Annotated in this window: 24 protein-coding genes (1 of these 24 running past the window's edge); 12 read left to right on the plus strand and 12 right to left on the minus strand. The window is 29.6% G+C overall.

Annotated elements, in window-relative coordinates; all coding sequences use genetic code 11:
- The 3 genes from GQS58_RS14925 to rimO all read left to right on the plus strand — a co-directional run.
- Positions 1–716 carry the 3' portion of a LytR/AlgR family response regulator transcription factor gene (locus tag GQS58_RS14925; RefSeq protein ID WP_166387335.1) on the plus strand. 13 nt of this gene lie to the left of the window's left edge, so only the last 716 of its 729 coding nucleotides appear in the window; its start codon lies off the left edge, out of view; its stop codon occupies positions 714–716.
- A 252-nt stretch (positions 717–968) separates the two neighbouring features.
- Positions 969–1,778 carry a carbonic anhydrase gene (locus GQS58_RS14930; RefSeq protein WP_166387337.1) on the plus strand — a complete coding sequence of 270 codons (810 nt, stop codon included), beginning with the start codon at positions 969–971 and terminating at the stop codon, positions 1,776–1,778.
- Between the two features lie 447 nt (positions 1,779–2,225).
- The gene (gene rimO / locus GQS58_RS14935) at positions 2,226–3,578 is read left to right on the plus strand and encodes a 30S ribosomal protein S12 methylthiotransferase RimO (RefSeq protein WP_166387339.1); all 1,353 of its coding nucleotides are present in this window, start codon (positions 2,226–2,228) and stop codon (positions 3,576–3,578) included.
- A 64-nt stretch (positions 3,579–3,642) separates the two neighbouring features.
- On the opposite strand, the gene GQS58_RS14940 is transcribed toward rimO, so the two are convergent.
- Positions 3,643–6,120, minus strand: coding sequence for a M14 family metallopeptidase (locus GQS58_RS14940; protein WP_166387341.1), 2,478 nt, complete (start codon positions 6,118–6,120; stop codon positions 3,643–3,645).
- Between the two features lie 199 nt (positions 6,121–6,319).
- Between GQS58_RS14940 and bshC the strand changes: the two genes are divergently transcribed.
- Positions 6,320–7,912 carry a bacillithiol biosynthesis cysteine-adding enzyme BshC gene (bshC, locus tag GQS58_RS14945; RefSeq protein WP_166387343.1) on the plus strand — a complete coding sequence of 531 codons (1,593 nt, stop codon included), beginning with the start codon at positions 6,320–6,322 and terminating at the stop codon, positions 7,910–7,912.
- Positions 7,913–8,180: 268 nt separating this feature from the next.
- Positions 8,181–9,035, plus strand: coding sequence for a 23S rRNA (adenine(1618)-N(6))-methyltransferase RlmF (gene rlmF / locus GQS58_RS14950; protein WP_166387346.1), 855 nt, complete (start codon positions 8,181–8,183; stop codon positions 9,033–9,035).
- Between the two features lie 487 nt (positions 9,036–9,522).
- On the opposite strand, the gene GQS58_RS14955 is transcribed toward rlmF, so the two are convergent.
- Positions 9,523–10,125 carry a hypothetical protein gene (locus GQS58_RS14955; protein WP_166387348.1) on the minus strand — a complete coding sequence of 201 codons (603 nt, stop codon included), beginning with the start codon at positions 10,123–10,125 and terminating at the stop codon, positions 9,523–9,525.
- Positions 10,126–10,274: 149 nt separating this feature from the next.
- On the opposite strand from GQS58_RS14955, the gene GQS58_RS14960 reads away from it, so the two are divergent.
- Entirely contained in the window at positions 10,275–11,774 is a 1,500-nt protein-coding gene (locus GQS58_RS14960) for a hypothetical protein (RefSeq protein ID WP_166387350.1), read from the plus strand.
- A gap of 10 nt (positions 11,775–11,784) precedes the next feature.
- Here GQS58_RS14960 and GQS58_RS14965 read toward each other — a convergent pair whose 3' ends face one another.
- From GQS58_RS14965 to argS, 4 genes are all read right to left on the minus strand, one after another.
- Positions 11,785–12,063 (minus strand): hypothetical protein, encoded by a 279-nt coding sequence (locus tag GQS58_RS14965; protein WP_166387352.1) that lies wholly within the window; start codon positions 12,061–12,063, stop codon positions 11,785–11,787.
- 139 nt (positions 12,064–12,202) lie between these two features.
- A complete protein-coding gene (locus tag GQS58_RS14970) occupies positions 12,203–12,577 on the minus strand; it encodes a LysM peptidoglycan-binding domain-containing protein (protein ID WP_205860450.1) in 375 nt (124 codons plus the stop codon).
- A 189-nt stretch (positions 12,578–12,766) separates the two neighbouring features.
- Complete coding sequence (gene lpdA / locus GQS58_RS14975; RefSeq protein ID WP_166387354.1) at positions 12,767–14,155, minus strand: dihydrolipoyl dehydrogenase; 1,389 nt, start codon at positions 14,153–14,155, stop codon at positions 12,767–12,769.
- A gap of 166 nt (positions 14,156–14,321) precedes the next feature.
- A complete protein-coding gene (argS, locus tag GQS58_RS14980; protein WP_166387356.1) occupies positions 14,322–16,097 on the minus strand; it encodes an arginine--tRNA ligase in 1,776 nt (591 codons plus the stop codon).
- A gap of 507 nt (positions 16,098–16,604) precedes the next feature.
- Here argS and GQS58_RS14985 point away from each other — a divergent pair.
- On the plus strand, positions 16,605–17,129 hold the full coding sequence (locus tag GQS58_RS14985; RefSeq protein ID WP_166387358.1) for a YkgJ family cysteine cluster protein: 525 nt from the start codon (positions 16,605–16,607) through the stop codon (positions 17,127–17,129).
- Between the two features lie 394 nt (positions 17,130–17,523).
- Here the strand turns inward: GQS58_RS14985 and GQS58_RS14990 are convergent, their stop codons facing one another.
- Complete coding sequence (locus GQS58_RS14990; RefSeq protein WP_317168393.1) at positions 17,524–19,590, minus strand: thioredoxin domain-containing protein; 2,067 nt, start codon at positions 19,588–19,590, stop codon at positions 17,524–17,526.
- A gap of 358 nt (positions 19,591–19,948) precedes the next feature.
- On the opposite strand from GQS58_RS14990, the gene GQS58_RS14995 reads away from it, so the two are divergent.
- The gene (locus GQS58_RS14995; protein WP_240914636.1) at positions 19,949–22,111 is read left to right on the plus strand and encodes a beta-glucosidase; all 2,163 of its coding nucleotides are present in this window, start codon (positions 19,949–19,951) and stop codon (positions 22,109–22,111) included.
- 218 nt (positions 22,112–22,329) lie between these two features.
- On the plus strand, positions 22,330–24,585 hold the full coding sequence (bglX, locus tag GQS58_RS15000; protein WP_166387364.1) for a beta-glucosidase BglX: 2,256 nt from the start codon (positions 22,330–22,332) through the stop codon (positions 24,583–24,585).
- Between the two features lie 643 nt (positions 24,586–25,228).
- On the opposite strand, the gene GQS58_RS15005 is transcribed toward bglX, so the two are convergent.
- The 4 genes from GQS58_RS15005 to GQS58_RS15020 all read right to left on the minus strand — a co-directional run bounded on the left by GQS58_RS15005 (position 25,229) and on the right by GQS58_RS15020 (position 36,075).
- Positions 25,229–26,767 (minus strand): RagB/SusD family nutrient uptake outer membrane protein, encoded by a 1,539-nt coding sequence (locus tag GQS58_RS15005; RefSeq protein ID WP_166387366.1) that lies wholly within the window; start codon positions 26,765–26,767, stop codon positions 25,229–25,231.
- A 19-nt stretch (positions 26,768–26,786) separates the two neighbouring features.
- Complete coding sequence (locus GQS58_RS15010; protein WP_240914637.1) at positions 26,787–29,771, minus strand: SusC/RagA family TonB-linked outer membrane protein; 2,985 nt, start codon at positions 29,769–29,771, stop codon at positions 26,787–26,789.
- Positions 29,772–30,210: 439 nt separating this feature from the next.
- Positions 30,211–34,365 carry a hybrid sensor histidine kinase/response regulator transcription factor gene (locus tag GQS58_RS15015; RefSeq protein ID WP_166387370.1) on the minus strand — a complete coding sequence of 1,385 codons (4,155 nt, stop codon included), beginning with the start codon at positions 34,363–34,365 and terminating at the stop codon, positions 30,211–30,213.
- Between the two features lie 474 nt (positions 34,366–34,839).
- Complete coding sequence (locus GQS58_RS15020) at positions 34,840–36,075, minus strand: ABC transporter permease (protein ID WP_166387384.1); 1,236 nt, start codon at positions 36,073–36,075, stop codon at positions 34,840–34,842.
- A 4-nt stretch (positions 36,076–36,079) separates the two neighbouring features.
- Here GQS58_RS15020 and GQS58_RS15025 point away from each other — a divergent pair, with 4 nt between their 5' ends.
- Positions 36,080–37,348 (plus strand): exo-beta-N-acetylmuramidase NamZ domain-containing protein, encoded by a 1,269-nt coding sequence (locus tag GQS58_RS15025; RefSeq protein ID WP_166387372.1) that lies wholly within the window; start codon positions 36,080–36,082, stop codon positions 37,346–37,348.
- Between the two features lie 75 nt (positions 37,349–37,423).
- Here the strand turns inward: GQS58_RS15025 and GQS58_RS15030 are convergent, their stop codons facing one another.
- Complete coding sequence (locus GQS58_RS15030; RefSeq protein ID WP_166387374.1) at positions 37,424–38,326, minus strand: transporter; 903 nt, start codon at positions 38,324–38,326, stop codon at positions 37,424–37,426.
- Between the two features lie 290 nt (positions 38,327–38,616).
- Between GQS58_RS15030 and GQS58_RS15035 the strand changes: the two genes are divergently transcribed.
- Together GQS58_RS15035 and GQS58_RS15040 are read left to right on the plus strand one after the other, a co-directional pair.
- Positions 38,617–39,651 carry a quinone-dependent dihydroorotate dehydrogenase gene (locus GQS58_RS15035; RefSeq protein ID WP_166387376.1) on the plus strand — a complete coding sequence of 345 codons (1,035 nt, stop codon included), beginning with the start codon at positions 38,617–38,619 and terminating at the stop codon, positions 39,649–39,651.
- A gap of 70 nt (positions 39,652–39,721) precedes the next feature.
- Complete coding sequence (locus GQS58_RS15040) at positions 39,722–40,336, plus strand: LysE family translocator (protein WP_166387378.1); 615 nt, start codon at positions 39,722–39,724, stop codon at positions 40,334–40,336.
- The last annotated feature ends 1,065 nt before the right edge of the window (positions 40,337–41,401 follow it).

Below are 41,401 nucleotides of genomic sequence, written 5' to 3' on the forward strand. Positions count from 1 at the left end.
ATATTGCAGGAATAATTGATGATGATGAAAAGAGTATTAAATTATTGTCTTTTTATTTAAAAGAATATTTTCCACAAATTACGATTAAGGCAACTGCCAATTCCTGGAACGATGGGCTTTCCGTTATAAATAACAATGTTTTAGACCTTATTTTTATTGATATTCATTTAAATGATGATTTGGGTTTTGAATTATTAGATATTGCAAACTCTAAATCTGCTCAAGTTATTTTTATTTCTAGTCACGAAAAGTATGCCCTTAAAGTTTTTAAATACAATCCTGTAGATTATTTACTGAAACCCTTTAATATAAAAGATTTATGTGCATCTGTTAATAGAGCATTTAAAAAATGTCAAATTTCTAAAGAAGTACCTATTAAAGACGCAAATCCTAATCTTATAGCAATTCCTGTAGGACCTATAATTAAAATGATAAAGCTTAATGAAATTAAATATTTCGAATCTTGCGGAAATTTTTCTAAACTTTATTTAGTCGATAAAACTACAATTTTAGCAAATAAAAATATTGGACATTACGAATCAATCTTACCTGAAAGCACTTTTTTTAGGATTCATAAAAAATATATTATCAATATTTCTCACATTAAAGAAATATATAAATCAGATGGGTTTTATTGTGAATTGAACAATAAAACAATCTTAAGTGTATCTAGAAGAAAGCAAGAGGAGTTTCAAAAATTATTACTTTTAAAATAGGAAATCTGTATTTTAGAATTGATGTCTAATGTCTTCTTGTAAAAAAAAAAATAAGGCTTAAATTACTTAAAAAAATAAGGTAAGCTTTCTTAAATCAACTAAAATACTTCATTTTAAAAATTGTTTTCACCGTTTATCTTACTATTAAGTTCTTTATGCTTCATTTTAGCACTTCTTACAATTAAATAATAAGTCGTGTGGTTTGGTATTTAAATTTGCAGCTAATTTAACAACCAAAATTAAGAAACAAAGATGAAAAAAAGTAAATTTATTAGATTAAGATTTTTAAAGGCAGCAGCATTATGTATGATCTTAATTATTGTATCATGTAAAAAAGATGAGGAGATTACTACAGAGGAAGTATGTATAGAACATTTTAACTATGAAGATACTACAGAAGAAGGACCATCTAATTGGGAAAATTATTGTGTATCAGAAGGAACAAACGAATGTGGAAGTGTTGAAAGACAGTCGCCAATTGACATTATAGGTGCGGTAAATGATACCCATTTATCTGTATTAGATATTGCGTATACTACTTCGACTACAGATATCGTAAACAATGGACATACTATTCAGTTTAATTATAATGGTCCAGCATCTAATTTAACTTTTGAAGGTGAAACATACTCCTTATTACAATTTCATTTTCATGCAGATAGTGAGCATACTGTTGAAGGTTCTCACCATCCATTAGAAGCACATTTAGTACATAAAAGTGCTTCTGGAAATCTAGCTGTAATCGGTGTTTTCTTTGAGGTAGGTGCACAAAATGATTTTTTAGCTAATTTTACAGCGCATTTACCACAACACGAAGATGATAAATATACAGATGCTGACTTAAATTATACTGCTTCTAGTTTAGTTGATCTTAATTCTGGTTACTATAACTATAGTGGGTCTTTAACTACACCTCCTTGTTCTGAGATTGTTAATTGGATTGTTTTAGATCAACCTATGGAAGCTACTCAAGCACAAATAGATGCATTCTCAAGTTTATTGCACCATAATTATAGACCTGTTCAACCTTTAAATGGAAGAATTATTAAGCATAAGCAATAATTCTAAGCATTAATAAAGATGATGAATAGATATCTTTATTAAAATATTGGTATTTAAATATGATAAATTGTTCAGGAACAATTTATCATAGGGATTAATTTCATTTAAAAAGGTTGTCTTTAAGACAGCCTTTTTTATTTTTATATAATTGATTTTACAATAAAATAATAGATAATTTGTTGATCGGTTTTAAGTAGCTATATTTTGCTAATATAGGTTCTATGTATATAGAAAGAACTTTCTGGAGTTGATAATTACTTTCAGAAAATAATATTATGAAACCTCGAAATTTCGAGATTTTTTATGCAATACAAAATGATTTTAGGGTTTTATTGTTTAATCCATTAGCCAGTTTTTTAGACTTCTAAAAGCGTTTACAATAACCTCATAAAAACTATATAGATAAACCCTAATTAAGCTGTATATTTGCAGTCAGAAAAAAACGATATGCGTACAAAAACCATCAAAAAAAATAAGATTAACGTAGTTACTTTAGGGTGTTCTAAAAATATTTACGATTCTGAGGTGTTAATGGGACAATTAAAAGCCAACGGAAAAGAGGTTGTTCATGAAGATGAAAATGATGATGGAAATATTGTCGTTATTAATACTTGTGGGTTTATTGGTAAGGCTAAAGAAGAATCTATAGATACTATTTTGCATTATGCTAAAAGAAAAGAAGCGGGTGAAATTGATAAAGTTTTTGTTTCTGGATGTTTAAGTGAACGCTATAAACCAGATTTAGAGGCAGAAATTAAGAATGTAGATCAATATTTTGGTACGCACGATTTACCAAACTTATTGCAAGCTTTAGAAGCAGATTATAAACACGAATTAATCGGAGAACGTTTAACAACAACTCCAAAACATTATGCATATTTAAAAATTGCAGAAGGTTGCGATAGACCTTGTTCTTTTTGTGCAATTCCTTTAATGAGAGGAAAACATGTTTCAACTCCTATTGAAGATATTGTTACAGAAGCAACAAAATTAGCCGCAAAAGGTATTAAAGAAGTAATGTTAATTGCACAAGATTTAACATATTACGGATTAGATATTTACAAAAAACGTTCTTTAGCACAATTGTTAGAAGCATTGGCTAAAGTAGACGGAATTGAATGGATTAGAATGCATTATGCTTTTCCTACTGGTTTTCCTATGGATGTTTTAGAAGTGATGAAACGCGAACCTAAAGTATGTAATTACTTAGATATTCCTTTACAACACATTAATACCGAGTTGTTAAAATCTATGAAGCGTGGTACAACACATGAAAAAACAACGGCGTTAATTCATAAGTTTAGAGAAATGGTTCCTAAAATGGCCATTAGAACTACACTAATTGTGGGGTATCCTGGAGAAACAGAAGAAATGTTTCAAGAGTTAAAAGATTGGATAGAAGAAATGCGTTTTGAGCGTATGGGAGCTTTTGAATATTCTCATGAGGAAAATACAGGCGCTTATGTTTTAGAAGATGACGTACCTGCAGACGTAAAGTTTAGACGAGTTAATGAGATTATGGAAATTCAATCTCAAATTTCTTGGGAATTGAATCAAGAAAAAATAGGAAAAACATTTAGATGTTTATTCGACAGAAAAGATGGAGAATTTTTCTACGGAAGAACAGAATCTGATTCACCAGACGTAGATAACGATGTTATTGTAGATGCTAAAGAACATTATATTAAAATTGGTGAATTTATAGATATCAAAATTCATGAAGCTGGAGATTACGATTTATACGGTACACCAACCGTAAAACAAGAGAAACCAGTTTCTTTAAATCAAAAAAGGAAGTAATAATATAAAGCATAAAAAAACCACTCTAATGAGTGGTTTTTTATGTTATTAAAATAAAATGATGCTACTTTAATTTATCAGAATTTAATAAGAAAACAGCATTGGCAACAAATAGTTTTCCGTTTTGCCAAAACGATCTAAACAAAGGGTTGTCTACCATATAAATAATGCTTCCACTACCCATTTTTTCTTCAGCAAATAAAACTGATTTTGGTACGTTTTTTACAGCTTTACTTCCTGCATAACCAGATACATTCTTAACGTTTTCATCAAAATAAGCAACGTTATTTCCTTCTTTTAAATACTCATACGTAGTGCCACCTAATTTTAAAGAAAAATAATAATTTCCATAACCAAAAGCTAGCGGATGTGTATTGTCTAAAGTACTTTTAAAAATACTACCGGTAATTAAATTGGCAACATCTTCTCGCTCTCTATTTGCATAAGGAGTTAAGTTAGTTTCTTTTATTTTTTCTTCGGATATTTTCTTTTTTAAAGAGAATTCTTTTTTATCAGCAAAGCTATTTAAAGCATTTCCAATGGCTATTAAAGTACCACCAGAACGTGTCCAAGTTTTTAATTTATCTAAAGTAGTTTTTGTTAAAATACTATTATATCGTCCGTCAGGAATAATAATAACATCGTATTTTGAATAATCTAAAGAACCAAAGTTATTAGAATTGATATTGGTTATTGGATATTTTAATTGTGTTTCAAAGAAATGCCAAACTTCACCAAAACTTAAAGAAGAAGTTCCTTTACCAGATAAAACCGCTACTTTTTGTTGGTTAATTGGTTTTACAGAATAAGACCCAAAGTCTACTCCAGAAGAAACAAAACCTGTAAAAACATTCGTTAACTCTCTTTGGTGTTTGTTTGCAATGTCTATTAAATTAGTATCAAAATTATCATTTCTATTGTCGTTTCTTAAAATAATTAAAGTTCCTCTTTTGTACGATTTACCTTCAACAGAAAAAGGTTTTTCAGAAAAACGTGGCGTAATATCAGCTTGTAATAAAGCTCCTAAAAAAGTAGCATCGTCTAAACTATTCCATTTAGAAATATAAGCATACGCATTTTTATCAATAGAATTGGTAATAACATTTTCGTTTTTACCAATAGTAGCGTTTACTTTCGTTTTAGAAGCAATCGCTTTAAATCCGTGTGCATACGGTAACGACCAAGCAGTAATATCATAGGTTAAAGAATCTACTAATTTTGCTTTAGGTTCAAACAAAACTTTTACCATTTTTCCTTTTGGTTGATCTGTGTGTATTACTAAATCGTTAGCAGAAACATTCATTTTTGCTTCTTTTTGAGTTGTATAATCGTATCCTTTTACAATTCCGCTATTTGCGTTTTCGTATTTAATTTCATGTGTATCTAATAACGCTTTTAAACGATTAGTTTTGTCTTCATTCTCATTTTTTAACACATAACTTTTATAACCTAAAGTTGTGTTTTTAAAGAACTTTCTAAACTCTGTATTTAATTTTTCTGCATTTTTAGATGAAATTTCTACAGTAGACAAACCAGTAGTGAGGTGATGAATAGCTCTGTCTTTTAAGGTTAGCACTTCGCCTTCATCTGTATTAATACCTAAACCTGCCATTCCATGACCTGCTTGTTCGTATGTCATACCAATTGCGCCCATATAAGTTGGGTAGGTATCTCCGTAACTTGGGTATAATAAATCGAAACTTTCTTTGGTAAAATATAACCAACCTTCTTTATCAAAGTAACTAGCATGATTTTTTCCTACTTCTGTTTGAAACTCACGTTGCCAATCAGAAATAATTTCATGAAAAGGTTCCGCCGCAGGTGCAAAATAATAAGGACTATTAATATATTGTTCATGAAAATCTACATGCACATGAGGCATCCATTTATTATATATTTTTATACGTTGCGCAGATTCTACTTGTGTTGCCCAAGCCCAATCTCTATTCAAATCGAATAAATAGTGATTTGGTCTTCCAGAAGGCCAAGGTTCTGCATGTTCTTTTGCATCTTGATTGGTATTAAAAGGAGTACTTTTTACTTGGTTATACCAATTTACATACCTGTCTCGTCCATCAGGATTTACAGATGGATCTATAATTACCACTGTATTTTCTAACCATGTTTTTTTCTTAGTAACCAATTCATAGAGTGTTAACATGGCAGCTTCTGTACTAGAGGCTTCATTTCCATGAACGTTATAACTTAGCCAAACAATGGCTTTGTTATTTTTAGAATTCCCAGAAATAATGCCAGTTTGAGTAAGATTAGCGACTCTAATATTTTCTAAATTATTTATGTTTTCTTCGGAAGAAATATAACTTAAATACAAAGGTCTGTGTTCATTGGTTTCTCCATATTTCTCTAATTTTACATTAGATAAATTAGTGCTTACATATTTAAAATAATCTACAACTTTATAATTTCTAGTAAAGCGAGATCCAATTTCATACCCTAAAAATTCAGATGGAGACTGTAAAGATTGAGAATAAATGCTTCCAAGTGTTAAAAAAGCAGTGATAAAAAGTAGTTTAATTTTCATAAAGATGCGTTTGAGAGTCAAAAGTAAGAATATATTTTTTTGTTTTTCAGTAGATTGATTCTTTATCTTGTTAAAACTTTGTTAGATTGGATTGGTGTTTATGACAAAGAAAAAATTATTCGTATTTTTATCGAAAATTAATCAAACTAAATGAATTCTACTTCAGAATCTGATTGTTGCCAAAAAAGTGTTCTTTAAGATGAAAGTAACACAGATACCTTTTAAAAAAACCGGTTTTTTCTCTTCTACAATGCTAGATTATTTAGAGAAAAAAGAGTCTATACAACCATTTTATAATAATTTTCCTGATATTTCTGGCTTTCATAATCAGATAGAGGAAAAGCAAAAATCATTTAGATTGCAATCTAGATTGGTGTTGGTAGATGCTTTAAAAAATCAATATAAAGAGTTTAACGTTTCTACAAAAACGGAAGAAAATATTGAGAGTTTAAAGCTACAAAATACATTTACCGTAACAACAGGTCATCAATTAAATTTGTTTACTGGACCATTATATTTTTTATATAAAATTCTGTCTACCATTAATTTGTGTGAAGAGTTATCAGATAAATTTCCAGAACAAAATTTCGTTCCCATTTATTGGATGGCAACAGAAGATCATGACTTTGAAGAGATTAATTATTTTAATTTTGATGGAAAAAAAGTACTTTGGAATAGAGAAGATGGTGGTGCCGTTGGACGATTTTCTACCGAAGGATTAGCAGCTGTTTTTGATGTTTTCTCCGAACATTTAGGGCATTCTAAAAATGCTGAATTTCTAAAAAAGTTGTTTTCAGATGGATATTTAAAACATGATAACTTAGCAGATGCTACTCGTTATATTGCCAACGAATTGTTTAGTGATTATGGTTTGATAATTTTAGATGGAGATGATGCGAGTCTAAAACAATTATTTAACCCAATTGTAAAAGACGAGTTAGAAAATGAAACTTCATTTAAAGCCGTTTCTAAAACAATTACAGATTTAGAAAAGAATTATAAAATTCAAGTGAACCCAAGAGAAATTAATTTATTTTATTTGGGTGATGAATTTAGAGAACGTATTATTTTAGAGGGTGGAATTTATAAAGTAAACAATACAGACATTACTTTTTCTAAGGCAGAAATTTTAAAGGAAGTAGATGAAAATCCGAAATCATTTTCGCCTAACGTAATTATGAGGCCTTTGTACCAAGAGGTAATTTTACCAAACCTTTGTTATTTAGGTGGAGGAGGAGAGATGGCGTATTGGTTAGAATTAAAAGATTATTTTGAAGAAGTTTCCATTCCATTTCCTATTTTATTATTGCGTAATTCAGTGCAAGTAGTCTCTGAAAAACAAGCCAATAAATTAGAGAAATTAAATATTTCTTTAGAAGAATTGTTTTTAAATCAGCATGATTTATTGTCTAAAAAAGTGGTAGAAAACTCAGAGATTAAAGTAAACTTTAATGAAAAGATTCAGTTTTTAGAAAAGCAATTTTTAGACCTGAAAGAAGTAGCCAAACAAACGGATGTTTCTTTTGTAAATGCAGTAAATGCGCAAGAAAGAAAGCAAGTTAAAGGTTTAAAGAATTTGCAAAAGCGTTTGTTAAAAGCAGAGAAGAAAAGACAAAAAGATTTAGTGGAAAGGATTACTTTGCTTCAAAATGAAATTTTACCAAACCAGAGTTTAGAAGAGCGTCAGCGTAATTTTTCTGAATATTATTTAGAGTATGGTTCGTCATTTACAAAAGCATTAAAATCGGCATTAAAACCATTGCAATTAGAGTTTACAGTTTTAGAATTATAACCCAGAGATTTACAGTGAAATTATAGCGTTTTACTGAGTTTTTTTAATTAATAATTTTAGAATATATAATGTTCTGTCATTTAGAAATGAGCTTTTTTTAAGCGATTGAGAAATCAGACATTAAAAATATATTATTTTGAACTTACCTTATAAATTCAAACAAGTTCACCTTATATAACTTACTTTTGGTGTTCCAAAAGTATAACACAAACAACTGTGATAATCAGTGAAATCCGTGTCACTTTTTTACCATATAATATACTATACAATGAAAGAAAAAGGCCTACATCCAAAAAACAAATTCAACAAAGGTTATAATTTTGATGAATTAAATGTTATTAACCCAGCATTAAAAGAATTTGTTGCTAAAAATGAATTTGGTACTGTTACCATAGATTTTTCAAATCCGGATGCAGTAAAAGAATTGAATAAAGCTTTATTATTTTCTTTAGATAAAATTTCTACATGGAATTTTGGAGACAAAAATTTATGCCCACCAATACCTGGTCGTTTAGATTATATTCATCACTTAGCAGATTTGTTATCCGAAGAAAAAGATATTAAAATTCTTGATATTGGTACAGGAGCAACGGGTATTTATCCATTATTAGGTATTGCAGAATACGACTGGAATTTTGTAGCTACAGACATCGATTTAGATTCTTTAGATACTGCCCAAGATATTATGGATGATAATAATTTTACAAATAAAATAGAATTACGTCAGCAATTAAATGAAGAGCAAATTTTAAAAGGAGTTTTAAAAGATACAGATTCATTTTCTGCAACCATGTGTAATCCTCCTTTTTACAAATCGGCAGAAGAAGCGCAAGGAGCAAATGGTAGAAAGTCTAGAAACTTAGGCAATAACGCTGTTAGAAACTTTGCAGGTAACAACAATGAACTTTGGTATATTGGTGGAGAAAAAGCTTTTTTACATAATTATTTGTATGAAAGTTCTTTGTTTCCTAAAAGCAGTAAATGGTTTACAAGTTTAGTTTCTAAGAAAGAAAATGTAAAGAGTTTAGAAAAGTCTTCTGCCAAGTTAGGAGCTGTTGAATTCAAAATTATTCCGATGCACCAAGGAAATAAAGTAACTAGAATTGTTGCTTGGAGGTTTTAATAAAAAAGCTCATCTTAATCTTCCCAAAGAGAAGAAATATATTTCATAAAAAAGGCTCAATCAAAATATTTTGATTGAGCCTTTTTTTATGAAGCAGATAATATTTAATTTTCGAATCTAATTGAAATCGCCTGATATTTCTGATTAGTTTATCCTGAGTGCAGACGAATGACTAAAAACTCATTTGATAATATAATGCAAAATGTCATTCCGAATGAGGGACGAAGAGGAATCTAATTATTCAAATAACTTATTCAAAGCTCTCTTAGAATCTCAGCGTAATAATTCACCCCACAATGATCGGTGAAATCCGTGAAATTGGTGTTTTTTTTTATTTTCTCTGAGAAACTCTGTGTCTTCTCTGTGAATCTCGGCGTAATAATTCACCCCACAATGATCGGTGAAATCCGTGAAATTGGTGTCTTTTTTTATTTTCTCTGAGAAACTCTGTGTTTTCCCTGTGATTCTCGGCGTAATAATTAACAAACTAATTAAAAACAACATCATTAATTTTATACTTTTTACAAATAAAATGCAAAAGAGTATAGACCAGCATATGTACAAAAACCAAACAAATAAAAGCATATAAAGGAACTCCTAATATTTGATACGGCCAATAATACGTCCAAACACCTAAATAAATAGTAATTACTTCTCCAAAAGCAGGTAAGATTAAAGCCAATAAAATTGCCAAAAGAATCTTGTTTTTCTGGGTTTGTTCTTTTAACAAAGGAATTAAACTACGTTCTAGTTTATATAAATAATGGAAAGCAAGCATCCAAGCAAAAGGCAACCACAAGGGCAACTCTCTGGTAACTTCATGATATACCCAATAGCCATTTGTAACCCCCCAAGTTTCACCAACAATTCCTCCAAAACCAGTTAGAACCATACCTATTAATAACAACCAATTTTTATTTGTTTTTGGCTGAATAATTTCTTTGTAAAGGTTATGTACAATCTTTAACACTAAAATTACGGCAATTATAGCATCATATTGTTTTAGAACTCCAATAAGAATTCCTGCAATAATTAACTTAGCAAGTGATTTAAGCGTTTCTTTTAAGAATAGTTTTTTGTTAGTAATCAATGTATTATTTCTTTTTGGGCAAAAATAAGGTTCTAAATTGAGTCAACTCTTATTTTTCTATAAAATTGAATGGTATGAGTTCATTCTTTTCTGCATCAGAGTAAGATAAAACAGATGAGTATGTTAATTTTGTTTAAAACCTAACTCACATGAATAGAAAAAAAACGTTTAGAATATTTTTACTAGTTGTATCTATTTTGGCTATTTATAAAATTGTGGATTATTATGTTACAGATAAAGTAGATGCTTATTTAAAAACACAACAAATAAGTTATGATGCTGTATCAGTAAATTTATTACTTGGTAATATTACTTTAAAAAATGTAGCAAGCAAAAAAGACAGTCTTCAATTTACAACTGAAAAATTAGAAATAGAAGGTATTTCATATTATCAATATCTAAAAAATAAGGCAATTTCTATTGGAAGTTTAAAAACGATAAATGCAAAAGTTACTGGAAAAATAACTCGTAATAAAACTAATAAAGAAACTAAAAAAGAGGAGCATTCTAATATTTCTAAAAAAGCTTCTTTAGATTTGAAAATAGCCAATATTGAGTTTAAAAATGTAGCAATTGATATTATTAAGAATGATAATTTTCCTTTAACGGTACAAAACATTTCCTTTAAAGTGAATGATTTTGAGTTAGATGACACTCAAAATAAAACAATTCCTTTTTTATACGATCAAATAGAGGTTTCAATAATGGGTTTTGATACTCAGTATTCTAAAGTTCAAAAAGTAAAATTTTCTAAACTGAATTTTGACAAGAACAATTTAACTTTAGATAGTTTAGAGATTGTACCTTTAAAGCCCAGAGAAAACTATATCTATCATGTTTCTGAAGAAAAAGAACTGATGACTTTTTTAAGTAAAAAAATTATTATTTCTGATATAAAAATAGAGGAAAAAGAAAAATTTAACTTTACTGCAAACCATATTTTATTTGATGAAGTTTTTTTTAACCTATACTTAGACGGAACAGTTTTAGAACATTCAAATAAAAGAAAAGACTTGTATAGTAAAAGTCTTAGAGATTTGCCTATTAATATTGATATTAAGAATGTAGATATTAAAAATTCTAAAATTGTTTATGAAGAATACACCATTAAAGGGAACAAACCAGGTATTTTAAAATTTGACGATCTAAATGCTCAAATAAGTAATATAAATAATAATAGCAATAGAGAAAACAATGTAACAGCAGCAAAGATTCAATCTAAATTTATGCAATATTCTTCGTTAGATATTGAGTGGACCTTTGATATCAATAATAAAAACGATAATTTTAGAATTACAGGAAGTTTGTTTGATGTAAATTCAAAAAGCATGAGTTCTTTTTTATTACCAACTATGAATGTAAAAATGGATGGTTATATAGGTAAAATGTATTTCGATTTTGAAGGAAATGATTTTACCTCTAATGGGAAATTAAATTTAGATTTTAAAAAATTTAATATTAAAGTTTTAGATAAAGACAAAAGTAAAAAAAAGCTAATAAGTTGGTTGGCAAATCTATTTATAAAAGATGCTTCTAAAAACGGAATTGTAAAGGTAGAAATTGAAGATGTTGAAAGAGATACCACAAAGTCTTTCTGGAATTTCTTTTGGAAAAATATAGAAAAAGGATTACAGAATTCGTTAATTTAAGAACTTAAACTTAAAATTCATTTTTGTATTTTTTATATTTTTTTTCAAGAATATTGAAAGAAACATAATAAGAAAGCAAGAAATAAACACAAAATATGGTAAGGATTTTAGAACCGAATTGTAGGGTTAAAAAACCTTGTTCATTTTCTAGTAATTGAAAAACAATACTAAAAGGAATTGCAAAATAGAGACTTTGTAAAAGTGCGTATTTTAGTCTATTATTTCTTTTTGCTTCCCAAAATTCTATAAAGTTGTCTTTCTTTTTTGTACTAGATTCTTTAGAACTCATATCTTTTATTTATAAGGTATCAAAGATAATTAAAACCTAAGAAAACTACTTTGTTTTTATTTTGTAAATTATTTTTCTTTTATTGAGCAAAAAAAAACAAAAAACCGAAGCAAGGAGCTTCGGTTTAAATATGTTTGTCTTATAAATTAGGAATCACTAATTCTTGACCTATCTGAATTGCATCTGGGTTCTTTAAAATATTGGTGTTTGCTTCAAAAATAATATTGTATTTTCTTGAATTACCATAATATTTTTTTGATATTTTACTTAAAGTATCTCCGCTTTTTACCGTATGAGAAGCAAAAATAGACGTATCAGCAACTTCAATATTTGCTTGTATATCTGTAGGGTTGTCACCACCTACTTCTTTTATTTTATCCCAAAGAAGATTTTTTTCATATTGATTTTTTGTTGTACCACTTACGTGTAAAACACCATTTTCTTCTTTTACATCACCATTTACAATTGCTAATTTTTCTCCTAAATCTAATACACTTTGATATTTTGTTTTCATTTTTATTTTTTAGTTATCGTTAATACTTTAAAGATACAAAAAAACCGAAGCAAGGAGCTTCGGTTTTCGATAAAAGTACTATTTTTTTAGTTTAATTGTCATTGCGAAGAAAGTTTTTTACCTTCTGTAGCAATCTGTAGTTTAAAAAAACAGATTACTTTGCTAAAGCTCATAATAACAACAAATATTTTATAAATGAATCACTTCATCATAAGCATCTGCAACAGCTTCCATAACTGCTTCACTCATAGTTGGGTGAGGGTGAATTGTTTTTAAAACTTCATGCCCCGTAGTTTCTAATTTACGTCCTAAAACTGCTTCTGCAATCATATCTGTAACACCGGCACCAATCATATGGCAACCTAACCATTCGCCATATTTTGCATCAAAAATTACTTTTACAAAACCTTCAGTTGCTCCAGATGCAGTTGCTTTACCAGATGCAGAAAATGGAAATTTACCTACTTTTAATTCGTAACCAGCTTCTTTCGCTTTTGCTTCAGTCATACCAACAGATGCAATTTCTGGAGTAGCATATGTACAACCAGGAACGTTTCCGTAATCGATTGGTTCTGTATGTAAACCAGCTAATTTTTCTACGCAAGTAATTCCTTCTGCAGAAGCAACGTGTGCCAATGCTTGTCCAGGAACTACATCACCAATAGCATAATAACCAGGTATGTTTGTTTGGTAAAAATCGTTCACTAAAATTTTATCTCTGTCAACAATAATTCCAACATCTTCTAAACCAATGTTTTCAATATTAGATTTAATTCCAACTGCAGATAATAAAATATCAGCAGTTAAAGTTTCTTCACCTTTTTTAGTTTTTACAGTAGCAACAACTCCATCACCAGAAGTATCAACAGATTCTACAGAAGAATTTGTCATTACTTTAATACCTGCTTTTTTAATTGATTTTTCAAATTGCTTAGAAACATCAATATCTTCAACTGGTACTACATTAGGCATAAATTCTACAATAGTAACATCCGTTCCCATAGAATTATAAAAATGAGCAAACTCAACACCAATTGCTCCAGAACCTACAACAATCATAGATTTTGGTTGTGTTGGTAAACTCATTGCTTGTCTATAACCAATTACTTTTTTACCATCTTGTGGCAAGTTAGGTAACTCTCTAGAGCGTGCCCCTGTAGCAATAATAATATTCTCTGCACTATATTCTGTTACTGTACCATCTTCAGCAGTAACATCTACTTTTTTACCAGTTTTAATTTTACCAAAACCGTTAATAATATCAATTTTATTTTTCTTCATTAAAAAAGCAACACCTTTGCTCATTCCATCAGCAACACCACGACTTCTTTTAATTACAGCATTAAAATCCTTATCAATTGCTTCTGCTTTTAAACCATATTGGTCAACATGCTTTAAATAATCATAAACCTGTGCAGATTTTAACAATGCTTTTGTAGGTATACACCCCCAGTTTAAGCAAATTCCACCTAAGCTTTCTTTCTCTACAATGGCAACTTTAAAGCCTAATTGAGAAGCTCTAATACCTGTTACATAACCTCCAGGTCCACTTCCAATAATAATGATGTCGTATTTCATAATTGTATATTTAACTTTTTATTTCTTTATTTAGGGCGTTTTAACGGGCTTTCCGTTATATCTTTTGCTAAAAAAGCAAAAGGATGCCACTTCAATCCCTAACGCTTGCTAATTTACTAACTTTTGTACTTTCTGACAACTGTTTACTGTAACTGCCAACTTTTTTTTACATTCTCTCCGGAACCTGAATTCCTAATAATAAAAAGGCAGATTTAATAGTATCCGCTACTTTTTTAGACAATTGCACTCTAAAAGCTTTTTTATCTAAATCTTGTTCTCCTAAAATATGTACATTCTGATAAAAAGAATTAAACTCCTTTACCAAATCATACGTATAATTTGCAATAATTGCTGGCGAATAATTTTCAGCAGCTTGTTGCACCGTTTCCGGATACAATTCTAATTGCTTTAACAATTCTTTCTCCTTTTCGTGTAATTCAATAGTAAGAGGTTGCGAATAATCAAAATCTGCTTTTCTAATAATAGACTGTATTCTAGCATACGTATATTGAATAAAAGGACCTGTATTACCTTGAAAATCTACAGAAGATTTTGGGTCGAACAAAATTCTCTTTTTAGGATCTACTTTTAAAATAAAATATTTTAAAGCACCTAAACCAATAATTTCGTATAAATCGTTTTTCTCTTCATCAGAATAACCGTCTAGTTTTCCTAATTCTTCAGAAATTTCTTTGGCAGTTGTGGTCATTTCATCCATCAAATCATCTGCATCTACAACAGTACCTTCTCTAGATTTCATTTTACCAGAAGGTAAATCTACCATTCCGTAACTTAAATGATGCAATTGTTTTGCCCAATCAAATCCTAATTTCTTTAAGATTAAGAATAGTACTTGAAAATGATAATCTTGTTCGTTACCAACCGTATATACCATACCACCAACATCTGCATAATCTTTTACACGTTGTATAGCAGTACCAATATCTTGCGTCATGTAAACAGCTGTTCCGTCAGAACGTAAAACAATTTTTTCATCTAAACCATCTTCAGTTAAATCGCACCAAACAGAACCGTCTTCTTTTTTATAGAAAACACCTTTTTCTAAGCCTTGTGCAACTACATCTTTACCTAACAAATAGGTGTCACTTTCATAATATAACGTGTCAAAATCTACACCCATACTTTTGTAAGTAACTTCAAAACCTTTGTACACCCAAGAGTTCATTTCTTTCCAAAGAGCTACAACTTCTGCATCTCCAGCTTCCCACTTTAATAACATTTGTTGTGCTTCAACAAATAACGGAGCTTCTTTTTTAGCTTCGTCTTCCGTTTTTCCTTCCGCAATTAATTGCGCAATTTCTTTTTTATATTCTTGGTCGAATTTTACGTAGTAATTACCAACTAATTTATCACCTTTTAAACCGGTAGATTCAGGCGTTTCTCCGTTTCCATATTTTTCCCAAGCTAACATAGATTTACAAATATGTATCCCTCTATCGTTAATAATCTGGGTTTTGTAAACTTTTTTACCAGCAGCTTTAATAATTTCTGCAACAGAATAGCCTAATAAATTATTACGAACATGCCCTAAGTGTAAAGGTTTGTTGGTATTAGGTGAAGAATATTCTACCATCATTGCTTTGTCATCCGCGGTTGGCGAAACAAAACCATAAGTAGCATCTGAGTATATAGCATTAAAAAAGTTTGTATAAAAACTATCGTCAATTACTAAGTTTAAAAAACCTTTAACTACGTTGTAATTGGTAATCTCAGTTACATTTTCTACTACGTACTTTCCTAAATCTTCACCAATCTGTACAGGATTTCCTTTTTTGTAGCGTAATAAAGGGAATACTACCACTGTAATATCTCCTTCAAATTCTTTTCTAGTTGCTTGAAATTCTACTGTCGGAATTTCTATATTGTATAATGCTAAAAAACCTTCTTTTACTTTGGTTTCTATACTATTTTGAATGCTCATTTGGTATCTAAAATTGAATTGCGAAAATACATATTTTTATTTGTTTTTTAGAACGATTCCCTCTACTTATTCAGACTTTATTAAAGTAGTTTAAAACGGAGACTTTACAGGTTTTTAAAACCTCTAAGATGTGGTATAACTTAAGAAGATAAAATAAGTAGAATTTAATATTTTAACTACTAAAGGATTTCCTGATTTTGTTTTTTAAGTAATAAAATCTAAATAATTATCTTTTGTAATAATATTATAATGAACATCAATATATCCAACAAATAAATTCACTTTATTTGATATAGATTTTAGTTAAGTATCTTTTTTTATACTGATGTTTTTATCCATTAAAAACACCTTTTTGTAATTAAACTGATGGTATTATTCTTAATTGATTGGTTTTGTAGAAACATCCTAAAAGGTTTATCTAAAAATTGATTTAATTCACCTGTAAAATATTTGTCAATCCTTTTTTTAGAAATCTAATTTTAAACTATTAAATTGTATTTTTGCACAATGGAAAAACGCTTAAAACAACTACCAAAATTAGCAGAAGACGCTAGAAAAGAAAATCTAAAATATTTTACTAATCTTAAGAAAAGAGTCCCTAAAAATTTAGATTATGTTGTGCAAGAATTACATGATGCAGAGTTTAAAAAAACAGATTGTTTAGATTGTGGAAACTGTTGTAAAACAACAAGCCCAATTTTTACAGATAAAGATACAGAACGTATTTCTAAGCATTTAAAAATGAAGGTTGCAGATTTTGAAAAGCAATACTTAGTAAGAGATGAAGATGAATTTATGGTGTTAAAAACGGCGCCTTGTACCTTTTTTGATGAATCGGATAATAGTTGCTTTATTTATGATGTTCGTCCTAAAGCTTGTGCAGAGTACCCACATACAAACCGTAAGAAATTTATTGGTATTACCGACTTAACAGTTGCTAATACGGCTATTTGTCCGGCAGCATATAATATTGTCGAAGCATTAAAAAAACGTATCCCTTATGAGTATAATGTAAAAAAGAAAAGAAGTTAGACCGTAATTTGTTAAACTTATCTAAAGATACATTTCAAATAGATTTTGGCACAGAACTTGCTTTTATAAGATAGAAACAAAGTAGTTAATTGTTTTCATTGTGTAAATTATTTGAATTAGTTAATTTATAAAAACCATCTCATTTGAGATGGTTTTTTAGTTTTATAATCATTAGTGTCCGATTAATAATTTTTTTTAGTTTGATAAATCTTATAAAATAAGGGTTTTATGTGTTTTTTTGATGATACCCTTGCTTTTTTAAAGTAAAATTTCTGAGAAAAGTTAGACTAATTTTAATTTAAGTTACATCTCTTTGTCAAGGTGTTAGAGTCAAGTCTTGATTCTAAAAGCGAAGCGATCTTATGTCTTTTATCGGACAATAATGTTTTATAATTTATTTTAGTATCAACTCAATTGCTTTTTTAGTTTCTTTTTGAGGTAGTTTACAAGTGCCTAAATTACAGACATAAATGTACGTTTCATCTTCTACAAACTTATCTTTTAATAGAGGAATGTGCTCGTTTTCATCTGTAGAACCTACAATTATAATATTAGGTATATAATTGTTTTGTAACTCATTTTTAATGTCTTGTGCTTTATTTCCTACAAGGGCAACTTCATAAAAAGGCCTTGTGTAATTGGTCATTAAATTTAACCAATTGCTATACCCAGAAGGACTTTCTAAAACATCATCATGCATATTATGAAGCATTTGTTTTGCTATTTTAGTATAAGTAGAATCGTAATAATAAAGACTTAATTTAAACAAACAGTTTGCTAAAATAGAATTAGGAGATGCAATTACATTATCATCTACTTTTACTTTTCTGGATATTAATTTTTGATCTTTATTAGAAGTAAAATAAAACATATTGTTTTCTTTATTAAAATAGTTTTTTAAAGTAACCTCCATTAATTTTTTAGAGGCTGTTAACCATTTTTCATCAAGCGTTACTTCATATAAATTAATAAAAGCATCTATTAAAGTTGCATAATCTTCGGAATAGGCATTAATTGTACTTTTACCATTTTTGTAATTACGATATAAGTTTCCGTCTTTTTGTAATTGATTATTTAAAATAAAATTAGCATTTTTAAGTGCTATTTTTAAATAATCTTCATTTCTTAAAGCTTTATAAGCATCTGTATATCCTTTTATCATTAAGGCATTCCAAGAAGTTAAAACCTTGTCATCTAAATTAGGCTTTACTTTTTGAGCTCTTGCTGTTTTAAGAATTGTTTTCCATTTTTTTATGATTGTAGAAAGCGCATCAGTAGTTATTTTATGCTTTTTTGCAAAAGATTCATTAGAAGAGTTTCTAATTAGAACATATCTGCCTTTTTCCCATAAGCCAAAATCATTTATATTATAGTAGTCTTCAAAAAGAGAATAATCATCAACAATTAAATGTTGTAACTCTTGTTTGGTAAAATAGTAATAAGCACCTTCTTCTAATTTGTTTTCAGTGTTTTTACTATCGGCATCTAAAGAAGAAAAGAATGCTCCATTTTTATCTGTCAATTCTTTATTTACAAAACCTAATGTTTCTTCTATTACTGTCTTATACAACTCTTTTTTATCATTTTGATATGCTTTTGCATACAAGCTAACAAGTTGTGCATTGTCATAAAGCATTTTTTCAAAATGAGGAATATGCCATTTTTTATCCGTAGAATATCTAGAAAAACCACCATTTATTTGATCATAAATTCCACCAAAAGCCATTTTTGTTAAGGTAGTTTCTAACTGTTTTTTTATATTGTTATCCTCAAATTGATAACTGTATCTAAGTAAAAATTCCAAAGAATTTGGCATCGGAAATTTAACATCTATTTTAGAACCACCATAAATAGTATCTAAGTTTTGTTGCCAATTTAAAACGGCATTTTTTACATCGATATCTTTAAACTCGGTTTTGTCTTTTTTTAATGTAATTAATTCAGAATTCTGAATTCCTTCGGTTAGTTTTGTTGCAAAATCGATGGCTTTCTTTGGGTTTTCTTTATACAGTTTAGAAATATTTAATAAGATTTCTTCCCATTGTTCTTTGGGGAAATAAGTACCACCAAAAATGGGTCTTCCATCTGGCAATGCAATACAATTAAGAGGCCAACCGCCACTACCTGTCATTAATTGTACGGCATTCATGTATATGTTATCAATATCTGGTCTTTCTTCTCTATCTACTTTAATACTAATAAAATTAGCATTCATTATTTTGGCAATAGAATCATTTGCAAAACTTTCTTCTTCCATTACATGGCACCAATGACAAGCAGAATAGCCAATAGAAATTACAATTAACTTATTTTCATCTTTGGCAAGTTGTAACGTTTTATCATTCCAAGCTTTCCAATTTACAGGGTTATTTGCGTGTTGTAATAAATAAGGACTCGTCTCATTTGCCAATTCATTTGGGTTTGCTTTTTTTTGTTTTTCATTACAACTAATGCAAAGCACAATGCTCAAAAAAAATAAGGTTTTAAGTAGAAAATTCAATTTTTTATATTTTTATGGGTTGCCTAAAAGATCAATAACACTAATGTAGTATAATCTGCTAACTTACAAAAAGTCTTCTATATAAGATTTAAAACAAAAAATAGAACAAATTGGTAATGAGGCTATATAACCTAAGAATTTCAAATAAATTGCAACAAATGTTTTACCTTTAGTTGAAAAAGTTTCACTAAAAGATTGCGTTTAAAAGTAGTTTTATCAAAAATAATTAAAAAGCAAACTAAATTAAAAAAACATGAGAATTCCGTTTAAAAAAAATATTCCAGTATTCCTTTTTGTTTTTTGCTTACATATTTCATTGATGAAAGCACAAGAAAAAACACCACAAATTCAATTAGAGAAAAACCAAGTTTCTACTGCATTTATAGAAGCCAAAATAGACAGTATTCTTGCTGTTTTAACATTGGAAGAAAAAGTAGCAATGACACATGCGCAATCTAAATTTAGTACAAAAGGAGTTGCTCGGTTAGGTATTCCAGAAGTTTGGATGTCTGATGGACCTCATGGGGTTAGAGAAGAAATTAGTTGGGATGCTTGGGAAAATGCAAGCTGGACTAACGATGCTATTACTGCTTTTCCTGCGCTTACATGTTTAGCAGCAAGTTTTAATCCAGAATTGGCAGCAAAATATGGTTTCAGTTTAGGTGAAGAAGCAAAATATAGAGAAAAAGATGTGCTTCTTGGTCCTGGTGTAAATATCTATAGAACACCAATGAATGGTAGAAATTTTGAGTATTTAGGCGAAGATCCTTTTTTAGCTTCTACAATGGTGGTGCCGTATATTAAAGGAGTTCAAGAAAATGGTATTGCTGCTTGTGTAAAACACTTTGCTTTAAATAACCAAGAGCATTTAAGGGATAAAATTAATGTAGAAGTAAGTGATAGAGCATTGCATGAAATTTATTTGCCTGCATTTAAAGCGGCTGTGCAAAAAGGAAATGTTTGGGCTTTAATGGGCGCTTATAATAAATTTAGAGGTCAGTATGCAACTCATAATAAAATTCTACATAAAATTTTAAAATCAGATTGGGGTTTTGATGGCGTTGTTATTAGCGATTGGAGTTCTGTGCATTCTACTGAAGAAGCTGCTTTGTACGGTGTAGATATGGAAATGGGTACAGGAACGGATGGTTTAGGAACCACAACAATGAACCATTATGAACATTATTATTTAGCAAATCCGTTTTTAAATGCGATAAAAAAAGGAGAATTAAGTGAAGATTTATTAAACGATAAAGTACGTAGAATTTTACGCTTAATGTATCGTACAAATTTAAACCCAAATAGAGCTTTAGGGAAGTTGAACACAAATAAGCATTTAGAAGTTGCAAGAAAAGTAGCTACAGAAGGAATTGTTTTATTAAAAAATGAAGATAATTTTTTTCCTATTCAGGATAAAAAAGGAATTACAATTGCTGTAATTGGAGAAAATGCTACAAGAGATATGACCCAAGGTGGAGGATCATCTCAATTAAAACCTCTTTTTGAAATTTCTCCTTTACAAGGGATCAAAGAAAGATACAAAAATGCTACGATTGTTCATACAATGGGCTATGAGTCTGGTGCTTCTGTTTATGATGAAATCTTACCAGCTAATTTAAACCAAGATTCTTTGTATGTAAAAGCAATTGAGGTTGCAAAAAAAGCAGACATTGTTCTTTTTGTGGGAGGTTTAAATAAAAGTCATCATCAAGATAGTGAAGGAGATGATAGAGAAGTTTTTGATTTACCTTATGGACAAGAAAAATTAATAAACGGAATTAATGAAGTTAATGAAAACTTAGGTTTTTTATTGGTTACAGGAAATGCTGTAAAAATGCCTTGGATATCTAAAACAAAAGGAATTTTACAAACCTGGTATATAGGTAGTATGGCTGGTCATGCAATAGCCGATATTGTTAGTGGAGATGTAAACCCTTCTGGGAAATTGCCTTTTTCTTTTCCGAAGGAATTAAATGACAATGCAGCACATGCTTTTGGACAAATCTCTTACCCTGGAGATGGAGTTAATCAAGAATATAGTGAAGATATTTTAGTTGGATATAGATGGTTTGATACCCAGAAAATTAAACCTCAATATGCTTTCGGCTTTGGGTTGTCTTATACAGATTTCAAAATTTCAGATGTAAAGATCGATCAAGAAAAATATACTAAAAAGGATCAAATAAAAATCACTTTTAGTGTTGAGAATTCAGGCAATATAAAAGGAGCAGAAGTTGTGCAAGTATATGTAGGTAAACATAAATCTAAAGTAAAAAGAGCTTTAAAAGAATTAAAAGGATTTACAAAAATACATTTAGAAAAAGATAGTAAAAAAACGAGTACAATTACTATTGATGCAGCAACATTGGCTTATTATAATCCTGATATTTCTGATTGGACAGTAGAAGAAGGGACTTATTATTTATACGTTGGAAATGCATCCAATAACATTGTAAAAAAGATAAAATTTGAGTTGTTTTAATTTGAGTTAATTAAAGTAAAAAAGCAGTATAAAGTTACTTTGTACTGCTTTTTTTAATAAAAAAAACATTCTTAATACCAATTCTGTAAAAATATGCCTGACTCAATCTAAGTGAAAAACCACCATTTAATAGTTTTCTATTTTCAAAATTAGACTAGGTCTAAAGGTGGAAACAAGTAATTTAATATAGAAAATAAACCAACAAAATAAATAATATTATGAAAAAAAGATTCCTTTTATTACTGTTATTGGTAACAATTATAAGTTGTAAAGAAAATAAGAAAACGTCTTCTGTAAAAGACACAACGCATGAAGCTAAGATTGAGGCTTTACTTTCTAAAATGACCTTAGAAGAAAAAATTGGACAAACCAATTTAAGAGGTATGAACAGCACAGAAAGTGAGCTTCCTGAAAAATTAATAGCAGCTGTTAAAAAGGGAGAAGTTGGTGCTTTTTTAAACATCATGAATCTAGAGCATCTAGATGAATTACAAAGAATTGCTGTTGAAGAAAGTCCAAATGGAATTCCATTAATTTTTGGTAGAGATGTTATTCATGGTTTTAAAACAATGTTTCCAATTCCATTGGGATTAGCGGCAACTTGGAATGCTCAAATGGTAGAGAAATCTTCTGAGATAGCCGCTTTTGAAGCTTCTGGAGCAGGAATAAGATGGACATTTGCACCCATGTTAGACATTGCTAGAGATAGTCGTTGGGGTAGAATTGCAGAATCTCCAGGAGAAGATCCTTATTTAGCAACCATTTTAGGAGCTGCTTATATAAAAGGTTTTCAAGGAGAAGATTTAAGCAGTCCTTATAGAATGGCAGCATCTGCAAAACATTATATAGCTTATGGAGCAGCAATAGGAGGTAGAGATTACAACACTGTTGATATAAGTGAACAGCTTTTAAGAAATGTGTATTTGCCACCATTTAAAGCGGCAATAGATGCAGGTTCGGCAACAGTTATGAGTTCTTTTAATGAAATAAATGGAGTGCCAGCAACAGGAAATGAATTTTTATTAAAAGATGTTTTAAGAGGCGAATTAAAATTTGATGGTTTTGTTGTTAGTGATTGGGATTCTGTGATAGAAATGATTGCTCATGGTTTTGCAAGTGATGAAAAACATGCAGGAGAATTAGCTGCTAAAGCAGGATTAGATATGGAAATGACGAGTACGGCTTATGAAAATTATTTAAAAGAGTTAATAGAAGAAAAGAAAGTTTCTGTAGAAGAGTTAAATGAATTTGTTCGTAATATTTTAAGAATAAAATTTAGGTTAGGTCTTTTTAAAAATCCTTATAGAAATAAAGAACACACAGGGAATCTTTATGCAACAGCGCATTTAAAAGAAGCAAAAAAAGCAGTGATTGAAAGTACTGTTTTATTAAAAAATAAGAATTCTATTTTACCTATTTCAGAGAAAACAAAGGTTGCCATTATTGGTCCTTTGGCAAATGCACCACACGAACAATTAGGTACGTGGTCTTTTGATGGTGAAAAAGAGCATACCAATACACCTTTAGACGCGTACAAAAAAACGAATACAAATTTTACATTTGCAAAAGGATTGGATTATAGTAGAGATACTTCTAAAAAAGGATTTCAGGAAGCAATAAATATTGCTAAAAAATCTGATGTTATTTTATTTTTTGGAGGAGAAGAAGCAATTTTATCTGGTGAAGCACATAGTAGAGCAAACATTAATTTACCAGGAGCTCAAGAAGAATTAATTAACGAATTGGCTAAAACAGGGAAACCTATTGTCTTAGTAATTATGGCAGGTAGACCTATTACCATTACAAATATTATAGATAAAGTAGATGCTGTTTTAATGGCATGGCACCCAGGAACAATGGGAGGTGAGGCTTTGTATGAAATTGTACATGGAATAAAATCTCCTGAAGGTAGATTGCCTGTTTCTTGGCCCAAAACAGCGGGTCAATTACCGTATTTCTACAATCATAAAAATACAGGTAGACCAGCAGATAGTACAAACTATGTTCCTATGGATGAAATTCCGGTTGCTGCATGGCAAAGTTCTTTAGGGAATAAGTCTCATTATTTAGATGTTGGATTTACGCCTCATTTTCCTTTTGGTTATGGTTTATCTTATACAACCTTTAAGTATACAGATATTTCTATATCTAAAGAGATCATTAATTTTAATGAAGATTTAGAGATTAAGGTATCTATTACAAATACAGGTAAAAATGACGGTAAAGAAATTGCACAACTCTATATACAAGATGTTGTTGGTAGCATTACCAGACCTGTTAAAGAGTTAAAAAGGTTCGAGCATGTATTCTTAAAAAGTGGAGAAACAAAAGAAGTTACTTTTAAAATTTCGGCTAAAGATTTAGAGTTTGTCAATCATAAAATGATAAAAGCAGCAGAAGAAGGAGTGTTTAATATTTGGGTTGGACCAAATGCATCAGAAGGTTTAAAAACATCATTTTCTCTTAAAAAGTAATTTAGGAAAGTGTCAAATAAAAATAGGGTTAAACTATAATAAGTTTAACCCTATTTTTTATTTAGATAAGATTAGGTTCTTTATTTTGATTACTTGTAATTAAAGAAGCGTCTTTTGTGAAAGTTATATCTCCATTTATTAATAAAATAAACTAGAACTAATATTTTTTTTAGTTGTTTTTAATTCTTCATTATTAAGGTCTCTTATATAATAACAATTTAAAAATAGTTACTGATTAGATCATTCTAAAAATTTTATTTTTGATAATATTTTATAAATTATAAATTTTATTTACTTAGTTATAGATGGTTAGTAGTTTTATTTATAGTGAATTAGGTATTTGTTAGAATGTCATTTATCAATAACTCTAAAAGAAAGTTTTTGTTAAACTAGTAGAGATGTAATTTAAAAAGAAAGAGGTTTTTTGTGCGGCATTATTAATAACCAGTCACCTGTTTTACAGTTATAAAATAAGGTTTATTCTTTGTTTTTTTTAATTGAATAACATGTAAATGACAGAATAACTAACAGAAAAGATAGCCTTCGAGGTTTTTGTATTTAAATAAATAAGGCAGCATAAAATTAGTTTTTATGCTGCCTTATTATTTTTAGAATAAAATTGGGGGACTAAAGTTGTTAATTGTTAATATCCTGGGTTCTGATCTACAATTGTTAATTCTGAGTTTTTATCTATTTCGGTAATTGGAATAGGGAATAGGTCGTTTTTAGAAGTATAGCCAGTACCAGACAATTCTGTTGCTGCTTTTCCCCATCTCACTAAGTCCCAAAAACGTTGACCTTCGTGTGCTAATTCTAAGAATTTTTCATTTACAATAGCATCAAATAAAACGGTACCACTAGTGTTGCTATTAATATTACCTAAACCAGCTCTATTTCTAACTTTATCTAATTCTGTTCTTGCTTTAGGGTCTTGCCCGTCTTTATTATATGCTTCTGCAGCTAATAATAAAACTTCTGCATATCTAAATAACCTAAAATTAGTACTGTAATTTAATTCTTTAATACCGTCTTCACTAGTGTCTTCAGATTTTGTTGCGTATTTTATTCTTATAGCTCCTTCATAATCCCAAATTACTCCTCCTGTAGCTAGTGACGCATTTACGCTTCCACCTGCATCAATTAACTCAGCTTCCGTCATTATAGTTGCAGCTTTTCTATCTGTGTCTCCTGCATCTTCAAAAGCATTTATTAATTTTTCTGATGGTAAGTTAAATCCCCATCCATTAATAAGATCTGTACCAGTAAGGTCAAAGATTCCATCTCCTCTTGGTCCCATTAATTGAATGTGTAGATTACTTTCATTTCTACCTCCCCAAGCAAAGTTACCCCAATCTCTTGCAGTTGTAGAAATATATCCTATTTCGAATAATGATTCTTTTCCAAATTCATGATTAATACTCCAAACATCTGCAGGCTTTACTTCCAAATCGATAGCAGGGTTATTAATTACAGATTCAAAATATGGAATTGATTCGCTATACTTTTCTTGAAAAACGAGTACTTTACCCATTAGTGCTTCTGCAGTTTCCTTTGTTGCTCTAAAACTATCTGATGCTCCTTTGCCAGGTAAATCTGCAATTGCAGCAGTTAAATCTAGTTCAATTTGGGTATATATATCTGCTCTAGATGATTTTACGATTCCAAAATCTTCTGCTTTTTCTGGTACTGTTAACCTTAAAGGAACTTCACCAAACATGGTTGTCAATTCGAAATAACACCAAGCTCTCATAAACTTAGCTTCAGCTAAAGCTCTGTCTTTGTTACTTAAATCACTATCAGTAATGTTGTTTATAACTAGGTTTGATAATGAGATAGTTCTGTAAAAAAGATCCCAAACACTAGTTATCGAAGCATTAGAAGAAGATACGTCTACATAATCATCTATAGCTTGCAATTGAGATTGATCGTCTGCATTACCACCTGCAGCATTTGCATCGTCTCCAGGAAGCAGCTTTACTAAAAAAACACTACTCCAGTCTACAGCATAATTAAATTGCATTAAATCATAGATGCCTATAACAGCAGATTCTACATTCTCCTCTTCAAGAAAAAAGGTGTCTAAATCATCAACATTTATTCTTGGGTTTTCTGTAAATTCTTCGCTACAAGATATAATCCCTAGAATAAGAACTCCAATAATTGTTAAAATTGTTTTTTTCATAATATGTATGTTGTTTTTATTAAAAGTCTAGAGAGAGTCCGAATACTACTTTTGCAGCCGTAGGGTAAAAACCTCTATCTACACCAATAGAATTATAGTTGAAATTTCCAATTTCTGGATCTAAGCCTTTGTAACCTGTAAAGGTGAAAAAGTCATCTAGAGAAACGTAAAACCTTAAGTTGTTAATATGCATTTTTTCAATAGTATTTTCTGGCAAAGAATATCCAAATTGAATTTGTTTAATTCTCATAAAAGAGCCATCTTCTACCATTAAATCTGTGTCATAAGAAGCAATTACATTAGCGGCTCCTGGGTAGGTAGCTACGTCACCTGGTTGTGCCCATCTTTCATTAAAGAAATGTACCGGTTTGTTTGTAATTGGTCTAGACGGTTGATGATACGTTGAAATAATATCATTACCCAATGTTCCTTGAAATTGTAGGTTAAAATCAAACGCTTTATAAGCTAAACTGATGTTTCCACCAAATAAAACATCTGGATGCGGTGATCCTATATTTGTTTTATCAGCATTTGTAATGCTTCCATCTTTATTGGTGTCTACTTTTATAACTTCACCAGTTGCAGTGTCAATTCCATCTGTTTCGTATCCATAGAAATACCAAGAAGGTTGTCCTTCTGTAAACCTTGTAATTCCATCCGGATTTTGAGGAGCCCCAGCACCTGCAAGAGAAGTCCCCTCTGGTACAAATAGAATCTCTGTCACTTTGTTTTGTAGAGTAGATAAGTTTGCATTAATGTTGTAGCTAAGTCCACTTTGTGTAGTATCTCCATAGCCTAATTCAAATTCGAAACCTTTATTTTCTATGGTACCAGAATTAAATTCATTAGAAAGAAAACCTGCCGAACCTGGTGTAATTAAAGAACCGTCGTTAATAATAGCATCTCTAGTTGTTTTCTTGTAATAGTCTGCGGCAAAAGTTAATCGGTTATCTAACGCTCTTAAATCTACTCCTAAATCTAATTGTTCTGAAGTTTCCCACACTAAGTTAAGGTTTGAATACCCTGTAATCTGAGCACCTATATTTCCTAAATAATCAATATTTTGTCCGTTAATTATAGAGGTAATATATGTTTTATCTGAGTTACCATTTAAGTTACTTCTACTTCCATTTTGACCCCAACTTGCTCTTAATTTTAAATAATCTATTTTAGATTCTCTATTCCAGAAATTTTCGTTTGAAGCTACCCAACCTGCAGAAAATGCAGGAAAAGTACCCGCTTTATTTGCTATTGGAAATTTATCTGATTTATCCCTTCTAATAGAAGCTTCAAATAAATACTTTCCTAAATAATCATAAGAAAGTCTACCAAATATAGACACCATATTATCTGGTGATGGATCTATTTGATTTACTTGAGTGTTAAATTCTGGTAAGTCAAAATTAAAGCCAACAAAATCTGCAATAGAAGCAGAACCACTTCTAGAAGTGGGAGTTGTTACTCTTGTTTCTTCTGCAGAATATCCTGCTAATAAAACAAAATTATGATTCCCTAAGGCTTTCTCATAAGAAGCAAAATTTTCCCATAACCATCTTTTAGATTCTACAACGTTTTGAGAACCAGAATACGTTGTGTTTGATGCTTCTGAAGAAACATAATATGGATTGATCATGTTCCTTGTATCCCATTGATTTTTGTCATATCCTAATCTTGTTGTAAAAGAAAAGCCTTCAAAAGGTTTAAATTTTAAATAAGCAGAGGTTAAAAATTGATAAGCATCTACAGTAGTTTTGTTAATGTTATTTGCATAGGCAACAGGATTTACAACCTCTCCAGTAGAATAACTTGGGTATCCATAAACATTACCATTTGCATTTTTTAATACCGGAACACCATTTGTGTTAGAACGGTCTATAACAGATTGTGGTACGGAACCGTTAGCATAAGTGACGGGTGTTAATGGATCTAAAATAAGCATATTTTGAATTACACCTCTAGTGTCACTATTTTCTTGAATCCCACTCTTATCTGAAGAAGAATAGGTAGAATTAACACCTACTTCTAACCATTTAGCAACATCACCTTTTAAGTTTACTCTAAAAGTAGATCTTTTAAAAGAAGAGTTTCCATTACCAACAATACCATCTTGATCTAAATGAGAGGCAGAAGTAAAATAAGAAAATTTTTCTGTAGCTCCAGATAGGTTAATGTCATTTCTGTGCATAATGGCAGGAGAGAAGGTTTCTTCTATCCAATCTGTATCATAACCATTGTCTGTTACACTTGTTAATCCTGCTTCGTTCATGTACTGAACAAATTGTGAAGCATTCATTAACTCCATATCTGTTTTTAAAAATTGAACACCTATTTGAGAATTAAAAGACACTTGTAATCCTCCTTTTCGTCCTCTTTTAGTTGTTATAATAACTACACCATTTGCACCTTCTGTACCATAGATAGCAGCAGAAGCAGCATCTTTTAGTATTTCGATATTTGCAATATCTGATGGAGCAATATCTGCAATAGATGATGCTTTCATACCATCTACTATAAATAAAGGCTCTGAATTACCACTAGAACCTGCACCACGAATTCTTATTTTTGCACCAGAACCAGGTGAACCAGAAGAAGACGATACCGTAACACCAGATGTTCTACCTTGTAATACAGACTCTACTCTTTGATTAGAAGAACTTTTAATTTGTTTAGAATCGATACTAGAAATTGCTCCGGTAACTAAACTCTTTTTCTTACTACCATACCCAACAACTACAATCTCGTCTAAAGACTCTAGGTTGTCTTGTAAAATTACATCTATCTTTGTACTAGTTCCCACAAGAATTGTTTGAGAATTCATTCCTAAATAAGAAAAAACTAACTCATTGTCTGGAGAAACGTTTGCTATTGAGTAATTTCCCTCAAAATCTGCATTTGTACCTTTAATAGTTCCCTTAATTACAACTGATACTCCCGGTAAAGTGTTTCCTGCGGAATCCGTTACCTGACCAGTAATTGTCTTGCTTTGCGAAAAAACATTCTGCATACATAACATTAGGCATGCAATAATCGTGACTTTAAATTTTATCATCATTCATATTAATTGGTTAATTAAAATACTTGTTTTGATAAACAATGTAGCAACTAAAAAATAGTATTATAAATTAAGTAATACTATCAATAGTAATAACATAATAATTACTAATAGTACCTCGTAAAATATATTATTTTTAAACTTTTTCTGTTCCATAAACATTGTCGTACTCTTCAAATCTATAAGAACAAATCAATGTTTTGTATCACAAAAAAAACAGCTTTTAAAACAATTGTAGCTATTTAACCTTTATTTAACACGTATGCTACATTTAATTCATTGCTCGCTTCAATTTTACTATTGCAATGTTTTAAAAGGAACTTATTGTTAATATTAATATAAGAACACGTACTTTAAAAGTAGTTTTCTAGGTGTTGTTCTGGTTTTATAATTAGACCTTTATGTCTTTTTTTATTTCTATTTCAGAAGGTAAAACACCAAAATGAGCTTTAAAGCATTTAGAGAAATAAGATGGAGAAGAAAAACCTACACTAAAACATGCTTCACTAATATTGCCTCTGCCAGAATCTAAAATTTGTTTAGCTCTTTCTAATCTTATTTTTCTAATAAATTCATTAACGGTTTGACCTGTTATTGCTTTTATTTTTCTGTATAATTGACTCCTACTTAGTTTTAATTGTGACGCCAACTCTTCTACACTTAAGTTAGAGTCTGAAATATTGTTATTTATATATTCTAATAGTTTTTGTATAAATTCTTTATCTATAGAGTTAGAGTTTATTTTTTCATCAGCACCACTTATTGCTCCAAAAAATTTATCGAAAATTAATTGTCTACTTGTAATTAATTGTGACAAACGAAGTTTTAATAATTTTAAATCGAAAGGTTTTATCATATAAGCATCAGCACCATTTTCTATACCTTCAATTCTATTTTCTATGGTTGTTCTTGCGGTTAACATCATTACAGGAATGTGGCTTGTAGAGGTATCTGTTTTTATTGTTTTACAAAATTCAAAACCATCCATTTCTGGCATTACAACATCTGTAATAATTGCATCTGGTAAGGTTTCTTTTGCCATTTTAATGCCTTCTTTACCATTACCAGCAACAAAAACTTTGTAATCTTTACTTAATTCTGTCTTTAAATAATCTAGCAATTCTATATTATCTTCAACAATTAAAATGGTCTTAGTTTTAGTTAGTTTAGACGCTTCTGTAGTTGGAATTTCTGTGTATTCTGGGGTAATTAATAAGAACTGTTCTTTTATATTTACTTTCTTCTCATTTTCATATATAATTTCATCTTCTGTATAATGAGCATTACCAGTTGGTAATAGTATTTTAAATGTAGTACCAGAACCTACTTTACTTTCTACCTTGATGTCTCCTTTATGGAGGTATACAAAACTTTTTACGACTTCTAAACCAATTCCGGTTCCACCGATATAGGTTTTGTTTTGGTCTTCTACTTGATAAAAGCGTTCAAATATTTTTTCAACTTCTTGTTCGTTTAACCCTGTTCCAGTATCAGAAATTACTATTTCTATTACTTCCACCGGTTGCTTTTTATCAACTAAAGGTAAGAGGTATCGTTTGTGATTAGAAAATAAATCAATATTTATAGCACCTCCTATGGGAGTTGCCTTTATTGCATTAGACAAGAGGTTGAATATGATTTTTTCTAACATATTTTCATCTGCCCAAACACTTAAATCTGGTACATCTGAATCTACACTTAATAAAATATTTTTATTAGTTGTTTCTTCTTGAAAATAGTTCGAAATGTTTTTAGAAAACTCAATTAAATTAATTTTAGAAGCTCTAATTTTCATCTTATTGTGTTCTAATTTTCTAATATCCATTAATTCATTTATCAACCTGTAAAGTCTGTTTGTATTTTTGTAGATGATTGCATGCTTATTTTTAACACTTTGTGGTAGGTCTAATTCTTTGTTGCTAATAATATCTTTAATAGGGTTTATAATTAGGGTTAATGGTGTTCTAAACTCATGAGAAATATTTGTAAAAAATTGAAGTTTCTTTTGATTCAATTCATCATTTTGACTTTGTGCTAAACGTTCATTTTTTAATATTTCTTTTTCTTTTATTCTTTGTTGAGTTAAGCTGTTTAGTAAATAAATGCATAATAAAAACACTAGGATATAGCCTAATATTGCCCAATTGGTTTTCCACCAAGGTGGAAGAATGGTAATATTTAATTCTAATGGAATGTTACTCCAAACACCGTCATTATTAGAAGCTTTTAGTTTAAAAATATAATCTCCATGATCTAAATTTGTATACGTCGCATTTCTTTTATGTCCAACATAATTCCAAGTAGTTTCATAACCTTCTAAATAAAAAGCATAATTATTTTTTTCTGGTCTAGTATAGTTCAAGCCAGTATATTCAATGGTAAATACAGATTGCGTATGTGAAAGTTGAATGTTTTTTGTCTCTGAAATAACTTTTTCTAATGGAGAGTTTTCAGTAAGAGGAATTACTTTTTCATTAAACAATTTAAAGTCTGTTAAATGTAATGTTGGTAAGCTAGTATTTGTGGCAATTTCTTTTGGATTAAAATAATCTAAGCCCTTAAAATTACCAAAATACAAAATACCTTTTTCGTCTTTTAAAGCGGCACTAAAATTAAAATCATTCGATAATAAACCATCATTAGAAGTGTAATTTGTAAAAACTTGCTGATTTTTATCAATTTTTGTGAGTCCGGAGTTACCACTAACCCAAATATTTTTATCATTATCTTCTATAATTGCAGCGATGTTTTCTTCTATAAAACCTTTAGATTTATTATACCATGTATAGGTGTCTTCTTTTTTATTGTATCTACAAAGTCCTGCACCTCTTGTTCCAATCCAAATTTCATTTTTAGAAGATTCATAAATACTTAAAATATGACTAGCATCAGATAAGTTACCATACTCTTTCTGCATTCTAGTTTTTAAAGAAACAACATTAAAGGTGTTATTTTCTAATCTTGTTATTTTAAACAAACCATCGGCAGTTCCTACCCATATAGCATCTTCTGAATCTACAAAAACAACCATCAATTTATTACGTAAAGATTTATTTTCTAGAAATTCTTTAGAATCATATTTTTTAAAAGTATCTGTTATTGGATTGTAGGAGTGAAGTCCTTCAAAAAAAGTAGCAATCCATACGGTTCCTTTAGAATCTTCAGAAAAACTTCTAACGGTATTTGAATTAAAGTTTTTTACAGCATTATGTTTACTGAAATTTATAAATTTTTTAGATCCATTTTTTAAAAGGTAAATGCCATTATCCCAACTTCCTGCCCATAAATTATTTTTAGAATCTAAAAACAAACTCACAATGTAATTAGAATTAAGCCCCGAATAAACAGTGTTATTTTTTTTATTGATATGAGTTATTTTAGCGTTTTTAGGGTTGTAAACATCTATACCGCCGCCATCTGTAGAAATCCATAAATTACCAGTTTTGTCTTTTACAACACTTGAAACGGAGGGGATTGTTAACGAATTATTTTTATTAGGTAAGCTTTTTATATCTTTAAATTTATCATAGAGTTTATCGCTAACGGCAACACCACTGTTAAAGTATCCCATCCAAATTCTATCATTTTTATCTATAAAAAGTTCCCAAATAGAATTATGTAAAATACTGTTTTCTTCTGTTTTATTTGAAACATAATTTTTAATAATATCGCCATTCTCTTCTAAGTGAAAAAGACCATCATTCTCTGTTCCAATCATCATTGTATTGTCTGATAATTGAATTATTTTCATGATTTTTTTTGAAGTAAATTCAAACTTCTCTAAGCTTATAATATTATTGTTCCTATCATTAGTTAAACCACATTTGTAGACACCGTCTTCTCTTTCAAAACCAATCCATAAATTATCTTTAGCATCAATATATAAGTCAGATATTGAGTTGACTATATCTTTTTCATTATTTGTAAAAACTCTAGTGTCAATTAGTTTGTTGTTTATAAGATCTGCTTCTTTTAAACCAAGAGTTGTACCTACAAATGTTTTACCTTGCTTGGTGTGTTTTATACTATTAATAGAGAGATCTGATTGATTTTTATTTATAATTCTATCTATTTTAAATGTATCCATGTTTAACTTAAAAAGACCTTTATTATCGGTTCCTATCAACAAGTTTCCGTTAGAATCCTCTTCTATTGCTAATACATTTTCTTTATAATTAAGGTCACTATTTAATTGTATCTTTTTAAAATGGTCTAAGTCTCTATTATATAAATTTAATCCATTTTCGGTTCCACACCACAGTCTATTTTTACTGTCTAAAAAAAGGCATTGAACTAAATTATTGCTTAAAGAATGCGTGTTTTCAAAATCAAATTTATAAGGAGTATAGTTTATACCATCAAATTTATATAAACCGGTTCCAGTAGTACCAATCCAAATAAAGTCTTGGCTGTCTTGCACAATAGATGAGACGCCCACTTTAGGTATGCCTTCCTTAATATTTACAAACTGAAATTCTTTATAAGGTTTTTGTGCATAGTTAATTATGGGAGACAAAAAAAATATTAAAACCAAGAGGTTTTTCATAAACTAATAATTTAATAGTTATCGTAATATTAGGTTTTTAACCTAATTATTTCAAGTTAGATTTTTATCTAAATAATAGGTGGTTAGATAAATCTATTTTTGTAATGTTATTATTTAATTATAAATGTAATTAACTTTTTAACTTGAAAGTAGGGGGAAGCCTTACAAATTAGATCTAAAGATAGCTTTTGTAAATAAATTTAAGTGCAACAAATTAAACATCTAATGAAAGAGATGTTGCTTTCTACTTTAGAAATAAATATAACGGAATGATTTACAGATATTAAAAGCGCTACTTTTGTTTTAGAAACCTTTTATAAAACAGAAAAACAATAATACCTATTTATAAGTATTATTGTTTTTCTGTTTGTCTTATTTAAATTTTAAATAAAGTGCAATAATTTTCATTTAACTAAAACGTTGTGTAATTTTAATAAACAAGTTAAATAAAGAATATTGTTTTAAAAAAGAGGTTTAAGCAAACTTTATAGATTTAGAAGGCTGAATTTTAGTAATTATATATGATGGAATAATCAGCATTAAAAAAGACATAATTAATGTACCTATATTTAGCAGTAAAATAGCTTTAAAAGAAATATAAACAGGCATTGTGTTCACATAATAGTTTTCTGGGTTTAATGTAATAACTTCAAAGTAGTATTGTACAAAAAGGATAGATAACCCAATGATATTTCCCCAGAAAAGACCTTTTAAAATAAGGTAAGAAGCATTGTATAAAAATATTTTTCTAATGCTTGTATTAGTGCTTCCTAAGGCTTTTAAAATACCAATCATTTGTACGCGTTCTAAAATTAAAACGAGTAGGGCGGTAATCATATTTATACCGGCAACTAAAATCATAATGGCAATAATAAACCAAACATTATTGTCAAAAAGTTGAATCCATTCAAAGACCGTTGGATAACTTTCTAAAATAGTCTTGCTATTTAAAGTTTCGGGAATTTCTTTGTAAATTATATTTCCTTTTTCTTCAATTTTATCAAAGCTATCTAAAATTACTTCAAAACCACCAATTTCATTTTCTGTCCATTTGTTAAGGTTTTGAACTTCTCTAAGATCACCAATCATCATAGATTTATCAAATTCTGCAAAACCAGAATTGTAAATACCAACAATAGTATATTTTCTGTTTGATGGTAGCTTACTTGTGGAGGTTTTTATAAAAGTAGCTAAAACAATATCGTTTAATTTCAACTGTAAACGATTCATTATTGTTTGAGACAATAAAACCTCTTTCGTTCTATCTTGATTAAAATTTGGGGTTCTACCTTCAACTAAATATTCGTTAAAAAAAGTCCAATCGTAATCTGTAGAAACACCTTTAAAAATAATGCCTTCAAATTCTGTTTCTGTTCTTAAAATCCCAGCTTTATTAGCAAAAATCTGAATGTTTTTAATTCCGTCTACATTTTTAAACTTCGGATAAAAATCTTGGTTTTTATCAATAGGAACCGTTGAAACATCAGAATTATTAGCATCATAATTAATAATTTGAACATGACCTTTAAAACCAGCCATTTTATCGCGAATTTTATATTGCAAGCCAGCGCCAGTTGCCACAGCAATTAGCATAATTATAATACCCAATGCAATTGCTGTAATTGCAATTTTTATTATTGGAGATGAAATGCTATTTTTATACTTTTTACCGGCAATAATGCGTTTTGCAATAAATAACTCGTAATTCAAATTGATGATAGATTTTAAACCTTTCAAAAGTACATATTTATTCTTATTTCTACTGCTGAATTTTCAGCTCATTTCTTGTGCGCAAAATACAACTAAAAAAAGTCCTACCATAACAGTTCAAAAGGTAGAAAAGCAAGGAGTTTTAAAAGTAGGAGCAGAAAGAGTTGATTTATATTTAAAATTATTAAAAGGAAAAAATTTAGCAATTGTTGCTAACCAAACATCTGTGTTGTCTGTTTTAGAAAGGGCAGAAGTAGCGGCTAATGTTATGGGGGCTAAAAAAGTTACCCATCATTTGGTAGATTATTTACACAACTTTAATGGTGTAAACGTAAAAAAGGTATTTGCGCCAGAACATGGTTTTAGAGGGAAAGCAGATGCTGGAGAGGTTATAAAAGATGGTTTTGATACCAAAACAGGTCTGCCAATTGTATCGCTTTACGGTAAAAATAAAAAACCGTCTAAAGCGCATTTAGCAGGAATTGATATTGTAGTTTTTGATATTCAAGATGTTGGTGCTCGTTTTTACACCTATATTTCTTCTTTACATTATGTAATGGAAGCGTGTGCAGAAGCTGGAGTTGAAGTAATTGTATTAGACAGACCAAACCCCAACGGACATTATATAGACGGACCCGTTTTAGAAGAAGCACATAGTTCTTTTGTTGGTATGCACAAAGTGCCGGTGGTTTACGGAATGACAATTGGAGAATACGGTAAAATGATTAATGGTGAAAAATGGCTTAAAAACGGAATTAAGTGTGATTTAACAGTAATTCCTTTAGAAAACTATACACATCAAACGGAATATAGTTTACCTATAAAACCATCACCCAATTTACCAAATGATAAAAGTATAAACTTGTACCCAAGTTTGTGTTTTTTTGAAGGGACCAATGTGTCTGCAGGACGCGGAACCGAAATGCAGTTCCAAATTTATGGTTCTCCGTTTTTAGCAAAAAGTGAATTTACTTTTACTCCACAAGCTAATGAAGGTGCTAAATATCCGAAGTTTAAAAATGAATTGTGTTATGGAGAAAATTTACAAGAAGTAGAAAATCTTAATAAAATAGATTTATCATTTTTAATAAAAGCATACCATCAGAATACATCTAAAGAGTTTTTTAATAATTTCTTTACCAAATTAGCAGGTACAAAAAAGCTGAAACAACAAATAGAAAAAGGGATACCTGAAACTGAAATTAGAAAAACTTGGGAGAAAGATTTGGAAGCATTTAAAGAAGTTCGAAGTAAGTACTTGATTTATCAGTAAAAAAAGAACTTCAATAGTTTAAAATAAAAAAGCTCGTAATTTCTTACGAGCTTTTTTAATGGTATTAAAAGAAACTTATATGTTAAGGTTGTAAGTTAATCCAACAGAGAAGTTGGTAGACTTACCAATATTACGACCATCAACTACAGTACCAAAACCTACACTTGCTCCTAATTCTGGAATAATATTTTTATAAACAGTAGCACCTAATCTTGTATATTCTACTTTAGTTTCTGGAAAGTTAGGACCATTAGGACCAGCAAAACCAGTTCCACCAATATCTACACCATCAGTTGAAGCTAAATAATCTACCCAACCTTCTACATAAATTGCAGAACTAGCATATCCTATTTTAGTAGTTGCATAATAAGCATTTGGTACATCAAAGTCCGCACCACCACTAGTATTATCTGCATCTCCTTTAAATTGGTAAGAATTTAAAAAAGTTACAAAAAGACCATCATTGCTTTGTAAATGTAAACCCGCAGTTAAGTTTGTAGAAAAGGTATTGTTACCAAGAGATAAAATTCCGTTTGCTTCATAACCTGTAGGAATATCAACACTTAAACCCGTTATTACATCTAAATTTAATTTTTCAAAATCAAAAGTATACGCATTGTATTTCAATCCAATAGAAATATCTTGAAAACCATCTTGTTTAGAATTTATGTTAGGCGCTACATCTCCGTTTCCTTCTGCAGAAATATAAGGTGCATTTAAAACAACAGATAATTTATTTGTAATTCCATATTTTGCATAGATGCTATAGATGTTTTGGTCAATTTTATTATGATCAGGTACTGCATCCATTTTAGTTTTTCCAGCATAAAATTTTTCATAATTACTAGAGGTGTAAGAAGCTGTTACAGATAAATTTCCTTTTTTGGGAGTAAAACCATCTAACAATCCTTGTGCATTAGTTTGTGATGTAAGAGCTAGTCCAAAAACCAAACCTAATACTATTTTACTTGTTTTCATTTTTTGTTTTTTAATAGTTAGGTTCCTTTGTCGAGTGCTAATTCTGTAAATTACAAGATGAATTTTGTTTTTCTTAAAAAAGAGAAATAATGAAGAAATTATTTTTTATTTCTATCTCTTTTTAAGCATGTTATCAATAAAAAAAAAGATTATTTTTTTTTAAATATTTTTTTTAAAACAGGTTAATGTTTTTAGATTTTTTATTTGAAATAGGTTTTCGAGTTTTATCATTATAAAATTTGTAATTTTGAAAACTAGAAATAAGCTACTTAAAATAATTCTAGTAAAGCATGTACAAATCTATTGTAAGACCAATATTCTTTTTATTCGACCCAGAAAAAATTCATTACTTCACTTTTTCTTTAGTCAAAAACCTTTGTAAAATTCCTTTTGTTACTTCAATATTTAGAAGTTTATATGTAGTTGATGACAAACGATTAGAAAAAACCTTATTTGGTATTACCTTTAAAAACTCGGTTGGTTTGGCGGCAGGTTTCGATAAAAATGCTGTTTTGTATAATGAATTAGCAAATTTTGGTTTTGGTTTTATAGAAATAGGAACCGTAACTCCAAAAGGACAAGTTGGTAATCCTAAAAAAAGGTTGTTTAGATTAAAAGACGATCAAGGAATTATAAATAGAATGGGTTTTAATAATGACGGAATGGAAGCTGCCATTAAAAACCTAAAGAAAAATAGGGGGCAAGTTATTATTGGTGGTAACATTGGTAAAAATACGGCAACCTCTCCAGAAAATTATACAGAAGATTATTGCGAGGTTTTTAAAGCACTGCATCCGTATGTAGATTATTTTGTACTAAACGTAAGCTGCCCAAATGTAGGTAGCCATGCAAAACTAAATGACAAAGACTATTTATTAGAATTAATTTCTGCTTGTCAGAATCTTAATAATAAAGAAAAAAGACAAAAACCAATCTTATTAAAAATAGCACCCGATTTAAATAATATTCAGTTAGATGAAATTATTGAATTAGTGCATGAAACAAAAATTGATGGTGTAATTGCTTCCAATACTTCAACAAATAGAGCAAATCTAAAAGCATCAAAAGAAAGTTTAGCAGAAATAGGAAATGGTGGTGTTAGTGGTCAGCCAGTTAAAAACCAAAGTACAGCTGTAATTAAATATTTAGCAGACACCTCTAAAAAAGCTTTTCCAATAATCGGGGTAGGAGGTATTCACTCAGAAAAAGATGCGTTAGAAAAACTAAATGCTGGCGCAGATTTAGTGCAAGTTTATACCGGTTTTATTTACGAAGGACCAAGTTTGGTAAAGCGAATTAATAAGGCAATTCTAAAACAACTTTAAAATAGAAGTCTTATCATATAATAGAGGACTTACTTTCGTTAAAAAAAACATTTAGAAAAATCAGCATTCTATGATAGAAACTTTATTCTCTTTCGTCTTTGCAACGGCTATTTTAGCAATTTCTCCAGGACCAGATAATATTTTTGTACTAACACAAAGTATTGTGAATGGCACAAAATACGGAATTTCAACCGTTTTAGGACTAATGTCTGGTTGTTTAGTACATACTACACTCGTCGCTTTTGGCGTTTCTGCAATCATCAAAGAAAATGACAGTCTTTTTTTTATCATTAAATTATTAGGAGCCAGTTATCTGCTCTTTTTAGCGTATAAAGTATATAAAAGTGATGCTAAAATAGTTCTTTCCAATAGCAATATTCAAAAAGAGTCTACATTTCAGCTATTCAAAAAGGGATTTATAATGAATGTATTAAACCCTAAAGTTGCTTTATTCTTTTTAGCATTTTTTCCTCAGTTTTTGTTTTCTAAAACAATTTCCAATGTTATTCAGTTTTATACATTAGGAGCACTTTTTATTGCCGTCTCTTTTTTAGTATTTACAATAATTGCAATTTTAGCAGGTAGTATTTCTAGCTATTTAAAAGAAAATGCTAAAGTGGGAGTGTACTTAAAATGGGGACAAATAATTGTATTTACCTTCATTGCAATTATGATTTTGTTATAATCGAAATCAACAAACCTCCTTTTTCCATATAACTCCTATAGATTATATATTTAGAAAAGCGAATATTTCTTTTTGGGTGTTCCCTTTTTTTAGTCTAATATATAAAGGTGTCGTTTTTTATTTAATTCTTAATATCAATTTAAATAAGCTACTGTAAAAAAAAGGTCGGGCTTTCCACTATATCTTTTTGCGAAAAGCAAAAAGGATGCCGTTTCTATCCCTAACACAGCTAATTTGCAGATTGAAGTTCTATTTTTAGACTTCTTCTTTCTATTCAAGTTAAAAACACCATAAATCATTTTTTGGGTTCATAACAGTTAATGACTATTCTATAACCAAGTCCTCACAGGTTTTAAAAACCTGTGAGGACTGTAAGTTCTAGTTGTTTAAAAATAAGGTGTTTATGGTTTAATAGTATATGTTTTTATAATCTATATACTATAACATCCAATCCAATACTCCTTATTCAACTTTATGAATCCAAAGAAAACCCCAACCTATGTTTTCTATGTTTCTATGTGTTAAAAAGAAACATACGAGTACGCAACACCACAAACCTTCCAAATTCACTCAAAAAAACTCCCCTCATAAACCACTTAAAACAAGCCTCTTAAAACTCATTGTAAAATTAAATTAAAATAAAGGTAAAAAAATAGTTGTCAGGTTAAAAATGAGTTGTAAGTTTGCACCCGCTAACGGTAATATCACACAGTTAGCAACGTTCATTGAGGAGTTGTAAGTAAGTTGAGGATTAGTAGTTTATCTAAATAAAATGTCAAGATTTTATTAAAAATAAAATAACAATTTCCTTAGGTTTGTAATTAAAAAGAGTTGTATGTTTGCAGTCCGAAATTTTCGGCAAAAACGTTCAGTTTTTTTTAGTTTTATAGCAAAAAAATAAAATAAAAAAAAAGTTTAATTTTTTATTGTCAGATTAGAAATAGTTTGTATGTTTGCAGCCGCTAAGAATTACAGCAAAAACGATCAGAGAAAATTTGGAATGACTATTAAAAAAGTCAGTTAGTTCGATTCTAGCATTTCTACAAAGTTTTAACCAATAAATAA

Origin of the sequence: Polaribacter sp. 11A2H, from assembly GCF_011379025.1 — a bacterium.
Classification (GTDB): domain Bacteria; phylum Bacteroidota; class Bacteroidia; order Flavobacteriales; family Flavobacteriaceae; genus Polaribacter.

Bases quoted from the DNA above. Each gene is read 5' to 3' on its own strand.
- GQS58_RS14985 (WP_166387358.1), top strand. From the start codon at position 16,605: ATGGAAAAACGCTTAAAACAACTACCAAAATTAGCAGAAGACGCTAGA.
- GQS58_RS15015 (WP_166387370.1), bottom strand. From the start codon at position 34,365: ATGAAAAACCTCTTGGTTTTAATATTTTTTTTGTCTCCCATAATTAAC.
- GQS58_RS14930 (WP_166387337.1), top strand. From the start codon at position 969: ATGAAAAAAAGTAAATTTATTAGATTAAGATTTTTAAAGGCAGCAGCA.
- GQS58_RS14940 (WP_166387341.1), bottom strand. From the start codon at position 6,120: ATGAAAATTAAACTACTTTTTATCACTGCTTTTTTAACACTTGGAAGC.
- bglX (WP_166387364.1), top strand. From the start codon at position 22,330: ATGAAAAAAAGATTCCTTTTATTACTGTTATTGGTAACAATTATAAGT.
- GQS58_RS15005 (WP_166387366.1), bottom strand. From the start codon at position 26,767: ATGAAAAAAACAATTTTAACAATTATTGGAGTTCTTATTCTAGGGATT.
- GQS58_RS14965 (WP_166387352.1), bottom strand. From the start codon at position 12,063: ATGAGTTCTAAAGAATCTAGTACAAAAAAGAAAGACAACTTTATAGAA.
- lpdA (WP_166387354.1), bottom strand. From the start codon at position 14,155: ATGAAATACGACATCATTATTATTGGAAGTGGACCTGGAGGTTATGTA.
- GQS58_RS14995 (WP_240914636.1), top strand. From the start codon at position 19,949: ATGAAAGCACAAGAAAAAACACCACAAATTCAATTAGAGAAAAACCAA.
- GQS58_RS15025 (WP_166387372.1), top strand. From the start codon at position 36,080: ATGATAGATTTTAAACCTTTCAAAAGTACATATTTATTCTTATTTCTA.
- rlmF (WP_166387346.1), top strand. From the start codon at position 8,181: ATGAAAGAAAAAGGCCTACATCCAAAAAACAAATTCAACAAAGGTTAT.
- GQS58_RS14970 (WP_205860450.1), bottom strand. From the start codon at position 12,577: ATGAAAACAAAATATCAAAGTGTATTAGATTTAGGAGAAAAATTAGCA.
- bshC (WP_166387343.1), top strand. From the start codon at position 6,320: ATGAAAGTAACACAGATACCTTTTAAAAAAACCGGTTTTTTCTCTTCT.
- rimO (WP_166387339.1), top strand. From the start codon at position 2,226: ATGCGTACAAAAACCATCAAAAAAAATAAGATTAACGTAGTTACTTTA.
- GQS58_RS14960 (WP_166387350.1), top strand. From the start codon at position 10,275: ATGAATAGAAAAAAAACGTTTAGAATATTTTTACTAGTTGTATCTATT.
- GQS58_RS15035 (WP_166387376.1), top strand. From the start codon at position 38,617: ATGTACAAATCTATTGTAAGACCAATATTCTTTTTATTCGACCCAGAA.
- argS (WP_166387356.1), bottom strand. From the start codon at position 16,097: ATGAGCATTCAAAATAGTATAGAAACCAAAGTAAAAGAAGGTTTTTTA.
- GQS58_RS15010 (WP_240914637.1), bottom strand. From the start codon at position 29,771: ATGCAGAATGTTTTTTCGCAAAGCAAGACAATTACTGGTCAGGTAACG.
- GQS58_RS15030 (WP_166387374.1), bottom strand. From the start codon at position 38,326: ATGAAAACAAGTAAAATAGTATTAGGTTTGGTTTTTGGACTAGCTCTT.
- GQS58_RS15040 (WP_166387378.1), top strand. From the start codon at position 39,722: ATGATAGAAACTTTATTCTCTTTCGTCTTTGCAACGGCTATTTTAGCA.